The organism is Streptomyces sp. NPDC012474 (assembly GCF_042955185.1).
GTDB classification, from domain to species: Bacteria; Actinomycetota; Actinomycetes; order Streptomycetales; family Streptomycetaceae; genus Streptomyces; species Streptomyces cahuitamycinicus.
Genome location: NZ_JBIBEP010000011.1, coordinates 165534 through 223204, shown reverse-complemented (window position 1 = coordinate 223204; position 57671 = coordinate 165534). Strand labels below are relative to the sequence as shown.

Annotated in this window: 44 protein-coding genes (2 of these 44 cut by a window edge); 15 read left to right on the top strand and 29 right to left on the bottom strand. The window is 71.4% G+C overall.

The genetic code is table 11. The features are described from left to right. Together ACFY9S_RS24405 and ACFY9S_RS24400 are read left to right on the top strand one after the other, a co-directional pair. Window positions 1–180 carry the 3' portion of a DUF4439 domain-containing protein gene (locus ACFY9S_RS24405; RefSeq protein WP_391131907.1) on the top strand. Its footprint begins 285 nt before the window's first position, so the window shows 180 of its 465 coding nt (coding positions 286–465); its start codon lies beyond the left edge, outside the window; it ends in the stop codon at window positions 178–180. Window positions 181–228: 48 nt separating this feature from the next. Further along, window positions 229–1167, top strand: coding sequence for an aminoglycoside phosphotransferase family protein (locus ACFY9S_RS24400; protein WP_391131905.1), 939 nt, complete (start codon window positions 229–231; stop codon window positions 1165–1167). Between the two features lie 129 nt (window positions 1168–1296). Here ACFY9S_RS24400 and ACFY9S_RS24395 read toward each other — a convergent pair whose 3' ends face one another. From ACFY9S_RS24395 to ACFY9S_RS24365, 7 genes are all read right to left on the bottom strand, one after another. Beyond that, the gene (locus ACFY9S_RS24395) at window positions 1297–2997 is read right to left on the bottom strand and encodes a proline--tRNA ligase (protein ID WP_391131903.1); all 1701 of its coding nucleotides are present in this window, start codon (window positions 2995–2997) and stop codon (window positions 1297–1299) included. 107 nt (window positions 2998–3104) lie between these two features. Continuing rightward, on the bottom strand, window positions 3105–3635 hold the full coding sequence (locus ACFY9S_RS24390) for a GNAT family N-acetyltransferase (RefSeq protein ID WP_102911711.1): 531 nt from the start codon (window positions 3633–3635) through the stop codon (window positions 3105–3107). A gap of 94 nt (window positions 3636–3729) precedes the next feature. Next, the gene (locus tag ACFY9S_RS24385) at window positions 3730–4578 is read right to left on the bottom strand and encodes a GNAT family N-acetyltransferase (protein WP_391131901.1); all 849 of its coding nucleotides are present in this window, start codon (window positions 4576–4578) and stop codon (window positions 3730–3732) included. A gap of 203 nt (window positions 4579–4781) precedes the next feature. Then, a complete protein-coding gene (gene ispG / locus ACFY9S_RS24380; RefSeq protein WP_391131899.1) occupies window positions 4782–5939 on the bottom strand; it encodes a flavodoxin-dependent (E)-4-hydroxy-3-methylbut-2-enyl-diphosphate synthase in 1158 nt (385 codons plus the stop codon). Between the two features lie 168 nt (window positions 5940–6107). After that, window positions 6108–7400 carry a site-2 protease family protein gene (locus ACFY9S_RS24375; protein ID WP_391131992.1) on the bottom strand — a complete coding sequence of 431 codons (1293 nt, stop codon included), beginning with the start codon at window positions 7398–7400 and terminating at the stop codon, window positions 6108–6110. Between the two features lie 8 nt (window positions 7401–7408). Further along, window positions 7409–8665 carry a 1-deoxy-D-xylulose-5-phosphate reductoisomerase gene (dxr, locus tag ACFY9S_RS24370; RefSeq protein ID WP_391131897.1) on the bottom strand — a complete coding sequence of 419 codons (1257 nt, stop codon included), beginning with the start codon at window positions 8663–8665 and terminating at the stop codon, window positions 7409–7411. Window positions 8666–8761: 96 nt separating this feature from the next. Next, window positions 8762–10702 carry an acyl-CoA dehydrogenase family protein gene (locus ACFY9S_RS24365; RefSeq protein ID WP_391131896.1) on the bottom strand — a complete coding sequence of 647 codons (1941 nt, stop codon included), beginning with the start codon at window positions 10700–10702 and terminating at the stop codon, window positions 8762–8764. A 349-nt stretch (window positions 10703–11051) separates the two neighbouring features. Here ACFY9S_RS24365 and ACFY9S_RS24360 point away from each other — a divergent pair, with 349 nt between their 5' ends. The 3 genes from ACFY9S_RS24360 to ACFY9S_RS24350 all read left to right on the top strand — a co-directional run bounded on the left by ACFY9S_RS24360 (window position 11052) and on the right by ACFY9S_RS24350 (window position 15516). After that, window positions 11052–12065 carry a substrate-binding domain-containing protein gene (locus ACFY9S_RS24360; RefSeq protein WP_391131894.1) on the top strand — a complete coding sequence of 338 codons (1014 nt, stop codon included), beginning with the start codon at window positions 11052–11054 and terminating at the stop codon, window positions 12063–12065. Window positions 12066–12175: 110 nt separating this feature from the next. Continuing rightward, window positions 12176–14218: a TIM-barrel domain-containing protein gene (locus ACFY9S_RS24355; protein WP_391131892.1), complete on the top strand. Its 2043-nt coding sequence runs from the start codon at window positions 12176–12178 to the stop codon at window positions 14216–14218. 110 nt (window positions 14219–14328) lie between these two features. After that, on the top strand, window positions 14329–15516 hold the full coding sequence (locus tag ACFY9S_RS24350) for a sulfotransferase (protein WP_391131890.1): 1188 nt from the start codon (window positions 14329–14331) through the stop codon (window positions 15514–15516). 30 nt (window positions 15517–15546) lie between these two features. Here ACFY9S_RS24350 and ACFY9S_RS24345 read toward each other — a convergent pair whose 3' ends face one another. The 7 genes from ACFY9S_RS24345 to ACFY9S_RS24315 all read right to left on the bottom strand — a co-directional run bounded on the left by ACFY9S_RS24345 (window position 15547) and on the right by ACFY9S_RS24315 (window position 26488). Next, window positions 15547–16260, bottom strand: a complete 714-nt coding sequence (locus ACFY9S_RS24345) for a hypothetical protein (RefSeq protein ID WP_391131888.1) — start codon at window positions 16258–16260, stop codon at window positions 15547–15549. A 35-nt stretch (window positions 16261–16295) separates the two neighbouring features. Next, a complete protein-coding gene (locus tag ACFY9S_RS24340; RefSeq protein ID WP_391131887.1) occupies window positions 16296–18485 on the bottom strand; it encodes a glycoside hydrolase N-terminal domain-containing protein in 2190 nt (729 codons plus the stop codon). Continuing rightward, window positions 18482–20449: a beta-galactosidase gene (locus ACFY9S_RS24335; protein ID WP_391131885.1), complete on the bottom strand. Its 1968-nt coding sequence runs from the start codon at window positions 20447–20449 to the stop codon at window positions 18482–18484. Before ACFY9S_RS24335 ends, ACFY9S_RS24340 begins: the two co-directional genes overlap by 4 nt. Further along, window positions 20449–22656: a WD40/YVTN/BNR-like repeat-containing protein gene (locus tag ACFY9S_RS24330; protein ID WP_391131883.1), complete on the bottom strand. Its 2208-nt coding sequence runs from the start codon at window positions 22654–22656 to the stop codon at window positions 20449–20451. Before ACFY9S_RS24330 ends, ACFY9S_RS24335 begins: the two co-directional genes overlap by 1 nt. Window positions 22657–22788: 132 nt before the next feature. Next, window positions 22789–23739 (bottom strand): ABC transporter permease subunit, encoded by a 951-nt coding sequence (locus tag ACFY9S_RS24325; protein WP_391131881.1) that lies wholly within the window; start codon window positions 23737–23739, stop codon window positions 22789–22791. Then, window positions 23736–24776, bottom strand: a complete 1041-nt coding sequence (locus ACFY9S_RS24320; RefSeq protein ID WP_391131879.1) for an ABC transporter permease subunit — start codon at window positions 24774–24776, stop codon at window positions 23736–23738. The genes ACFY9S_RS24325 and ACFY9S_RS24320 overlap by 4 nt, the downstream gene beginning before the upstream one ends. Window positions 24777–24802: 26 nt before the next feature. Then, the gene (locus tag ACFY9S_RS24315) at window positions 24803–26488 is read right to left on the bottom strand and encodes a Tat pathway signal sequence domain protein (RefSeq protein ID WP_391131877.1); all 1686 of its coding nucleotides are present in this window, start codon (window positions 26486–26488) and stop codon (window positions 24803–24805) included. A 371-nt stretch (window positions 26489–26859) separates the two neighbouring features. Here ACFY9S_RS24315 and ACFY9S_RS24310 point away from each other — a divergent pair, with 371 nt between their 5' ends. Then, entirely contained in the window at window positions 26860–29697 is a 2838-nt protein-coding gene (locus ACFY9S_RS24310) for a glycoside hydrolase family 3 C-terminal domain-containing protein (RefSeq protein ID WP_391131875.1), read from the top strand. A gap of 97 nt (window positions 29698–29794) precedes the next feature. Here the strand turns inward: ACFY9S_RS24310 and ACFY9S_RS24305 are convergent, their stop codons facing one another. The 3 genes from ACFY9S_RS24305 to ACFY9S_RS24295 all read right to left on the bottom strand — a co-directional run bounded on the left by ACFY9S_RS24305 (window position 29795) and on the right by ACFY9S_RS24295 (window position 35471). Beyond that, a complete protein-coding gene (locus ACFY9S_RS24305) occupies window positions 29795–31240 on the bottom strand; it encodes an aldehyde dehydrogenase family protein (RefSeq protein WP_391131874.1) in 1446 nt (481 codons plus the stop codon). Between the two features lie 121 nt (window positions 31241–31361). Continuing rightward, window positions 31362–33035 (bottom strand): PucR family transcriptional regulator ligand-binding domain-containing protein, encoded by a 1674-nt coding sequence (locus tag ACFY9S_RS24300; RefSeq protein WP_391131872.1) that lies wholly within the window; start codon window positions 33033–33035, stop codon window positions 31362–31364. A gap of 303 nt (window positions 33036–33338) precedes the next feature. Next, entirely contained in the window at window positions 33339–35471 is a 2133-nt protein-coding gene (locus ACFY9S_RS24295) for an ATP-binding protein (protein ID WP_391131870.1), read from the bottom strand. A gap of 252 nt (window positions 35472–35723) precedes the next feature. On the opposite strand from ACFY9S_RS24295, the gene gabT reads away from it, so the two are divergent. After that, entirely contained in the window at window positions 35724–37058 is a 1335-nt protein-coding gene (gene gabT / locus ACFY9S_RS24290) for a 4-aminobutyrate--2-oxoglutarate transaminase (protein ID WP_391131868.1), read from the top strand. A 430-nt stretch (window positions 37059–37488) separates the two neighbouring features. Further along, entirely contained in the window at window positions 37489–38163 is a 675-nt protein-coding gene (locus ACFY9S_RS24285) for a phosphatase PAP2 family protein (RefSeq protein WP_391131866.1), read from the top strand. On the opposite strand, the gene ACFY9S_RS24280 is transcribed toward ACFY9S_RS24285, so the two are convergent. From ACFY9S_RS24280 to ACFY9S_RS24250, 7 genes are all read right to left on the bottom strand, one after another. Then, the gene (locus ACFY9S_RS24280) at window positions 38145–38615 is read right to left on the bottom strand and encodes a hypothetical protein (RefSeq protein ID WP_391131864.1); all 471 of its coding nucleotides are present in this window, start codon (window positions 38613–38615) and stop codon (window positions 38145–38147) included. The genes ACFY9S_RS24285 and ACFY9S_RS24280 overlap by 19 nt on opposite strands. Window positions 38616–38758: 143 nt before the next feature. Further along, window positions 38759–40177, bottom strand: coding sequence for an FAD-dependent oxidoreductase (locus ACFY9S_RS24275; protein WP_391131863.1), 1419 nt, complete (start codon window positions 40175–40177; stop codon window positions 38759–38761). Between the two features lie 18 nt (window positions 40178–40195). Beyond that, window positions 40196–40996, bottom strand: coding sequence for an ABC transporter permease subunit (locus ACFY9S_RS24270; protein WP_391131861.1), 801 nt, complete (start codon window positions 40994–40996; stop codon window positions 40196–40198). Then, the gene (locus ACFY9S_RS24265) at window positions 40997–41926 is read right to left on the bottom strand and encodes an ABC transporter permease subunit (protein WP_391131859.1); all 930 of its coding nucleotides are present in this window, start codon (window positions 41924–41926) and stop codon (window positions 40997–40999) included. Then, a complete protein-coding gene (locus ACFY9S_RS24260; RefSeq protein ID WP_391131990.1) occupies window positions 41926–43071 on the bottom strand; it encodes a polyamine ABC transporter ATP-binding protein in 1146 nt (381 codons plus the stop codon). The genes ACFY9S_RS24265 and ACFY9S_RS24260 overlap by 1 nt, the downstream gene beginning before the upstream one ends. A gap of 5 nt (window positions 43072–43076) precedes the next feature. Next, a complete protein-coding gene (locus ACFY9S_RS24255; protein WP_391131857.1) occupies window positions 43077–44324 on the bottom strand; it encodes an extracellular solute-binding protein in 1248 nt (415 codons plus the stop codon). A gap of 56 nt (window positions 44325–44380) precedes the next feature. Beyond that, on the bottom strand, window positions 44381–45916 hold the full coding sequence (locus ACFY9S_RS24250; protein ID WP_391131855.1) for an aminobutyraldehyde dehydrogenase: 1536 nt from the start codon (window positions 45914–45916) through the stop codon (window positions 44381–44383). A gap of 199 nt (window positions 45917–46115) precedes the next feature. Between ACFY9S_RS24250 and ACFY9S_RS24245 the strand changes: the two genes are divergently transcribed. Further along, window positions 46116–46691: an NADAR domain-containing protein gene (locus ACFY9S_RS24245; RefSeq protein WP_391131853.1), complete on the top strand. Its 576-nt coding sequence runs from the start codon at window positions 46116–46118 to the stop codon at window positions 46689–46691. 53 nt (window positions 46692–46744) lie between these two features. On the opposite strand, the gene ACFY9S_RS24240 is transcribed toward ACFY9S_RS24245, so the two are convergent. Both ACFY9S_RS24240 and ACFY9S_RS24235 read right to left on the bottom strand, forming a co-directional pair. Further along, window positions 46745–47209: a DUF4190 domain-containing protein gene (locus ACFY9S_RS24240; protein ID WP_391131851.1), complete on the bottom strand. Its 465-nt coding sequence runs from the start codon at window positions 47207–47209 to the stop codon at window positions 46745–46747. A 68-nt stretch (window positions 47210–47277) separates the two neighbouring features. Then, window positions 47278–47898, bottom strand: a complete 621-nt coding sequence (locus tag ACFY9S_RS24235) for a DUF4190 domain-containing protein (protein WP_102911070.1) — start codon at window positions 47896–47898, stop codon at window positions 47278–47280. A 237-nt stretch (window positions 47899–48135) separates the two neighbouring features. Between ACFY9S_RS24235 and ACFY9S_RS24230 the strand changes: the two genes are divergently transcribed. Continuing rightward, window positions 48136–49197 (top strand): adenosine deaminase, encoded by a 1062-nt coding sequence (locus ACFY9S_RS24230; RefSeq protein ID WP_102911071.1) that lies wholly within the window; start codon window positions 48136–48138, stop codon window positions 49195–49197. Next, the gene (locus tag ACFY9S_RS24225) at window positions 49194–49919 is read left to right on the top strand and encodes a glycerophosphodiester phosphodiesterase family protein (protein ID WP_391131848.1); all 726 of its coding nucleotides are present in this window, start codon (window positions 49194–49196) and stop codon (window positions 49917–49919) included. Before ACFY9S_RS24230 ends, ACFY9S_RS24225 begins: the two co-directional genes overlap by 4 nt. On the opposite strand, the gene ACFY9S_RS24220 is transcribed toward ACFY9S_RS24225, so the two are convergent. The 3 genes from ACFY9S_RS24220 to ACFY9S_RS24210 form a co-directional block, all read right to left on the bottom strand. Beyond that, entirely contained in the window at window positions 49864–51495 is a 1632-nt protein-coding gene (locus ACFY9S_RS24220) for a sigma-70 family RNA polymerase sigma factor (protein ID WP_391131847.1), read from the bottom strand. The genes ACFY9S_RS24225 and ACFY9S_RS24220 overlap by 56 nt on opposite strands. Window positions 51496–51622: 127 nt before the next feature. Beyond that, window positions 51623–52147, bottom strand: coding sequence for a hypothetical protein (locus tag ACFY9S_RS24215; RefSeq protein ID WP_391131845.1), 525 nt, complete (start codon window positions 52145–52147; stop codon window positions 51623–51625). A 112-nt stretch (window positions 52148–52259) separates the two neighbouring features. Then, window positions 52260–53699: an aminobutyraldehyde dehydrogenase gene (locus ACFY9S_RS24210; protein WP_391131843.1), complete on the bottom strand. Its 1440-nt coding sequence runs from the start codon at window positions 53697–53699 to the stop codon at window positions 52260–52262. A 164-nt stretch (window positions 53700–53863) separates the two neighbouring features. On the opposite strand from ACFY9S_RS24210, the gene ACFY9S_RS24205 reads away from it, so the two are divergent. The 4 genes from ACFY9S_RS24205 to ACFY9S_RS24190 form a co-directional block, all read left to right on the top strand. Then, window positions 53864–54403: an Lrp/AsnC ligand binding domain-containing protein gene (locus tag ACFY9S_RS24205; protein ID WP_391131842.1), complete on the top strand. Its 540-nt coding sequence runs from the start codon at window positions 53864–53866 to the stop codon at window positions 54401–54403. Window positions 54404–54422: 19 nt separating this feature from the next. Continuing rightward, window positions 54423–55784: an aspartate aminotransferase family protein gene (locus tag ACFY9S_RS24200; RefSeq protein WP_391131840.1), complete on the top strand. Its 1362-nt coding sequence runs from the start codon at window positions 54423–54425 to the stop codon at window positions 55782–55784. 206 nt (window positions 55785–55990) lie between these two features. After that, the gene (locus ACFY9S_RS24195; protein WP_102907133.1) at window positions 55991–56740 is read left to right on the top strand and encodes an ABC transporter ATP-binding protein; all 750 of its coding nucleotides are present in this window, start codon (window positions 55991–55993) and stop codon (window positions 56738–56740) included. Continuing rightward, window positions 56722–57671: the 5' portion of a hypothetical protein gene (locus ACFY9S_RS24190; protein ID WP_391131838.1), read on the top strand. It continues 736 nt past the right edge of the window; 950 of the gene's 1686 nt are visible here — the first part of the coding sequence; it begins with the start codon at window positions 56722–56724; its stop codon lies beyond the right edge, outside the window. The genes ACFY9S_RS24195 and ACFY9S_RS24190 overlap by 19 nt, the downstream gene beginning before the upstream one ends.

The window sequence follows — 57671 nt, the reverse complement described above, 5'->3', positions numbered from 1 at the left end:
GTGGCCGGGGTGTACGCCGACCTGGTGCGCGCGGCGGGGGGCGGGCGGCGGGCGCTGGCCGCGGAGGCGCTGCGGGAGGCGGCGGTACGGGCGGTGCGCTGGCGCGGGAAGAGCGTAGCCTTCCCTGGGCTCGCGGAGCGGGCCGGCACGGCCCCGCCCTCGGCGGCGCCGACGGCGTGACCCACGCGGGGCACGCACCGGGGACAGTACGAAGGGAACGACTCGCTCATGGTTTTCGAACCGCCGAAGCGCCTGGTCAGGGCGCTCGGTGAGACGGCACCTGACGGTGACGACTGGCTGGAGAGGCTGCCCGAGGCGGCGCAGCGGGCCGTCGCGCTACGCGAGTTGACCGTGGAGCGGGTGCAGGTGCCCGGCGGGCGCAGCAGCCTGGTGGTGCTGGTGCGGGCGGCGGACGGGACGCCGGCCGTACTCAAGCTGGCGCCCGGCCGGGCCCGCCCGGAGGCGGAGCGGGCCGCGCTGGCGCACTGGGCCGGGCGGGGTGCGGTGCAGCTGCTCGACCCTCCCCCGGGATCTGCGCTTGGCTCGGGCGGCGAGACGCCCCTGTCCGCGGAGGGCGTCATGCTGCTGGAGCGGCTGCACCCGGACGTGTCGGTGCGGTCGCTGCCGGAGGCGAAGGCGCTGCTGGAGGCGGCGGGGACGTTGCGGCGGCTGTGGGTGGAGCCGCCCGCCGGCTTCCCCTTCGAGACCGTGGCCGAGCGGACCGGGCGGCAGGCGGAGGCGATGCGGGCGCGTGGGCGGGCTGCTCCCGAGGTGGCGCCCCTGGTCGACGTGGCGCTCGCGGCCCGCGAGGAACTGCTGGCCGCGCCGCCCGAACACCGGCTGCTGCACGGCACGTTCCGGCAGAGCAAGGTGCTCGGCGGGGAGCGGATGCCGTGGCTGGCCGTGGGGCCCGACCCGGTGGTCGGCGAGTGCGCCTTCGATCTGGCCCGGCTGGTCCGGGACCGGGTGGAGGACCTGATCGCCCAGCCGTCCGGCGCGGCCACGACCCGGCGCCGGGTGAAGCGGCTCGCCGAGTCCCTGGACGTGGACCAGGAGCGGCTGCGGGGCTGGACGCTGTTCCGGGCCGTGGAGTCGGGCGTTCGGGCGGGGCGGGTCGGACGGCCGCGCGACGCGGAACTGCTGCTGGAGTTCGCGAGCTGGCTGTGAGGCGTCGGGGCGGAGGGCCCGGCCGCCGCGTCCAGGACCGCCGGCCGGGACGTCGTCCTCGCGTACCGGGCGGACTGATTTCGGCCAGTCCGCCCGGCCCTGTCGGTGCTGTGCCGTGCGGCGTCGGGGCTATGCCGTGAGGCGGGCGACGGCCTCCTCGACCGTCAGTTCCTCGCGTTCGCCGGTGCGGCGGTCCTTCAGTTCCACCACGCCGTCGGCCGCGCGCCGGCCGGCCACCAGGATCTGCGGTACGCCGATCAGCTCGGAGTCCGTGAACTTGACGCCCGGGGAGACGCCGGGGCGGTCGTCGACCAGGACGCGGACTCCGGCAGCGGCCAGCTTCTGCGAGATGTCCAGGGCCAGTTCGGTCTGCAGGGCCTTGCCGGCGGCGACCACGTGGACATCGGCCGGGGCGACCTCGGCGGGCCAGCACAGGCCCTTGTCGTCGGCGCTCTGCTCGGCCAGGGCGGCGACCGCGCGGGAGACGCCGATGCCGTAGGAGCCCATGGTGACGCGGACCGGCTTGCCGTTCTGGCCGAGGACGTCGAGCTTGAGGGCGTCGGCGTACTTGCGGCCCAGCTGGAAGATGTGGCCGATCTCGATGGCGCGGTCGAGGACGAGGCCCGTGCCGCACGTGGGGCAGGGGTCGCCCTCCTGTACGACCACGACGTCGACGTAACCGTCGACCTCGAAGTCGCGGCCCGCGACGACGTTCTTGGTGTGCGTGCCGGCCTTGTTGGCACCGGTGATCCAGGCCGTGCCCGGGGCGACCCGCGGGTCGGCGATGTAGGTGACCTTGTCCAGGCCCCGCGGTCCGACGTAGCCGCGGACCAGGTCGGGGCGGGCCGCGAAGTCCGTCTCGGTGACCAGCTCGACGGTGGCCGGGGCGAAGTGCGCCTCGACCTTGCTCATGTCGACCTCGCGGTCCCCGGGGACGCCCACGGCGACGATCTCGCCGTCGACCTTCACGAGGAGGTTCTTCAGCGTGGCCGAGGCGGGGACGCCGAGGGAGGCCGCGAGGGTCTCGATGGTCGGGGTGTCGGGGGTGGGGATGTCCTCGGCGGCCGGCACGTCCGAGCCGTCCACGGGCTTCAACTCGTACGTGACCGCCTCGGTGTTGGCGGCGAAGTCGCAGTTGGGGCAGTCGGCGAAGGTGTCCTCGCCGGCCTCGGCCGGGGCCAGGAACTCCTCGGACTTGGAGCCGCCCATCGCACCGGCCGTCGCGGCGCAGATGCGGTAGTCGAGGCCGAGGCGCGCGAAGATCTTCTGGTAGGCCTCGCGGTGCAGGGCGTAGGACTTCGCGAGGCCCTCGTCCTCGGTGTCGAAGGAGTAGGAGTCCTTCATCAGGAACTCGCGGCCGCGCAGGATGCCGGCGCGGGGGCGGGCCTCGTCGCGGTACTTGTTCTGGATCTGGTAGAGGATGACCGGCAGGTCCTTGTAGGAGGACGCCTGGTCCTTCACCAGGAGGGTGAAGATCTCCTCGTGGGTGGGGCCGAGGAGGTAGTCGCCGCCCTTGCGGTCCTGGAGGCGGAACAGCTCGGGGCCGTACTCCTCCCAGCGGCCGGTGGCCTCGTAGGGCTCGCGGGGCAGGATCGCGGGGAGCAGGACCTCCTGGGCGCCGACGGCGTCCATCTCCTCGCGGACGATCCGCTCGACGTTGGCCAGCACCTTCTTGCCGAGGGGCAGCCAGCTCCAGATGCCGGCGGCGGTGCGGCGCACGTAGCCGGCGCGGACGAGGAGTTTGTGGCTGAGGACCTCGGCGTCCGCCGGGTCGTCGCGCAACGTCTTCGCCAACAACTGGGACATGCGCTGGACCGGTACGTTCGCCATGGTTCCTCTGCTCCTGCTGCTGGGGGTCCCCCCGCTCGAGCGGAGCCGAGAGTGGGGGAAGGTGATGGCAGGAGGTTATCCGGGGGGTGCGCGGGGGTGGAAATCGGTTATCCGCGGCGCAGTGGCAGAGGGGCGCCCATGACGGCGTACGGCTTCGGCGCACTGGGGAAGAGGACCTGGCGGGCCAGGTCCTGGTAGCCGAGGGAGCGGTAGAGGGCGCGGGCCGGGCTGTCGGTGTCGATCGCGGAGAGGATCGAGCGGGGTTCGGCGGCGCTGTCGGTGATCGTCGTGATCAGGGAGCGTCCGAGGCCACGGTTCTGGTACGCGGGGTGGACGTGCAGTTCGGTGATCACGAAGGAGTCGTCGAGCCAGTGGTCGTTGCGCAGGGCGCGGAGGTAGGGCTCGACGACGGTGGACCACCAGTGGGTGCGGTCGTTGGGCATGCCGTAGACGAAGCCGACGAGGTCGCCGTCGGCTGTGGCACCGAGGGCGCGGGCCCCGGGGTACGTCATGTGGCGGAGGACGATCTGGCGTCGGACGGCCACCTCGTCCGGGCCCAGGCCGAAGGCCACGGCTTGGACGGCCAGCGCCTCGTCTACGTGGGCGGAGAGGTCGAGTGGGCCGATCACCAGGTCCATGGCGGGGAGCCTACAGGGGGGTTCCCGTTCATTGCCGAGTGCGGGTTGGATGTGGCTGATCGCGCCCACGCGGCGGAACCCCTTCGGGGCGCCTTCAGAACAGGACGCTCATGAAAGCTCCCACTTCCTGGAAGCCAACCCTCTGATAGGCCCTTCTGGCCGCCGTGTTGAAGTCGTTGACGTAGAGGCTGGCCACGGGGGCGACGTCGGCCAGGGCGTAGCGCAGTACGGCCGCCATGCCGGGGGCCGCCAGGCCGGTGCCGCGGTGCTCCGGGGCCACCCACACGCCCTGGATCTGGCAGGCGCGGTCCGTCGCGGCGCCGATCTCGGCCTTGAAGGCGACCTTGCCGTCCGCGTCGAAGCGGGCGAAGGCGCGGCCGGAGCCGACGAGTTCGGCGACGCGGGCCTGGTAGAGCAGGCCGCCGTCGCCGGCCAGCGGGGAGACGCCGACCTCCTCGGTGAACATCGCGACGCACGCCGGCATGATCGTCTCCATCTCGTCCTTGCGGACGCGACGGACGTAGGGGTCCGGGGGGATGCCGGCCGGGAGGCGGTCGGTGACCATGAGCGGCTGGTGCCGGCGGACCTCGCGGGCCGGGCCCCACTGGGGTTCCAGCAGCCGCCACAGGTCGGAGGTGGCGCCGGAGGGGCCCACGATGGAGGAGCAGCGGCGACCGGCCCGGCGTGCGCGGTCGGCGAAGGCGCGGACGGCGCGCGGGCCGGCGCAGATCGGGACCAGGTTGGCGCCGGCGTAGCAGAGGGAGGTGAGTATGCCGTCCTCGTACCAGCCCCACATCTCGCCGCCGAGCCGCCACGGGTCGAGTCCGGCGATCTGCACGCGCGACGTCACGAAAGCGTTCGCGACCGGCTCGCGGTCGAGGACGGCGAGCGCCGCGTCCAGGTCGCTCGGTTCGAGGACCCGTGAGGTGGTCTGCGTCAACACGTGCGGGCCTCACGAACTGGGGTTGCTGGTCTCCGCACTATAGCTGCGCTGCTGGGGCGGGGCGCCTTGGAGCTCGGGAGCCGGGGATCCGTCGGCGGGTGCGGGATTTCTGTGGCTGGTCGCGCAGTTCCCCGCGCCCCTTTCAGGGCGCGGTTTCCCGCGCCCCTTTCCGCGCGCGGATCGAACCGGCGGCCTCTCAAGCGTCAGCCCGCTACCGCCACCGACGGTTCGCCCGAGGCGACGCCGTCCTGTTCCATCTGCTCGGCGAGCTTCATCGCCTCTTCGATCAGCGTCTCCACGATCTTGGACTCGGGGACGGTCTTGATGACCTCGCCCTTGACGAAGATCTGGCCCTTGCCGTTGCCGGAGGCGACGCCGAGGTCGGCCTCGCGGGCCTCGCCGGGGCCGTTCACCACGCAGCCCATGACGGCGACGCGGAGCGGGACCTCCATGCCGGTGAGGCCGGCGGTGACCTCTTCGGCCAGCTTGTAGACGTCGACCTGGGCGCGGCCGCAGGACGGGCAGGAGACGATCTCCAGGCCGCGCTCCTTGAGGTTCAGGGACTCCAGGATCTGGATGCCGACCTTGACCTCCTCGGCGGGGGGCGCCGAGAGCGAGACGCGGATGGTGTCGCCGATGCCCTGGGAGAGGAGGGCGCCGAAGGCGACGGCCGACTTGATCGTGCCCTGGAAGGCCGGGCCCGCCTCCGTGACGCCGAGGTGCAGCGGGTAGTCGCACTGGGCGGCGAGCTGCTTGTAGGCCTCGATCATGACGACCGGGTCGTTGTGCTTGACGGAGATCTTGATGTCGCGGAAGTCGTGCTCCTCGAAGAGGGACGCCTCCCACAGGGCCGACTCGACGAGGGCCTCGGGGGTCGCCTTGCCGTACTTCTGGAGCAGGCGACGGTCGAGGGAGCCGGCGTTGACGCCGATGCGGATCGGGGTGCCGTGGTCCCGGGCCGCCTTGGCGATCTCCTTGACCTGGTCGTCGAACTGCTTGATGTTGCCGGGGTTGACGCGGACCGCCGCGCAGCCGGCCTCGATGGCCGCGAACACGTACTTCGGCTGGAAGTGGATGTCGGCGATGACCGGGATCTGCGACTTGCGGGCGATGGTCGCGAGGGCGTCGGCGTCGTCCTGCGTCGGGCAGGCGACCCGGACGATCTGGCAGCCGGAGGCGGTCAGTTCGGCGATCTGCTGGAGGGTCGCGCCGATGTCCGAGGTGCGGGTCGTGGTCATCGACTGCACCGAGACCGGGGCGTCTCCGCCGACGGCCACGGATCCGACCTGGATCCGGCGGCTCTTCCGGCGCTCGGCGAGCTTGGTCGGAACGGACGGCATGCCGAGAGAAATCGCAGTCATCTGCTGTGCAACCCCAAGTCGTGGATCAAGGTCCGGTCCCGTGAGCAGCGGGCTCCGAGCTTCGAGATTACGGCACATGCGCCGGCTCGGGCACATCCCACCCGTCGTGCCACTCGATGGGAGGCGGCCCGGCGGAAAGCATGCCGGGCCGCCGTGAACGCCGTATGACTAGGAGATTCTCACCGGGTTCACCACGTCCGCGATCAGGACCAGGATCGTGAAGCAGATGAAGATCCCGGCGACGACGTAGGCGACGGGCATGAGCTTCGCCACGTCGAAGGGGCCCGGGTCGGGCCGGCGCAGCACCTTGGCCGTGTTGCGGCGCAGCGACTCCCACAGGGCTCCCGCGATGTGGCCGCCGTCGAGCGGCAGCAGCGGGAGCATGTTGAACAGGAACAGGGAGAGGTTGAAGCCGGCGACCAGCATGAGGGCCATGGCCAGCTGCTGGGTGGGCGGGATGTCGAGGGTGAAGATCTCGCCGCCGACGCGGGCCGCGCCGACCACGCCCATCGGGGAGTCGGCCTCGCGTTCGGCGCCGTCGAAGGCCGCGTTCCACAGGGCCGGGACCTTGCTGGGGAGTGCCGCGAGGGAGTCGACGGCCTCGCCGATGCGGTCGCCCATCCAGGTCACGGAGTCGCCGAAGTCCTGCTTGACCACGCCGGTGGCGGCGCTGAAGCCGAGGAAGCCCGCCTGGACGTACTGGCCCTCGACGATCTGGCCGCCGGAGTCCTTCTTGGCGACCTGGTTGGTGGCGATCTTCGCGTGCAGGGTGACGTCCTGGCCGCCCCGCTCGACGACGATCGCCACCTCCTTGCCGGGGGTGGCGCGGATGAGGTCGGACAGCTTGTTCCAGTCGTCGGTCTTCGCACCGTCGAAGGAGACGATCTTGTCGCCCGCCTTGAGGCCGGCGGCGGCGGCCGGGGCGGCCGGGTCGCCCTTCTCGCACTTGTCGCGGTTCTCGTTCTGCGCGATGACGCACTGGGAGACCGAGCTGACCGTGGTGGTCTGCTGGGTGATGCCGAAGCCCATCAGGACGGTGAGGAACAGCGCCACCGCCAGGACCAGGTTCATGAAGGGGCCCGCGAACATCACGATCACGCGCTTCCAGGGGGCGCGCGTGTAGAACATGCGGTTCTCGTCGCCCGGCTTGAGCTCCTCGTAGGCGGCGGTGCGGGCGTCCTCGATCATGCCGCGCCAGGGGGAGGTGGAGCGGGCTTCCATCCGGCCGTCGGGGCCGGGCGGGAACATGCCGATCATGCGGATGTAGCCGCCGAACGGGATGGCCTTGATGCCGTACTCCGTCTCGCCCCTGTTGCGCGAGAAGAGGGTGGGGCCGAAGCCGACCATGTACTGCGGCACGCGGATGCCGAAGAGCTTGGCGGTGGACAGGTGCCCCAGCTCGTGCCACGCGATCGAGAACAGCAGGCCGACCGCGAAGAGGAGTATGCCGAGGATGAACATCAGGGTCGTCATGCACGGGCCTCCGCCGTCTGTGCCGCCAGTTGCCGGGCCCGGGCCCGCGCCCAGGTCTCCGCTTCGAGGACGTCCGACACGGTGAGTGAGGTTCCCGTACGCGGGGTGCCGTGCTCCTCGACGACCCGGGTGACGGTGTCCATGATCCCGTCGAAGGGCAGTGCGCCCCGGAGGAACGCCTCCACGCACTCCTCGTTGGCCGCATTGAACACCGCCGGGGCGGTGCCCGCGAGCTCACCCACGTGCCGGGCGAGGTTCACCGAGGGGAAGGCCTCGTTGTCGAGCGGGAAGAACTCCCAGGTCGAGGCCTTGCTCCAGTCGAAGGCGGGCGCCGCGTCGGGCACGCGCTCGGGCCAGCCGAGGCCGATGGCGATGGGCCCGCGCATGTCGGGCGGGGTCGCCTGGGCCAGTGTCGATCCATCCGTGAACTCAACCATCGAGTGGACATACGACTGGGGATGCACGACGACCTCAATGCGGTCGAAGGGAATGTCGTAGAGGAGGTGCGCCTCGACGACCTCCAGGCCCTTGTTGACGAGGGTCGCGGAGTTGATCGTGATGACCGGGCCCATGGCCCAGGTGGGGTGCGCGAGGGCGTCCTCGACGGTGACGCTCGCCAGCTCGGCCTTCGTACGGCCGCGGAACGGGCCGCCGGAGGCGGTGACGACCAGCTTGCGGACGTCGGCGCGGGTGCCGGCGGCCAGGGCCTGGAAGAGCGCGGCGTGCTCGGAGTCGACCGGGATGATCTGCCCGGGCTTGGCGAGCGCCTTGACCAGCGGGCCGCCGACGATGAGCGACTCCTTGTTGGCGAGCGCGAGGGTGCGGCCCGCCTCCAGGGCGGCGAGGGTCGGGGCCAGTCCGATGGAGCCGGTGATGCCGTTCAGGACGGTGTGGCAGTCGGATGCCGCCAGCCGCGTGGCCGCGTCCGGGCCGGCGAGGAGCTCGGGAAGCGGCTCGCTCGTGCCGTACTGCGCGGTGAGCGCCTCGCGCAGGGCCGGTACGACGTCCTCGCGGGCCACGGCGACCGTGCGCACCCGCAGCCGGTACGCCTGCTCGGCGAGGAGGGCGACCCTGCCGCCGTTGGCCGAGAGGCCGGTGACGCGGAACCGGTCGGCGTTGCGCAGCACGAGGTCGATGGCCTGGGTGCCGATGGACCCGGTGGAGCCGAGGATCACCACGTCCTTCGGGCCGTCGCCCGCGACTGGGTCGTGGACGAGGTGAGGGTCTGCGAGAGGGGCTGGACTGTCGCTCATTCCTCCATTGTTGCCGTAAGGCCGGTGTGTGAGGACAGCGCATCCCCCTCGTGGGGGCGCGCGCCATATCTGCGCACGCCCCCTTGAGGGCCGGGCCTACCTGATCGGCCGGTGGACGTTCTCCTTCCGGCTCGGGCCGGGTGTCGCGTCCGCGATCCAGGGGCCCTCGCCCGACGGGTCGACGATGCCCTGCTCCAGCCACTCGTACGTGCCGGACAGGACGCCCTTGACGACCTTGCGGTCGAGGTCGTCGGTGTTGGTCCACAGGCGGGTGAAGAGCTCCTCGATGCGGATCCTGGCCTGGCGGCAGAAGACGTCGGCGAGCTGGTAGGCCTCACGCCCGTGGTCGCCCTGGCCGCGCAGGAGTTCGGCCCGGACGCAGGACGCGCTCATGGCGAACAGTTCGGCGCCGATGTCGACGATCCGGCCGAGGAAGCCCTGCTTGGACTCCATGCGGCCCTGCCAGCGGGACATGGCGTAGAAGGTGGAGCGGGCGAGCTTGCGGGCGGTGCGCTCGACGTAGCGCAGGTGCCCGGAGAGGTCCACCTCGTGTTTGAACTCGCTGTAGGAGGCGGGCAGCTGGCCGGGGCCCGCGACCAGTTTCGGCAGCCACTTGGCGTAGAACACGCCCGCGTTCGCGCCCGCCTTCGCCTTGTCGCCGAGGGACTTCTCGGGGTCGATGAGGTCGCCGGCGACCGAGAGGTGGGCGTCGACGGCCTCGCGCGCGATCAGCAGGTGCATGATCTCGGTGGAGCCCTCGAAGATGCGGTTGATGCGCAGGTCGCGCAGGAGCTGTTCGGCGGGGACGGCGCGCTCGCCGCGGGCCCTCAGGGACTCGGCCGTCTCGAAGCCGCGCCCGCCGCGGATCTGGACGAGTTCGTCGGCCATCGTCCAGGCCGTCTCGGAGGCGTAGAGCTTGGCGAGGGCGCCTTCGATGCGGATGTCGTTGCGGTCCTCGTCGGCCATCTGCGAGGCCAGGTCCGTCACGGCCTCCAGGGCGAAGGTGGTGGCCGCGATGAAGGAGATCTTGGAGCCGACCGCCTCGTGGTGCGCGACGGGCTTGCCCCACTGCTCGCGGGCCGCCGTCCACTCGCGGGCGATCTTCAGGCACCACTTGCCGGCCGCGACGCAGGAGGCCGGCAGGGAGAGCCGCCCGGTGTTGAGGGTGGTCAGGGCGATCTTCAGGCCCTGACCCTCCTCGCCGACGCGGTCGGCGGCGGGGACGCGGACCTGGTGGAAGCGGGTGACGCCGTTCTCGATGCCGCGCAGGCCCATGAAGGCGTTGCGGTTCTCGACGGTGACGCCCGGCGCGTTCGTCTCCACGACGAAGGCGGTGATGCCGCCGCGGTGGCCCTCGCTCCTGGGGACCCGGGCCATGACGACCAGCAGATCGGCGACGACGCCGTTGGTGGTCCACAGCTTCACGCCGTCGAGGACGTAGTCGTCGCCGTCCGGCACGGCCGTGGTGGCGAGGCGGGCCGGGTCCGAGCCGACGTCGGGCTCGGTGAGCAGGAAGGCGCTGATGTCCGTGCGGGCGCAGCGCGGCAGGAAGCGGTCGCGTTGCTCCTGGGTGCCGAACAGCTTCAGCGGCTGGGGCACGCCGATCGACTGGTGCGCGGAGAGCAGCACGCCGATCGCGGGGCTGGCGGAGCCGGCCAGGGTGAGCGCCTTGTTGTAGTAGACCTGCCCTAGGCCGAGCCCGCCGTACTTGGTGTCGATCTTCATGCCGAAGGCGCCGAGCTCCTTCAGCCCGTCGATCACCTCGTCGGGGATCCGGGCCTCGCGCTCGATGAGGGCACCGTCGACCTTCGTCTCGACGAAGTCGCGGAGCTTGGCGAGGAACTCCTCGCCGCGCTGGGCCGCCTCGTCGTCCGGGAGGGGGTGGGGGTGGATGAGGTCGAGCCGGAAGCGGCCGAGGAACAGCTCCTTGGCGAAGCTGGGCTTGCGCCAGTGCTGTTCCCGGGCGGCCTCCGCCACCTCACGGGCCTCCCGCTCGGTGACGGCGGGACGGGAAGAAGGGGTGGTGGAAGCGGACATGAGGGGCACCTCGCCGCAACTAGGAAGATGAAGGACCGTTTCGTTACCGACCAGTGCTACTGGATCGTTGGTACCCGAATCCGGACGCTCCCACCAGTCCTCGCGCGTCCGTTCAGCCGAAGGGGGACGGAGCACCCCCGGCACTTGTCGGGCGCTCGGCGACGGTGTTGCATCGAGATGCCGTCCGGGTTGCGGCTCCGGGCTCTGAGAGCGCTCCGGGAAATCGCATCGAAGCGCTTCGACAACCTATGGACACCCACTCCTGCTGGGGCTACTGTCGAACCACCCTCACCCACCCCTATCAGCTACGCGCACTGTCGAAGCGCTTCACAAGAGCTTGGAGAGCTGGATGGTCACCCTTGCCGAGGTCGCCCAGCACGCCGGAGTCTCGGCGAGCACGGTGAGCTATGTCCTCAGCGGCAAGCGGTCCATCTCCGCGAACACCCGGCAGCGGGTCGAGCGGAGCATCCGCGAGCTCGGTTACCACCCGAACGCCGGGGCCCGTGCCCTGGCCAGCAGCAAGTCGAACATCATCGCGCTGATGGTCCCGCTGCGCACGGACATGTACGTGCCCGTGATGATGGAGATCGCCATCGCCGTGGCGACCTCCGCCCGCGCCCACGGGTACGACGTACTGCTGCTCACCGGCGAGGAGGGCCCCGACGCAGTGCGCCGCGTGGCGGGCAGCGGGCTCGCCGACGGGATGATCCTGATGGACGTCGAACTCGACGACGAGCGGCTGCCGTTGCTGCGCGCGACGGACCAGCCGTCCGTGCTGATCGGGCTGCCTTCCGACACCTCGGGCCTGACCTGCGTCGATCTGGACTTCCGGGCGACGGGCGCGCTGTGCGTGGAGCACCTGGCCAAGCAGGGGCACCAGGACATCGCCGTCATCGGGGAGGCCCCGGCCGTCTACGAGCGGCACACCGGCTTCGCCGAACGCACCCTGGACGGACTCCGGTCCCGTTCCCGGGAGCTGGGGGTGCGGCTGCTGCACCGGCCGTGCGAGGGCGGGTACGACGCCATGGCGGTGACGCTCGCCCGGCTCCTCGACGAGCGCCCGGACACCTCGGGGCTCATCGTGCAGAACGAGTCGGCGGTGGAGCCGCTGCTCGCGCTGCTGCGGCAGCAGGGCCGGGCCGTGCCGGAGGACGTGTCGGTGGTCGCCATCTGCCCCGACCAGGTCGCGATGCAGGCCTCGGTGCGGCTCACGTCGGTCGCCATCCCCGCGCAGGAGATGGGACGGCACGCCGTGGACCATCTGGTGGCCAAGCTCGACGGGCGCGGCAGCGACGACGTCGTGCTGATCGCGCCCGAGCTGACGGCCCGGGGGAGCACGGGGCCGGCGCCGAGCCGGCCGTAGGCGCCCCTCCCCCACCCGTCGGGAACACCGCCCTCCTCTCAGGGCACCCCCATGTCTGCACACCTCTGTCTGCACTCCTCCAGGAGCACAGGAGCACAGGAGCCCGCCACGTGAATCAGCCTGCCGAAACCCAGCCCCAGGTGAGCCTGGCGCAGTCCTCCCCCACCGTCGGCACCTTCCGCGAGAGGGACGGCGCGCTGGAGTGGAGCGGCCGCCAGGAGACCCTCCGGATCGAGCCGTGGGGTCCGGACGCGGTCCGGGTGCGCGCCCGGCTCGGCGGCCCGGTCCTCGAAGGACTCCCGGGCGCCCTGCTCGACGAGGCTCCCGCGACGCCGGCCACGGTGAAGGTCGAGGACGGACGCGGGCAGCTGACCGTCGGCGCGCTCACCGTCGAGGTGAGCGCCGAGGGTCAGATCCGCTTCCTGCGCACGGAGGACTCCGCCGAGATCCTCGCCGAGGACCGCGCCCACTTCTGGTGGCCGGGCCCGCGCCTGTACACGGCCGTCGGCAACGGCCACCACCGCCTGGAGCAGCGCTTCGCCGCCTACGACGACGAGAAGCTGTACGGCCTCGGCCAGCACCAGCACGGGCGCCTGGACCAGAAGGGCCTGGTGCTGGACCTCGTCCAGCGCAACGCCGAGGTCGGCATCCCGGTGCTCAGCTCCAGCCGCGGCTACACCCTGCTGTGGAACAACCCGGCGATCGGCCGTGTGGAGCTGGCGCACAACGGCACCCGGTGGGTCGCCGACTCGGCCCGGCAGATCGACTACTGGATCACCGCGGGCGACCCGGCCGCCGGCCAGCGCCGCTACAGCGCGGTGACCGGCCGCAGCCCGATGCTGCCGGAGTGGGCGGCGGGCTTCTGGCAGTGCAAGCTGCGCTACCGCACCCAGGACGAACTGATGGAGGTGGCCCGGGAGTACAAACGGCGGGGGCTGCCCATCTCGGCGATCGTCTGCGACTTCTTCCACTGGACGCACCTCGGCGACTGGAAGTTCGACCCGAAGGAGTGGCCGGACCCGGCGGCGATGGTGCGGGAGCTGGAGGAGCTCGGCATCAAGCTGGTGGTGAGCGTCTGGCCGTCGGTGTCGCCGCTGAGCGAGAACCACCCGGTCCTGGAGCAGCGCGGCTGGTTCATCGGCACCCAGTACGGCCCGATGGCGCACGCCGACTGGCCGGACAAGGAGGTCGCGTCCACGGTCCAGGTGGCCTTCTACGACGCCACCAACCCGGAGGCCCGGGAGTTCGTGTGGTCGAAGGTCAAGGAGAACTACCTCGACCCGTACGGCATCACGGCGTTCTGGCTGGACGCCTGCGAGCCGGAGCTGAAGCCCGGCTTCCAGGAGAACCTGCGCTACTGGGCGGGCCCGGGCCTGGAGGTCGGCAACGCCTACCCGGCGGAGAACGCCCGCACCTTCTACGAGGGCCTCGCGGCCACCGGCGAGGAGGAGATCGTCACCCTCAACCGCTCGGCCTGGGCGGGCAGTCAGCGCTACGGAGCCGCTCTGTGGTCCGGTGACATCGGCACGGACTTCCCGACGCTGCGCCGCCAGATCGCCGCCGGTCTCAACACGGCCCTGTCGGGCATCCCGTGGTGGAACACCGACATCGGCGGCTTCCACGGCGGCGACCCGGACGACCCGGCGTACCGGGAGGTGATGGTCCGCTGGTTCCAGTTCGGCGCGCTGTCCCCGCTGATGCGGCTGCACGGCTTCCGCGACCCGGGCATGCCGCTGGGCCCGGGGATGACCGGCGGCCCGAACGAGGTGTGGTCGTACGGCGAGGAGGCCGGGGCGATCCTGGAGCGGTACCTGCGGCTGCGTGAGCGGCTGAAGCCGTATGTGCTGGACGTCATGCGGGCGGCCCACGAGGAGGGCCTGCCGGTGATGCGGCCGCTGTTCCTGGAGTTCCCGGACGACCAGGCGGCCTGGTCGGTCGACGACTCCTACCTGTTCGGCCCCGACCTGCTGGTCGCCCCGGTGCTGACGGCCGGCGCGACCGCCCGTACGGCGTACCTGCCGGCGGGGGCGTCCTGGACGGACGCCTGGACGGGTGAGACGTACGAGGGCGGCCGGGCCGTGACGGTCGACGCCCCGCTGGACCGCATCCCGCTGTTCCTGCGGGACGGGGCACGGCTGCCCGTAGCGGAGTAGCCGCGTCGGAGGGGGTGGCCGGAGCGATGGAGGTCTTCCGGCCACCTCCTTTCGCTTGTTCGGCCAACTTCGGCCCCTTCAAAGCGAGTTCGAGAGGGTAGGTTTCCCGCGTGTCCTCGCCTCCGCTCGCCCTCACCCTCGCCGATGTGCTGCTGCGGCCCACCTTCGGCTCCCGCCGTGACCCCGGCCGGATCTTCGACCGACTCGTGATGGAGGCCGGGGAGGCTCCGGGGGACCGGGAGTTCGTCGACGGCTTCCGGGCCCTGCTGGGCTGGTGGGCGAAGGCCGAGAACCTCACGCCGGTCGGCTGGCAGGCCGCGCAGTCGCACGTCAGGCGGCAACTCGCCAACCGGGCGCGGGTACGGCGGCTGATCGCCGAGCACCCGGAGATCGAGCGTGAACCCATCGAGAAGCCGGTGTTCGTCGTGGGGCTGCCCCGCACCGCGACCACCGTCACGCACTCGGTGCTGTCGCTCTCCGAGGAGCACCGCAGCCCTCTGCTGTGGGAACTGCTCGCCCCGGACCTGGAGTTGCCGCACCGGCAGCGGCGCAGGGCGATCACGGCCGGGCGCCGGTTGGTGCAGGGCACGGACCTGTTCGCGCCGCGCTTCCGCGACATCCACGCGATGGCCGCCGAGGGCCCCGAGGAGTGCACGTTCGCGCTGCCGCACGCCCTGATGCCGTTCTCCCAGGCGCGCATCCCCGAGTACCGGGCCTGGCACTGCGCGCGGGACTTCACCGCCGACTACCGGTACCTCAGGCAGGTCTACCAGGTGCTCCAGTACGGCCGTCCGCGGCGGCGCTGGATGCTCAAGTCCCCCATGCACCTGGAGAACCTGGACGCGCTGCTGACGGTCTTCCCCGACGCCACGATCGTGTGGTGTCACCGCGACCCGGTCACCGTCGTGGCGTCCTTCTGCTCCCTGATCGAGCACGGCATGGCCGTCAGCACCCGCCCCGTCGACCTGACCGGCATCGGAGCCACCTGGCTGGAGCTGCTGAGCCGGGCCATGACGCGCGGTCTCGCGGCCCGGGCCGCCATCCCCGCGCAGCAACTGGTGGACGCCCCGTACTCCTGGCTGGGCTCGGATCCCGCCACCGGCGCCCCGAAGCTCTACGCCGCTGTCGGCGCCCGGTGGACCGAGGCCGACGCGGCCCGGCTCCCCGCCGCCGTCGCCCGCCCGAAGGGCACCCGCAAGCACAGCTACGACCTGTCCCGCTACGGCCTCACCCGCGCGGAAGTCGAGTCGGCGTTCGCGGCGTACAACGCGCTGCGGGCCGAGGTCGACCGCCCTTGACGGCGGCCGGCCCCGGCCCGGGGTCCGGCGTCAGCTGCTGCTGACGGACATGCTGTTGGTGCGGAAGTCCAGGCCGCCGGACGACGAGGTGATCTCGAAGCCGAACTGGACGTCACCGATGGTCTCGTTGCCCATCCAGCGCTTGGTGTCCTTGATCCACTTCAGGATCGGCAGGATGTTCACCGTGCCGGAGCTGGAGTTGGAGGTGCGGATGAACGAGAACACCTGGTTGGCGCCGTTGGTGCCCTTGAAGACGTTCCAGGAGTGGCCGCCGAGGCTGACGCTGCCCTGTGAGGTGCCGATCGGGCCGACGGCTCCGGTCTTGTTGACCCAGAGCATGATCTCGTAGTCGTGGTCCGTGTCCCAGATGTCGTACGACGTGTTGTACGCGCCGGACGACGGGACGCTGACGTTGTAGCTGCTGGAGAGCGAGCCCAGCGAGGTGATCGACTTGTTGATCGCCTTCGTCTGGTTCGGGTAGGACTTGATGCCGCCGGTGTTGGGGTGGTTGGCGTTGACACCCCAGTTGGTGCCGGAGTTGGCCCAGATGCACTGGGCGCCGGCGCCGCTGCCCCAGATGTTGTTGTAGAGGGTGTAGCCGTTCAGGCTCGTGTTGGCCCACTGGCCGCACGAGTTCCAGACGGCTGCCGAGGCGGGGGCGGAGGCGAGGCCGATGGTGACGCCGAGCGCCAGGGCGGGTGCCAGCAGGGCCTTGGTGACCCTGCTCAGGGTGCGTGATGCCATGGTGTCCCTTCCATGGGGTGGGGGGATGGGGGGAACTACCACGACCTCAGGGTGAGGACGTGGTCCTCTCCGGCGACGAGGTGGAGGGATTCTGCACCGGAGGAAGTGCGGAGTTCGACGCGGTGGGTGCGGCCGGGTCTGATGACGGCGGTGGCACCGTCCCGCGTCCAGGTGAGGTCGAGCTCGGCCCCGAACCGGGTGCGCACACCGCGCAGGGCGCCTTCGGGGTACGCCGCGGGCGGCGCGGGCAGCAGGACCAGCCGGTCGGGGGTCGACTGGACGAGCATCTCGATCAGCACGGCGGGCAGGGTGTGCGCGGCGTCGGCGTTGTAGACGTCGCGCTTCGGGTAGTGGGCGCTCATCAGTGAGGCGTGGAAGAAGTCGCCGTCCAGGACCTGGCCGAGGGCGTGGGCGACGCGGTCCGCGTCCCGGAGCCGGGCCGCGACGAGGGCGTGGTGGAGGTGGCCGTGCGCGGAGTCGTTCTCGGCGCCGCGCAGTTCGAGGGCGCGGTGGGCGGCGGCCGCGAGCTCGGGGGTGTCGTAGGGGGTGATCTCGTCGAGCGGCCAGACGCCGTAGAGGTGGCTGAGGTGGCGGTGGTCGTAGGAATCCGCGAGGCCGGGCCGGGCCCACTCGGCCAGGGCTCCGTCCTCGTTGATCCGGTGCGGCGGGAGACGGTCGGCGAGGGCGTTCCAGCGGTCGGCGTCGGGGCCCGGGTGGTAGGCGGCGGCCGTGCGCAGGGCGTGGCGGGCGGCGGAGAGGTCCATGGCCGCGTTGAGGGTGCCCCAGCTCGCGTTGGCGGGCCGGTTCTCGGGTGAGTAGGAGGGGACGACGACGAGATGGCCGTGCTCGTCCGTGCGGGTCAGGAAGTCCTCGTAGAACAGGGCGGCTTCGGCGAGGGCGGCGGCGGTGCGGGGGTCGCGGGTGCCGTGGGTCTCGTCGTGGTCGGCGAGCGGCTTGAGCAGCCAGTCGGCGCCGGCGGTCCACAGGTGCAGCGGATACTCCCGGTTGTAGTGGTAGGAGTGGCCGGACTCGCCGTCGGTGTGGGCGGGGGCGACCGCGCCCCGGGTGCCGAAGATCGCGCGGGCGTTGTCGCGCCAGTCGGGGAGCTGGCGGTGGACCAGGTTCGCCAGGGCCTCGGTGACCTCGGGGAGGGCGGCGGCAGCGGCCGAGGCGGTCTGGAGGCCGAGGTTGGCGTCGTTGGTGAACGCGCCCGACCAGGCCGTGTTCCAGTCGCCGGTCCACAGCCCGGTCAGACGGGGCGGGCACAGGCCGCTGGAGGACAGCAGGTGGTAGCGGCCGGCGGCGAAGAGCCGCTCCAGCAGGGCCGCGCTGCGGGGCCGCTGGAGCAGCTCCGATCCCGGCAGGGCCCGTTCGGCGGGGTCGGCGGCGAGGTCGAGGGTGACGCGCTCGTAGGCGGTGCGGTGGAGGGCGACGTGGCGGTCGAGGAGCTCGTCGTACTCCGTGGGCAGGTCGCTCAGGGCGCGGCCCTCGGCGACCACGTCCAGTTCGCCGGGGTGCCGGTGCACCCGGGTGAGGAGCAGCACGGACCGGGCGCCCTCGATGTGCACGCCCGGCGGTACGAGGGTCGACGTGCCGCCGTCGACGGTGACCCGGGTCACGCCGGTGCAGGCCAGGTCGCTGTCCGGGTAGCGGGCGCGCAGACTCAGCAGGGCGCCCTCGGGGGTGAGGACGGCTCCGTGGCCGATGCCCAGAGCGGCGGGGACGCCGGGCAGCCGGGGGTCCAGGTCGATGTCGAGAGTGAGGCCGGGGCCGGTGACCTGCTGGACGATCACGTCGTCGGCGCGGGAGACGAAGACGCGGCCGGCCCACCCGGCACAGGTCGTGCTCACCACTCCGGTGGTGAAGTCGACGTCCCGGCGGTAGTCGTGGCAGGCGTCGGCGGGCCGCCCCAGCCGGACCTGGAAGGCGGGGTGGAAGGGCTGCACCCACTGGAGGGGGCGGCCGTCCGTGAAGTCCTCGGCGGCCCGCGTGTCGCCCGCCAGGAGGCGGTCCTGGAGCCCGGGCAGGTCGTGGGCCAGCTGCGGGGGCCGGGGGTCCCGGCCGTTCGGCCGTACCAGGGTGTGGTGCGTGACGACGACCCGCTCGGCGTGCGGGTCGCCGGACACCAGGGCGCCGTGCCGGCCGTTGCCGCTGAGGAAGGCGTCCTCCCAGCGGGCGGCCGGGTGCGGCTCCCAGGTGCCGTGGACGGGGGCGGAGGCGGTCATGGCCGCAGCACCGCCGCCCCGTAGCGGCCGAGGGTGACCCGGTCGGTGACGTCCGTACCGGTCAGCAGGTCACGGTGGGTGCCGGGAACCTCGACGGTCACCGTCTCGCGGCCGTGGTTGAGCACGAACAGCACCTCGCCCCGGCGTACGGCCTCGACCTGCTCGGGGAGCCCGTCGAGGACCGGCCGGACGCCCACGCCGCCGGCGATCGAGGCCAGCAGCCCGCGCAGCGCCTCCGGCTCGGGGAGCGTGGAGACGTACCAGGCCCGGCCCTTGCGCAGGACGGCGGGCAGTCCGTCGAGTTCGCCGCCCTTGTAGGGGACCCTCTCCTCGGCGGTGCCGTCTCCTTCCAGTTCCTCGGACCACAGCGTGCCGCTGAAGCCTTCGCAGGCGACGGTCTCCCCCTCGTCCAGCGGCCACCACTCGTGCAGCGTGCGGATGCCGAACAGCTCGCGCAGCCGGGCGTCCATGCCTCCGGGGCGGACCCGGTCGTCCTCGTCGGCGACGCCGGTCTGGAACCCGCAGACGAGGGTGCCGCCCTGCTGTACGTAGCCGAGGAGGTTGTCGACCGCCGCGTCGGTGAGGGCGTACAACTGCGGCACGACGACCAGCGCGTACGGCGTCAGGTCGTGCTCGGGGTGGGCGAAGTCGGTGGTGAGGTGCGCCTGCCACAGGGCCCGGTGCCAGGCACGCAGGACGTCCGGGTACTCCACCCGGCTGGACAGTCGGCCGTCCTGGGCGCCGGCCCACCAGGCGTGCCAGTCGTGCAGGACGGCGACGTGCGCGGTGAGGTGGCGGCCGGTCACCTCGGGCGCGATCCGCTCCAGGTCGGCGCCGAGCCGCTTGACCTCCTGGTAGGTGCGGCCCTCCTCCCCCGCGTGGCTGACCATGCCGGAGTGGAACTTCTCCGCGCCCTGCCGGGACTGGCGCCACTGGAAGTAGCAGACGGCGTCGGCGCCCCGGGCCACGGCCTGGAGGGACCAGAGCCGGTTGAGGCCGCGCGGCTTGGGGTGGTTGACGCCCCGCCAGTTGACCGGCCCGGCCGCCTGCTCCATCAGCATCCAGGGCCCGCGCGCCTGGGAGCGGGTCATGTCCTGGACCAGGGCGCCGTTCTGGGCGCCGAGGGGGTCGCGCGGGTCGGGGTAGAGGTCGACGGAGACGACGTCCTCCTCCTCCGCCCAGCGCCAGGCGTCCTGGCCGAACCACAGCGGCATGAAGTTGCTGGTGACCGGCAGGTGCGGGGTGTGCCGCCGGACGATGTCGCGCTCTGCGGCGTAACACTCCAGGAGCATGTCGGAGGTGAAGCGGCGGAAGTCCAGGACCTGGCCGGGGTTGCGCAGGTAGTGCGGCAGGCGGGGCGGCAGGATGCCGTCCCAGGTGTCGTAGCCCTGGCTCCAGAAGGCGGTGCCCCAGGCCTCGTTGAGGGCGTCGAGCGTGCCGTACCTCTCGCGCAGCCAGCGGCGGAAGGCGGCGGCTGCCTCGTCGCCGTAGTCGTAGGTGCAGTACTCGTTGTTGATGTGCCACATCGTCAGGGCCGGGTGGTCGCCGTAGCGGGCGGCCAGGTCCTCGGTGATGGCGGCGGCGTAGCGCCGGTAGGTGGCGCTGGAGTGCGAGAAGTGCTGCCGGCCGCCCCACCACTCGGTGCGGCCGTCCTCCGTGACGGGGAGGGTGTCGGGGTGCAGCCGGCCCATCCAGGGCGGGGGCGAGGAGGTGGGGGTGGCGAGGACGACGCCGATGCCGTTCTCGTGCATCAGGTCCATCAGGGTGTCCAGCCGGCCGAACTCCCGTGCCCCCGGCTCCGGTTCGAGCGTCGACCAGGAGAAGACACCGAGGGTGACCGAGTTGACGCGGGCGGCCTTCATCAGCCGGACGTCCTCGTGCCAGGTCTCCTCGGGCCACTGCTCGGGGTTGTAGTCGCCGCCGAACAGCAGGCGCCCCCTGGTCGCATCGCTCAGGTCGGGCATCAGGCGGGCTCCCCGTACTGCACGCCGCGGCCGTTGGTGGCGATGTAGACCCGGCCGTAGACACGCGGGTCGCCGGCGACGGCGGCGCCGATCCAGCCCCACTGGTGCCGGTCGTCGTTGATCCGCGTCCAGGTCTTCGCCTCGTCGTCCGAGCGGTACACGGCGGTGATCGTCTCGGTGGAGCCGACCATGTAGACCGCCGGGTAGGAGGCGCCCTCGGCGGCCTTGCCGAAGCCGAGGGTGTACGAGGCCCGGCAGCTGCCGACCTTGGTGAAGGTGGCACCGCCGTCGGTGGAGCGGTACAGCCCGTTCCCCTTGAGGCTCAGCCACAGGTCTCCGGACCGTCCGGGCGCCGCGGCCAGCTGGAACTCGGTGTCGCCCGAGTTCAGGCCGGTGGCCCGGGCGGTGAAGGTCCGGCCGCCGTCGGTGCTGGCGTGGAGGGTGCCGGTGGTGGTGTCGAAGGCGTAGAAGCGCTTCGGATCGACCGGGTCCGCGACCGGGGCGGCGCCCTTCGGGTAGGAGGCGATCTCGGTCCAGGTGGCGCCGTTGTCCGCCGAGCGGTGGGCCGGGTACTTGGTGCCGTCCCAGTGCGAGAAGGACCACAGCAGCACGCTGCCGTCGGCGTTGGCGGCGATCGGCCCCGGCGCGTCCTTGGCGATGGCGGGCTGTGCCTTGAAGGGCGCCCAGGTCTTGCCGCCGTCGTTCGACCAGGCGCCGTTGCCGTGGTCGCCCCAGCCGGACCGGACGACGTACGAGGGCCTGGCCCCGGCCAGCGCGAGTCCGGTCGTCGTACCGAACACCGGGTTCGACGCCATGCCGCGTGAAGGCGATGCCGTGAGCCGCTCGTGGTACATGACGCCGACGTCGCCGGAGCCGCTGATCAGATGTGCCTCGCCGGTCGGAGGCGAGACCAGCTGCCGTATGGACGCCTCCTCCAGGCCGCGGATCTGCGGGGCCCAGTTCTTGAGGTCGCGGGTGCCGTAGAGGGTCGCGCCGGTGCCGTAGACGATGTGCCGCGAGTCGTAGGGGTCAAGGCCGACGGCCTGGATCCACCAGCCGAACTTGGGCTTGTCGGCGCCGAACGTGAGGAACGGCGTCTCGGAGACGTCGAGGACGGCCGTGTCCTTCAGGGACGTCCAGGTGCGGCCGCCGTTGGTGCTCCGGTACAGGGTGTCGATCAGCGACCAGCGGTTGTTGGTGGAGACGACGACCGTGCCGGGACGACGGGCGTCGACGGCGACACCGCCGTAGCCGAAGGAGTCGGTCCCGCCGTCGCCCGTCGGCCCGCCGGGCTTGACCGGAGTGACCTCGGTCCACTTCCCGTTCGTCGTCCGCAGTTTGTGCACACTGCCGTCGGACTGCCCGTTCGGGCCGGGAGCGTTGGCGTACGTCACGTACAGCTCGCGCGTGTGCCGGTCGTACGCGGCCCGCACCGGGACCTTGGCGGCGGTGCCCTCGGGCTGCCCGGGGACGGCCTTCCAGGTGGTGCCGTCGGAGGTTCGGTAGAGGTTCGCGGAGGTACCGTCGGAGTCGCCCCAGCCGACGTAGACGGTGCGGCCCGCGGCGACGAGGAGCGTGATGCCCTGGCCGGTGGCGCTCGGCGCGGCCGGGAAGCTCGCGGCCTGCCACGTGGCCCCTCGGTCGGTCGACTTGAGCAGCCCGTCGTGGCGGGTGCCGAGCCACAGGGTGTCGCTGTTGCACGGGTCGACGAGCAGCCGCTCACCGCACCCGCGCCCGTCCTCGTTGGCCCCGAGCTTCACACTCAGGTCGGTGCGCTTCCAGGTGGCGCCCCGGTCCTCGGACCGCAGCACCGCCCCGTTGCCGGCCCAGGACTGCGCGTAGGTACCGAGGGAGAGGTACAGCCGGTTCGGATGGGCCGGGTCGACGGCCATGGCCTCCACGCCGAGCAGGTTCCAGTCGTCCCAGCCGATGTGGTCGGTCAGCGGGATCCACCGGTCGGTCCGGTCGTCCCAGCGGTAGGCACCGCCGATGTCGGTGCGGGCGTAGGCGAGGCCGCGGACCGAAGGGTGGAAGAGGACGCCGGTGACGAATCCGGTGCCGCCCTGGACGGCGTTGCGCCAGCGGTAGGCGGTCTCCGCGGAGGGGGCGGCCTGCGCATGCCCCTGGGCCATCGGAAGGGCGGCGACGGCGGCGGTGGCAGCGGTCCCGGCGAGCACGGCTCGTCTGCTGAGGTGGAACGTGCGCATGACATACCTCGGTTCTTGCACGAGAGAGTTGGGGAGAGGCTTGAGGGGAGCGGGGAACTGCGCGATCAACCACGACGCAGCCGCAGCCGACACATGACGAACAGCCCTACGGCGAGAACCAGGTCGAGGGCGTCAGCCCTTGACCGCCCCCGTGAGCATGCCCTTCTTGAAATGCTTCTGGACGAACGGCGAGATCACGGCCACCGGCAGCAACGCCATCACCATCACGGCCATCTGAATCGCCAGCGCGGAAATCTGCCCCGTCTTGACCGCCTGGCTGACCCCGACCGGCGCCTCCTGCTTCTGCACCAGCTGGATCATGACGTTCTGCAACGGCATCATGTCCTGGTCACTGAGGTAGATCGACGCGTTGAACCACGCACTCCAGTAACCGACCGCGTAGAACAACGTGATCACCGCGATCACGGCCCGCGAGAGCGGAAGGACGATCTGCCACAGGATCCGCCAGTCCCCCGCCCCGTCGATCCGCGCGCTGTCGATCAGCTCCGGCGAGACCCCCATGAAGAACGCCCGCAGGACGAGGATGTTGAAGACACTGACCGCACTCGGCAGGATCAGCGCGAGGTACGTGTCCGTCAGCCCGAGCGACTGCACCAGCAGATACGTCGGAATGAGCCCGGCCCCGAAGAACATCGTCGCGAGCAGCGTCATCAGAAGCCAGCGATGCCCGAGCGACCCGCTCCGGGACAGCCCGTACGCCGCGAGAACCGACACCGTCATCGAGAACAGCGTGCCGGCCAGCGTGACGCCCACGCTGACGCTCGCCGCCCGGGTCACCTGCCCACCGCTCAGCAGCTCCTGATAGGCGATGAAGGTGATGTCCTTCGGGATCATCACCAGCCCGCCGGCCTCGGTGATCGTCTTCTTCGAGGACAGGCTCGTGACGATGACGATCCACAGCGGGAACAGCACGGCGAGGCAGGCGCCGACCAGGACGATGCCCTTGCCCGCGACCCCGGCCTTGCTGGGCTCCTCCTCCCAGACGGGCCTCGGCGGAGCCTCCCACCAGCGGGGTTCACGCGCCGCCTCCTGGATGGCGGCCTTGTCGATGACGGCGGTCACTTCTTGTACACCCCCTGCTCGCCCATGAAGTGGGCCACCTTGTTCGCGGCGAGGACGAGCGCCACACTCACCAGGCCCTTGATCAGCCCCGCAGCGGCCGCGTAGCTGAAGTCCTGGTTGCGGACGCCGTTCCACCAGACGTAGGTATCGAGGACCTCCGCCGCCCCTGGTCCCACCGCGTCGCGTTGCAGCAGGATCTGCTCGAAGCCGACGGTGAGCGCATCACCGACTCGCAGCACCAGCAGCAGGGCGATCACGGGCCGCAGCGCGGGCAGCGTGACGTGCCACATGCGGCGCCAGCGCCCGGCCCCGTCCATGGCCGCCGCCTCGTACAGGTCGGGGCTCACGGAGGCGAGCGCGGCCAGGAAGACGATGACGCCCCAGCCCGCGTCCTTCCAGACGCCCTCCGCCGTCACCAGGAACTTGAAGATCCCGGGATCGGTCATGATGTCGAAGCCCTCGTACCCGCGCTGCCGCAGGGTCTGCGCGATGATGCCGGCGCCGCCGAAGATCTGCTGGAAAACGGTGATGACCAGCACCCAGGAGAAGAAGTGCGGCAGGTACAGGATCGCCTGCGACACCGCCCGGATCCGGGGCCTGATTACGCTGTTGATGATCAGCGCGAGCACGATGGGGACCGGGAAGAACAGCACCAGCTGGAGGGAGAACAGCACGAGTGTGTTCTGCACGGCGTCCCAGAACGCCGAGTCCGCGAAGACCCGCTGGAACTGCTCGAAGCCCACCCAGGGGCTCTCCAGCATCGCGACGAAGCCGTTGTCGCTGACGTACGGGTCGTACTCCTGGAAGGCGACGACATTGCCCAGGATCGGTATGTAGTTGAAGACCAGGACCAGCGCGATGGCCGGCAGGGTCATCAGGATCAGTGTGCGGTCGCGGCGCAGCCGCAGCCGGAGGCTGACCTTGCCGGAGGGTTTCTTCTTCTCCGGCCGCTCCCCGGCGGGGTCGCCCGCCGCCCGGGGGGCCGCCCCGCTCGTCTTCGCCTCGGCCCTGCTGCGAGGCACCGTGCTGTTGGACACGGCTTTCTCCTTGCCTCAGGCCCGGGTCACTGCGCGGAACCGTTGTCGTCGTGCAGCTTCTGGTACCAGTCGCGCAGCTTGTCGCCGCCCTGCTTCTTCCATTCGGAGACGGCCTGCTGCATGTCACTGATCTTCTTGCGGCCGCGGACGACGTCGTCCTCCAGCTGCTCGAAGTCGTTGGAGAGGTTGGTGTAGCGCGCCGGTTCGGTGATCTGCAGGCCCCAGAAGGTGGACTTCTTGGTGAACGCGCCCATCCGCTGCTGCCACTCCACCTGCTCCTTCGCGATGTCCGGGAAGTCCGGGTGCGCGATGGTGGGAGCGGGGCTGGCGAGCATGACGTAGGCGTTGATGACCTCTTGGTTGCCCTTGTCGTTCTTGGTGGGCACCCCGTCCTTGACGGTGTAATGCGTGCCCTCCACCCCGTAGTTGGTGAGCATGTACTCCTTGGTGCCGTACGGGGCGGCGGTGACGTTGGCGGCGGCCAGAATGTCCTCGACGACGGCCTTGGAGGCCTTCTTGTTGACGAAGGCGAAGATGCCCGCGGGGGATCCGGCCCACAGCGTGGGGTCTCCGCCGTCGGCGCCGAAGATGTCCATGCCGGAGATACGGAAGTCGGTCTTCTGGCCCGCCTGCTCAGCCATCTTTCCCCACCAGTCCGAGATGTTCTGGTTGTACATCAGGACTTGGCCGGAGGTGAAGCGGTCGCCCGCGGTGCCCTGGTTGGCCGCCTTGGCGTCGGGGTGGACCACGCCCGCCGCGTACAGCTTGCGCGTCCACTCCAGCGCTTCGAGGTACTCCTCGGTCTCGACCCGGTAGACCATCTTGCCGTCGGCCAGGTTCCAGCCGAGCGGCTTCTCGCTGCCGGAGAGCACTCCGAAGATGTTGAAGGCGGTCCACTTCATGTCGTCGCAGGCCCACACCTTGGCCTTGGGCCGGGTGATCTCCTTGGCGAGGGCGAGGAACTCGTCCGGGGACTTGGGGAGTTCCCAGCCCTCTTTGTCGAAGACGTCCTTGCGGTAGAAGGGCACGATGCCGACGACGGACGGGGCGGGTTGGGGCAGGCCGCGCAGCTTGCCGCCGAAGATGGAGTACTGCCAGGCGCCGCTCGGGATGGCCGCGAGGTTCGGGTACTTCTTGATCGCGTCCCCGGACAGGTAGGGGCCGAGATCGGCGAACTTGCTGATGATGGCGCTGGGTATCTTGCCGCCCATGTTCCAGCTGGGGATGACCACGACGTCCGGCAAGTCGCTGGAGGCGAGCACCGCGCCCAGCTTCTCGTCGTAGGTGTTGCCGTCCTGGTTCTGCCAGGCGATGTCGACGCCGATCAGGTCGTTCATCGCCTTGTAGTAGGGGTTGTCGCCCTTCGGCGGCGTGCCCCAGAACGGCGACATGATCTTGATCGAGCTGCCCTTGCCGAGCTTCTTCGACACCGAGGTCTTGAGGTCGGCAAGGTTGAGCTTGCTGGTGAAGCCCATCGCCGAGCCGTTCTTGGACGGGATGTCCGGCGTCACCACGTTGCTCGCGACGTAGGCCGGCAGCAGCTTCTTGGCGCTCTTGCCGGACGTCGTGCCGTCCTTCGAACCACTGCCCGAACCACCGCAGGCGGCGAGCAGCGGCATCCCGCCGGCCACGGCCGCGGTGGCGACGGCCGTGGAGGCGAGGAAACTTCTCCGGCTCGGTCCGGAGGAAGCGGAGGCGGCATTCGGCGTCATTGCGTCAACCCTTCATGGCGCACCAGGACACCCGGCGGTGGGCCGTCGGCTGCGGTGTCTCGAGTGGAACTGGCTGAGCCGAAGCGATACTCCGACGCGTGATGCGGAATGTGCACCACCGGGTGGCGAACTTCACAGTCGAAGCGCTTCGATGTTGCTGCGAGGTTAAGTGAACACCCAGGGGTGCACAAGGGGCGATTCCAAGATTCCTCCGAGGTGTGGCCGAGCGCGGGCGACTCTCATGGGGCGTTGCAATGCCGCCCGAAGGTCGGAGTTGTTGCGCCGCGGTGTCTTGACACCCACCCCTGAGTCAATCGAGCATCGAAGCGCTTCGAAAGCGCCTCGCCGATCCATCACAGGGGGATCCCCACGTGACCGCACATCCGCCGCCCACCGAACCGTTCCGCGATCCGCAGCTGCCGTTCGCGAAGCGCGTCGACGATCTGCTGGGGCGGCTCACCCTCGACGAGAAGACGTCCTTCCTGCACCAGTTCGCCCCCGCCGTCGAGCGGCTCGGTGTCGCCGCCTTCCGCACCGGCCAGGAGGCCCTGCACGGCGTGGCGTGGATGGGCCCGGCGACGGTGTTCCCGCAGGCCGTCGGACTCGGCGCCACGTGGAACCCGGAGCTGGTACGGCGCGTCGGCGACGCGGTGTCCAAGGAGGTCCGGGCGATGCGCGCCAAGGACGACCGGGTCGGCCTCAACGTCTGGTCCCCGACGGTCAACCTCCTGCGCCACCCCCTGTGGGGACGCAACGAGGAGGGCTACTCGGAGGATCCGAAGCTCACCTCGGCGATCGCCACCGCCTACACCCGCGGCCTGCGCGGCGACCACCCCACCTACTGGCGCACCGCGCCCGTGCTGAAGCACTGGCTGGCCCACAACAACGAGACGGACCGCTCCACGACGTCGAGCTCGGTGCGCCCGCGCGTGCTGCACGAGTACGACCTGCGGGCCTTCCGCGAGACCGTCGAGGCGGGCGCGGTGGCCGGGGTGATGCCGGCGTACAACCTGGTCAACGGACGCCCCAACCACGTGTCGCCGTACCTGCGCGAGCACTTGCGCGCCTGGACGGACGAGGAGCTGCTGGTCTGTTCGGACGCGGGAGCACCGAGCAACCTCGTCGACTCGGAGCACTACTTCGACACCCACGAGGAGGCCACCGCCGCCTCCCTCGTCGCGGGTGTCGACAGCTTCACCGACCACGGCACGGACTCCTCGCAGATGATCGGACGGCTGCGCGGTGCCCTGGAGCGGGGTCTGCTGTCCGAGGCCGATGTCGACACGGCCGTCCGCCGGCAGCTCTCGGTCCGTTTCCGGCTCGGCGAGTTCGACCCGGAGTACGACCCGCACGACGCCACCAGCGAGTTCGACACACCGACGCACCGCGCCCTCGCCCAGGAGGCCGCCGAGCAGGCGATCGTGCTGCTCAAGAACGACGGGGCGCTGCCGCTCGCCCCGGACACCCGGATCGCGGTGGTCGGGCTGCTCGCCGACGAGTGCAAGCTCGACTGGTACAGCGGCACGCTCATCCACCGCTCGACCCCGCTGGAGGGCCTGTACGAGCGGTTCGGCGCGGACCGGGTGGAGTTCGCCGAGGGTATGGACCGGGTCCGGCTGAGGACCGCCGCGGGCACGTTCCTGCACGTGCCGGTGGCCGAGGAGGCCCCCGACGAGGTGCGCGGCGCCGAGGGCGCGCTCGACCCGGCGCTGCTCGCGGGCCGCACCGACCTGCCCGCGCTCACCACCGACGCGACCGGCACCGAACTGGCGCTGGCCGACTGGGGCGAGGGAGTCGTGACCCTGCGCGCCCCCGACGGCCGCTACCTCTCGGTCGCCGACGACGGCTACGTCCGCGCCTCCGCCGACCAGCCGGGCGGCTGGGTCGTCCAGGAGACGTTCAGCCTGGAACCGCACGGGAACGGGCACCTCCTCAAGCACCTGGGGACGGGTCGGCACGTGTGTGTCTCCGCCGACGGCCTGAAGGTTGCCGACGAAGATCCCGAGGTCTTCGAGCTGGTCGTCACCGAGCGGGGCGAGGAGGCGGTGGCGCGTGCCGCCGCGGCGGCCGACGTGGTCGTGGTGGTCGCGGGCAACGACCCGTACATCAACGGGCGCGAGACCGAGGACCGTACGACCCTGCGCCTGCCGGAACATCAGGAACGGCTGCTGCGCGCGGCCCGCGCGGCGAACCCGGCCACCGTGCTGGCGCTGGTCTCCGCCTACCCGTACACCGTCGACCCCGCCGAGTTCCCGGCGGTGCTGTGGACCGCGCACGGCGGCCAGGCGGCCGGCACTGCCCTGGCCCGCGTCCTCGCCGGCGACGTCTCACCCGCCGGCCGCCTCCCGCAGACCTGGTACGCCGACGACACTGACCTGCCCGGCCTCCTCGACTACGACGTCATCGCCTCCCGCCAGACCTACCTTTACTTCGAGGGGACACCCCTGTTCCCCTTCGGGCACGGCCTGGCGTACGCCCCGTTCGCGTACGGCGACCTGACGGCCCGGGCCGAAGAGGAGACCGTGCACGTCTCCTTCTCCGTCACCAACACCGGTGAGATCACGGCCGACGAGGTCGCCCAGCTCTACACCAGGGCCGTCGACCCGTCCGTGCCGCGTCCGCGCCGCGAGCTGCTGGACCATCGCCGCGTCACCCTCGCCCCGGGGGCGACGGCCGAGCTGAGCTTCGAGGTCCCCCTGGGCGCCTTCGGGTTCTTCGACGTCGCCCAGGACCGGTGGCGCGTGGAGCCGGGCGGGTACGAGCTGCTGGCCGGGGCGTCCAGCGAGGACGTCCGGCTTCGGACGACCGTCACGCTCGACGGCGAGCCCACCCTGCCGCGCGCTGCCGTCGCGGGCGGTCTGGCCGCGGCCGGGTTCGACGAGCAGGACGGCATCGAGATCGTCGACCGGACGAAGGTGTCGGGCGACGCGGTGACACCGGTGGACGCGGCGGCGGGCGAACTGGTCTACCGTGCCTGCGACTTCGGACGCGGCATCTCCGGCGTGACGGTGGAAGTGGCCGGTGAGGGCTCGGTCGAGCTGTCTCTCGACGGCGGCCCGGCACTCGCGATGCTGTCGACCGCCGAGCCCACATCCGGTCCGTACGACTACGTCTCGCTCGGCGCGTCCGTCGCCGCCGCGGGCGTGCATGACGTGCACCTGAGGCTGCGCGGCCCGCTGCGGCTCGCGCATGTCGGCTTCTCCGGTTGAGGGTCCGGAGCAGGCCGACGTAAAGAAGAGGCCCGGCACCGGAAGGCATCGGTGCCGGGCCTCTTCGCGAAGACTATATGAAAATGGTTCCCATGAGCTAGAGGTCGATGCCGGTCAGCACCAGCACACGCTCGTACGTGTAGTCCTCCATGGCGAACCGCACGCCCTCACGGCCCACGCCGGACTGCTTGACGCCGCCGTACGGCATCTGGTCGGCGCGGTAGGACGGCACGTCGCCGATGACCACGCCGCCGACCTCCAGGGCCCGGTGGGCGCGGAAGGCGGTCTGCAGGTCGCGGGTGAACACGCCCGCCTGGAGGCCGTACTTGGAGTCGTTGACGGCGTCGAAGGCCGCGGCCTCGCCGTCCGCCTTCTGGACGGTGAGGACCGGTCCGAAGACCTCCTCGCAGGAGATCGTGACGTCCGCCGGCACGTCGGCCAGGACGGTCGGCGCGTACGAGGCGCCGTCCCGCTTGCCGCCGGTGAGCAGCGCGGCACCGGCGTCGACCGCCTCCCCGACCCACGTCTCGACGCGCTTGGCGGCGTCCTCGCTGACCAGCGGGCCGACGTCGGTGGCGTCGTCGTCCGGGTCGCCGGTGACCTGGGCCTCGACGGCGGCGACGATGCGCGGCAGCAGCCGGTCGTACACCGAGGCGTCGGCGATGACCCGCTGCACGGAGATGCAGGACTGGCCACCCTGGTAGTTGGAGAAGGTGGCGATGCGGTTCGCCGCCCGGTCCAGGTCCTCGTCGCTCGCCCAGTCGGCGAGGACGACGGCCGCGCCGTTGCCGCCCAGCTCCAGGGTGCAGTGCTTGCGCGGCACCGAGTCCATGATCGCGTAGCCGACCTTTTCGGAACCGGTGAAGGAGATCACGGGCAGCCGCTCGTCCCGCACGAGGGCGGGCATCTTGTCGTTGGCGACCGGCAGGATGCTCCAGGAGCCCGCGGGCAGCTCGGTCTCGGCCAGCAGCTCGCCGATGACCAGGCCGGACAGCGGGGTCGCCGGGGCCGGCTTGAGGATGATCGGGGCGCCGGCGGCGATGGCCGGGGCGATCTTGTGGGCGCAGAGGTTCAGCGGAAAGTTGAAGGGCGCGATACCGAGCACGACGCCCTTGGGGAAGCGGCGGGTGAGGGCGAGCCGGCCCTGGCCGCCGAGGTCGGTGTCGAGCCGCTGGGCCTCGCCGCCGTTGAACCGCCGGGCCTCCTCGGCGGCGAACCGGAACACGGACACGGCCCGGCCGACCTCGCCGCGCGCCCACTTCAGGGGCTTGCCGTTCTCGGCGGAGATCAGCCGCGCGATCTCCTCGGTGCGCTCGACGAGGCGCTTGCTGACGTGGTCGAGCGCGGCTGCCCGGACGTGGGCGGGTGTGGCGGCGAACTCGTCCAGAACGGCGTGCGCGGCGGCCACGGCCTCCTCGACCTGCGCGTCCGTCGGCACGCTCACCTTGCCGACGAGCCGCCCGTCCCAGGGGGAGGTGACGTCGAAGGTGTCCTCGCCGGTGGCCTGGCGGCCGGCGAGCCAGAAGGCGTGGGTGGAGGTCATGTGGGTTCCGGCCCTTCGGCGTTGGGGGTGGTCCTGTGCTACGGATCAACGGTAGGGGCGAGGTGGCCGAAGGGCGTTTGTCCGAGCCGTAGCAGTGCGGGACGCGGATACTACGGTTTGGCTATTCGCTGGTGGTCGCCTTCAGGGCCAGCCACAGCTCCATCCGGACGTCCGGGTCCTCCAGGGACCGGCCGAGGATCTCCTCGACCCGGCGCATGCGGTAGCGCAGGGTGTGGCGGTGGACGCCGAGTTCGGCCGCCGCCGCGTCCCACTGGCCGTGCTTGGACAGCCAGGCGCGCAGGGAGGCGACGAGGTCGCCGCGGCCCGTGGCGTCGTGCTCGTACAGCGGCCGCAGCATGCCGTCGGCGAAGGCCCGCACCGCGTCGTCCGCCAGCAGCGGCAGCACCGATCCGGCCGCCATCTGCTCGTGCTCCACGAGGACGCGCCCGCGCCGCCGCGCCACCGACAGCGCCTGCTCGGACTGCTTGTAGGCGGCGGACGCGGCGATGGGCCCGGCCGGTGCCGACAGGCCCACGACCAGTTCGTCCTCCTCGCCGCCCGGCACCTTCTCGCGTATCCCCGCCCGGGCCGTCTCCAGGGCGGCCGCGTACTCCCCGCAGGCCGCCGCGGCGGCGCCGCCGTCCACGGCCAGCACCACCAGCCGCTCCCCCTCCGGCACCACCAGCACGGCCTCGCCGGCCCGGGCCGCCGCGGACTCCACGACGTCGGCGAGGGCCGCGAGGGGGTCGCCGCCGGGGTCGGCCGCGGCGAGCGCGGCGGCGGAGTGCCGCTCGGCGGGCGCGGCGCCCTTGCGTGCCTCGGCGCGGGCCAGCGCGGCGGAAGCCGACACCGGCACCCGCTCCGCGACCATCATCCGGAACGGCGCGTCCAGCAGCTCGCCGTACAGGTCACCGGCGACCGCGCGGGCGTGGTCCGGCTCCCCGGCCAGCAGCATGCGCAGCACCGCGGCGCCGACCCGCTGCTCGGCGGCCTGGAGGGACCGGGAGCGTTCCGTGGTGAGGGTCAGCAGCGCGATGGCCGAGTGGACGGCGTAGCGCTCGGCGGTGCCCGGGGCGGCGGCCGTGCCGACGGCGAGGGCCGCCCGGGGGCGGCGGCCGGTGCCGAGGGTGTGCAGCTCGACCCGGTCCTCGTTGTCCGGCCCGCCGGCCACGGAGGAGGCGGGTGCGGGGCGGTCCCGCAGCTTCTGCACGTCACCGGTGAGCCGTGCGGCACGCCGCCCCGCCCACTCCGGTGCCGTGGCGACGACCGCGCCCGAGGCGTCGTAGAGCGCCGCCCAGCCGTCGACCTGCGCGGCCAGCGCGGCCAGCAGCCCCTCCGGCCCGCCGGTCTGGGCCTGCCGGGTCAGCTCTCGCTGGGCCGCGAACCCGGCGGTGACGGCCCGGTACTGGTCGGCGGCGATCGCGGCGGACACGGCCTTGCTGATGGCGAGGAACGGGGTGCGGCGCGGCACCTCCAGCAGTGGCAGGCCCTCCTTCTCGGCCGCGTCGACGAGCGCCTCGGGAATCTCCTCGTAGTGGACGCCGACGGCGAAGCCGAGCCCGGCCACTCCGGCCTCGGCCAGCCGGCGCACGTAGCGGCGCATGGCCTCCGGGTCCTCGGCGTCCAGCTTGAGCGCGGTGATCAGCAGCAGCTCTCCGCCCTCCATGTAGGGGACGGGGTCGGCGAGCTCGCTGGGGTGCGCCCAACGGACCGGCACGTCGAGGCGGTCTTCGCCCGCCCGCACGGTCAGCTTCAGCGCGGAGTGGTGGACGAGCGAGGCGAGCGTCGGGGGCATGAGGCCTTCTGCGTCAGGGCTGTGTGATCACTGTGTCTTTTGGCCGCCGCGTATGAACGACCTGTGACGATTCTGCCTCACCGTACGGTCCCTTCGCGCCCGCACGGGTGGGAATGCGGGCGGGCCCACGGTCCCACGCATGCACGGGGGCCGCGGTCCCCCGTCATGCACGGGTGGTAACGCCGGCCCACGGCCCCGCCCACCCGCACAGGTGGGAACGCCGGCCCACGGTCCCCGCCTCCCACACCGGCGGGAAGGCGGCGGGGGCACGGTCCCCGCCACCCGCACCGGCTGGAGGCGGGCTCAGCCCCGCAGATCCACCAGCAGCGGTGGCGCGTGTTCGCCCTTGACGTCGGTCAGCGACAGCACCGCGTGCCCGGCCGGTACGCCGTGCGCCAGCTCGGAGGCGGACCAGCGCTCCCGTTCGACCTGCCGCACGGTCACCGCCCGCGCGGTCGGGGCCTTGCCGGTGATCACCCGGCGCAGCATGTGCACGGCCTTGCCCGCCGGGGTCTCCGCGATGATCTGCCGGTCGGTGACGTCGCGGGCCTCGGTCCACTCCTTGCCCCACACCTCGGCGAAGTCCTGCCCGTCCCACGGCGTGAGCCCCGACAGCGCCATCCGGCAGCCGGTCGCCCCGAGCAGCGGCCCGCGCAGCGGCCGGGCCACGTCGTCCAGGCTCCGCAGGGTGAGGACGACCCCGGCGTTGCCGGACCGCAGCCGCTGGATGCCGCGCACGGCCTCGGGTGTCACGACGCCGGTCGCGTCGTCCAGCAGCAGACAGGCGAACAGCGACCGGTCCTCGCGTACGGCGACACTCGCCGTGAACTGCGCGAGCACGAGGCGGGCCAGCATCTTGGAAGCGTCGGCGTGTCCGCGCTGGGGCAGGTCGATGCGCACCCGCACCGGATGGTCGAGGGCCTTGAGCGTGAAGGGCCGGGACTGCCCGGAGGTGTCGAAGAACCCGGCGAAGGCGGGCCGGTCGAGCAGCGCGACGCGATCACCCAGCACCCCGCCGACGTCACCGGGCTGCCCCATCTGCCGCTCCCGGGCGTCGAGCTCCCGCAGCAGGGACTCCTGCCCCGCCTCCTGGAGGCCCTGGCGCAGCGCGGCGAACGGCCCCGGCGCCCCGTCGAGCAGCTGCCGCAGCTCCGGCACGGAGGGGAAACGCCCGTGCACGGCCCGGAACGGCCCGAGCAGCTGGGCGAGGACGGTGGTGGACCGGCGGCTGTCGCTGCCGGGGTGCGGATCGGCGAGGTCCCCGACGAGCGCCTCGGCGAGCACGGCCGCGGCCTCGTCCGGGTCGGTGCTGCCGCCGTACAGATCGAGGTCGTACTCGGAGTCCTGGTTCCCGATCCGCACGACCACGTCGTAGGCGTCGGCCGGTCCGAGCCCGGCGCCGGCAGCCCCGACGACGACCACGGCGGCGCGCCCGGCGAGTGCGTGCAGACAGAGCGACTCGGCGAGGGGACGGACCACGGTCCCGGTCTTGCCCGAGCCGGCGGGGCCGACGGCCACGAGCGAGGTGCCGAGCAGGTCGGGCCCGAGGCCCAGCCCGGTGCCGCGGTAGGCGTACGGGTTGCGGGCGTCGTCGACGGTGGTGCCGAGCCGCACCTGCCCGGTGACGAGGTCGTGCCGGGCGAGCCGGGCGGGCAGGTCGCGTTCCCCGGACGGGTGCAGGCACGCGGCGGCACCGTCCTTGAGCACGGCGCCGCTGAAGGTGGTGAGGGTGTGCCGTCCGGTGCGCACGCCCTGCCAGGCGCGCATGATCCGGGCGTGGTCGACGTCCCGCATCAGCCCGGTGCGGGCCTCGGCCGCGAGGCGCTCGGCGGCGTCGGGGGCCCCGGCGGCGCGCAGCTCGTTCCACTGCGCCGGGTCGTCCTCGGGGGTCGTCCGGGGCTCCTGCGCCTGCGGCCGCCGGAAGCGGGGGGTGACGAAGCGGCGCCACACCTCGCCCCAGCGGCCGAGCCGGGCCGCCCCGACCATGATTCCGAGGGCGACGAGCAGCTCGTACCCCTGGTAGACGATGAACGTCCCGGTCTCCCCGAGATCGCTGTCGCCGCCCCGCCACGCGTCGGGAACGATCAGGTCGAACGGCACCCACCACCAGGTGCCGAGGTACCCGTTCTGCAGCAGCGACCAGATCAGCCATCCCACGAGGAAGGCGATCAGCGCCCCGCTCAGCAGCTGCCGGGCGGGGATCTCCTCCGGTTCCTCCGCGGGCCGCGGCCGGTGCCCGAACCGCCACACGCCCGGCGCGGCGTCGGGGCGCGGCGCGCGCAGCCAGGTGAGGAACGCCGACCCGTCCGGCAGCGGCGGCGTCGCCGGTGCCCGGGGCGGCCTGGGAGGCATCGCGGGTACCTCCGGAGGCCCCGCCGGGCGCGGCACGGGACTCGCATGCGTACCCCGCGCGTCCTGGGTCCCGTCGCTGTCCATCGCCCTTGCCCCCTGACCAGCCGCTCCGTCCACCATCAGCGAGCCAATCTAACGCCCTCTCCTGGGGAGTTCACCGCTTACACGGCCGGGTCGTGGGCACCGGTCCACGAGACTGCCATGTCCACCCCGGACAAGGCGCCCCGCCGACAACGCCCACATGGAGCATGCCCACCCCCCTTCCCCCGCCCTAGCCTGCGAGAAAAGAAGCCGAGCGTCCGTAAGACACCATCCGCACCACCCCAGGAGCCCCTCATGACCGCACTTCCGCAGGAGCGCCGCGTCGTCACCGCCATTCCCGGCCCGAAGTCGCAGGAGCTGCAGGCCCGCCGCACCGCCGCGGTCGCGCAGGGCGTGGGGTCCGTGCTGCCCGTGTTCACGGCGCGTGCGGGTGGCGGGATCATCGAGGACGTCGACGGGAACCGGCTGATCGACTTCGGGTCGGGCATCGCCGTGACCTCCGTGGGCGCCTCCGCCGAGGCCGTCGTACGGCGGGCGTCGGCACAGCTCGCCGACTTCACCCACACCTGTTTCATGGTCACGCCGTACGAGGGCTACGTCGAGGTCGCCGAGGCGCTCGCCGAACTGACCCCGGGTGACCACGCCAAGAAGAGCGCCCTGTTCAACTCCGGCGCCGAGGCGGTGGAGAACGCCGTGAAGATCGCTCGGGCGTACACCAAGCGGCAGGCCGTCGTGGTGTTCGACCACGGCTACCACGGGCGCACCAACCTGACGATGGCGCTGACCGCGAAGAACATGCCGTACAAGCACGGCTTCGGCCCGTTCGCGCCCGAGGTGTACCGGGTGCCGGTGGCGTACGGCTACCGCTGGCCGACCGGTGCGGAGAACGCCGGTCCGGAGGCCGCCGCACAGGCCATCGACCAGATCAGCAAGCAGGTCGGCGCGGAGAACGTCGCCGCGGTCATCATCGAGCCGGTGCTCGGCGAGGGCGGCTTCATCGAGCCGGCGAAGGGCTTCCTGCCGGCGATCAGCCGGTTCGCGAAGGACAACGGCATCGTCTTCGTCGCCGACGAGATCCAGTCCGGCTTCTGCCGTACGGGCCAGTGGTTCGCGTGTGAGGACGAGGGCATCGTCCCGGACCTCATCACCACGGCGAAGGGCATCGCCGGCGGTCTGCCGCTCGCGGCCGTCACCGGGCGCGCCGAGATCATGGACGCCGCGCACGCCGGTGGCCTGGGCGGCACCTACGGCGGCAACCCGGTCGCCTGCGCGGGTGCGCTCGGCTCGATCGAGACGATGAAGGAGCTCGACCTCAACGCCAGGGCGAAGAACATCGAGACGATCATGAAGGGCCGTCTCACCGCCATGGCCGAGAAGTTCGACATCATCGGTGACGTGCGCGGCCGCGGCGCGATGATCGCCATCGAGCTGGTCGAGGACCGCGTCACCAAGGAGCCGAACCCGGAGGCGACCGCCGCGCTCGCCAAGGCCTGCCACGCCGAGGGCCTGCTGGTCCTGACCTGTGGCACCTACGGCAACGTGCTCCGCTTCCTGCCCCCGCTGGTCATCGGCGAGGACCTGCTGAACGAGGGCCTCGACATCATCGAGCAGGCGTTCTCCCGTATCTGAGCCTCCGGCATGCGCACTTGAGCCGGCATCCGGGCAGGTGAGCCGCCCCGGTTCCGCTCCCGGGGCGGTGAGCGCGCAGAGCGTGTGAAGAAGGTGTGCGAGGTGGATGTCAGGCGGCCCCGCGGCCTGTCCTGCGCCCCGCCCCTGTCGTAGGTTCTACCCAGATGAGAGATACACCCCGCCCACAGGGGACTGTGGGTGACATCAGGTCGGGGCCTCCCCAGCTTCGACCTGGTCGTGCCCTCGCGCACACAACCGGAGCCTGAGGCTCTGGATCTCCTCACCGATCGGACAGTCGCCCGCCCCAAACCCCCCGGGGCGCGCGACGTTCCGGTCCGGACGGCCGCCCCGGAACCACCCCCCCCTGTTCCGGGGCGGCCGACCTCCCTCTGCGCGAGCGGACGTCGGTGCTCGTGCCAGGCTGTGCCCCATGCCGATCCCCGCGAACCAGGAACGCGCAGCGCTCCCGGGCTCCGTCGCGCTCCTGCTCGCCCTTCCGGCCCTCCTCTTCGCCGTGATCACCTGGCAGGTCGTCGCCGACGGTCCGCTCGTGCGGCTGGACGAGCGGCTCAGCCGCGTCCTGGTGAACCCGGACCGCTGCTCCGAACTCCTCGCCGACCTGGGCGACATCCAGGTCGCGGTCCCGGTCCTCGCCGTCGCGCTCGGGTACGTCGCCGTACGCCGGCGTCGCGCCGGCGCGGACCGTTGGTGGCTGCCCAGCGCCGCGTCGGCCCTCCTCCTGGCCCTGGTCCCGGCGCTGGTCGTCCCGCTGAAGGAGCTCACCGACCGCCCGGGCACCCCGGCCGTCCCGCCCGGCACCGGCTACTACCCCTCGGGCCACACCGCCACCGCCGTCGTCGCCTACGGCTGCGCGACCCTGTTGCTGCTCCCCTGGCTCCGCACGGCCCTGGCCCGCCGCGCGCTGATCACCCTCTGTGTGGCCCTGGTCCTCGGCGCGAGCTACGGCCTGGTCCGCCGCGGCTACCACTGGCCACTGGACGTGGTGGCCAGTTGGTGTCTGTGCGCTGTGCTGCTGTCGGCGCTGTGGCTGTGCGTCCGGGCGGCGGTGACGACGCCCGGACGGTCTCAACCACCGGGGCCCTGACCGCCGTTCCCCGTCGCCAGCCCCACCGCCGCCTCGTGCATGGCCAGTTCCAGCAGGGCCGGGTCGGTCAGCAGGCCCGAGCCGTCGGGCGGCACCAGCCAGCGGACGCCACCGGGTGAGGAGCGGCCCGGGTACGGCACGACGATCCAGGTGCCGGCTCCCGCCGTGCGGATGCCCGTGCCGAGCCAGCGGGCCGCGGTGCCCGGGGGCACGAAGAAGCCCATGCGCGCGTCACCGAAGTCGACGAGCACGGGCCCCTGCCGGTCGAGGACACGGCTCAGTACGTCGAGCGTGGCGTAGCCGAGTTCGCCGGGCAGGATGAGCACGTCCCAGGCACTGCCGGCCGGCAGCAGCGCGACCCCGAGCGGGTTGCGCTCCCACTCCCAGCGGCAGGCCTCGGGATCGGGTGCGACGGATGCGAGCCACTCGACCGCCGTTTTCGGACCGGTCATCGCGAAGACCCCCTTCTCTCTCACGAATCTCACGGCCGCCGCAGGGCGTTCGTGAGGGCATCACGAGGGAGAAGGGGGCGTCCCCCCGGCCATTACGCGGATTCCGGCACCCCGTTGGAGTGAACCGGATCACACCCGGTCGATCAGCTGTCGAATCCCAGCCCCAACCGGTCCATCGTGCGCAGCCACAGGTTGCGGCGGCCTCCCTGGGCGTCCGCGCGGGCCAGCGACCACTTGGTGAGGGCGATGCCCGTCCAGGCGAGCGGCTCGGGCGGGAACGGCAGCGGCTTCCTGCGGACCATCTCCAGCTCGGTGAGCTCGGTGCGCTCCCCCGCCAGCAGGTCCAGCATCACCTCGGCGCCGAACCGGGTGGCGCCGACACCGAGGCCGGTGTACCCCGCCGCGTACGCCACCTTGCTCTGGTGGGCGGTGCCGAAGAACGCCGAGAAGCGGGAGCAGGTGTCGATCGCGCCACCCCAGGCGTGGCTGAAGCGGACGCCCTCCAGCTGCGGGAAGCAGGTGAAGAAGTGCCCGGCGAGCTTGGCGTAGGTCTCGGGGCGGTCGTCGTACTCGGCGCGGACACGGCCGCCGTAGGGATAGATCGCGTCGTAGCCGCCCCACAGGATCCGGTTGTCGGCGGACAGCCGGAAGTAGTGGAACTGGTTGGCGCTGTCGCCGAGGCCCTGGCGGTTCTTCCAGCCGATCGAGTCGAGCTGCCCGGCGGTGAGCGGCTCGGTCATCAGGGCGTAGTCGTAGACCGGGACGGTGTACGAGCGGACGCGTCTGACCAGGTTCGGGAAGATGTTGGTGCCGAGGGCTACCCGGCGGGCGCGGATCCGGCCGTAGGGGGTGCGGACGGCCATGCCGGGGCCGTACGGCTTCAGGGTCAGGGCGGGGGTGTGCTCGTGGACGCGCACGCCCAGTTCCACGCAGGCCCGCTTCAGGCCCCAGGCGAGCTTCGCCGGGTTCAGCATGGCAACGCCCCTGCGGTCCCACAGGCCGGCCTGGAAGGTGGGTGAGTCGACCTGCTCCCGTACGGCGTCGGCGTCCAGGAACTCCACGCCCTCGGCCAGGCCCCGGCGGGCGGTCTCCTCGTGCCACCCGCGCAGTTCGCGCGCCTGGTACGGCTCGGTGGCCACGTCGATCTCGCCGGTGCGTTCGAAGTCGCAGTCGATGGAGTGCCGGGCGACGGCGGCCTCGATCGCGTCGAGGTTGCGGTGGCCCAGGTCCTGGAGCCTGTGGATCTCGTCGGGCCAGCGGGCGAGGCCGTTGGGCAGGCCGTGGGTGAGGGAGGCGGCGCAGAATCCGCCGTTGCGGCCGGAGGCGGCCCAGCCCACCTCGCGGCCCTCCACCAGCACCACGTCCCGCTGCGGGTCGCGCTCCTTGGCGATCAGCGCCGTCCACAGCCCGCTGTAGCCGCCGCCGACGACCAGCAGGTCGCAGGTCTCGGAGGTGGTGAGGGCGGGTTCGGGCCGGGGCCGGCCGGGGTCGTCCAGCCAGTACGGGACCGGCTGGGCGTCGGAAAGCGAACGGACCCACTGATTCATGGCGCTCGGGGCCATGATGTCAACTCCCTACGGTTATGCCTTGTGCCTGTTGCGGCGGCTTCCGGCAACCATGGAAACCAGGACGAACAGTACGGCGACGACGAACATGGTCGTGCCGATGACATTGATCTGAACGGGCGTTCCGCGCTGCGCCGAGCCCCAGACGAACATGGGGAAGGTGACGGTCGAACCGGCGTTGAAATTGGTGATGATGAAATCGTCGAAGGAGAGCGCGAAGGCGAGCAGTGCGCCCGCCGCGATTCCCGGTGCGGCGATCGGCAGAGTCACCCGGACGAAGGTCTGGAACGGGCCCGCGTACAAATCCCGCGCCGCCTCCTCCAGTTTTGGATCCATCGACATCACACGCGCCTTGACGGCCGTCACCACGAAACTCAGGCAGAACATGATGTGGGCGATGAGGATCGTCCAGAAGCCCAGCTGGGCGCCCATGTTGAGGAACAGGGTGAGCAGCGAGGCGGCCATGACGACCTCGGGCATCGCCATCGGCAGGAAGATCAGCGAGTTGACGGCACCGCGGGCGCGGAACCGGTAGCGGACCAGGGCGAAGGCGATAAGGGTGCCGAGGAGCGTGGCGCCGAGGGTCGCCCAGAACGCTATCTGGAGGCTGAGGGACAGGGATCCGCACAGCCCGGAGACGCCGCACGGGTCCTTCCAGGCGTCCAGGGAGAACTGCTGCCATTCATAGTTGAAGCGCCCCTTCGGTTTGTTGAAGGAGAACACCGTGACGACGACGTTCGGCAGGAGCAGATAGCCGAGGGTCAGCAGTCCCGCGAGGACGACGAGATTTCTCTTGAACCAGTTGACGAAGGGCATTTAGACCAGATCCTCCGTCCCGGACCTGCGGATGTAGAGGGTGACCATGAGCAGGATGGCCGCCATGAGAATGAAGGAGAGCGCCGCGGCCGTCGGATAGTCGAGGACTCTCAGGAACTGTGTCTGGATGACGTTTCCGACCATGCGGGTGTCGGTGGAGCCGAGCAGATCGGCGTTCACGTAGTCACCGGCCGCCGGGATGAAGGTGAGCAGTGTGCCGGAGACGACACCCGGCATCGACAGCGGGAAGGTGACCTTGCGGAAGGTCGTCGAGGGGCGTGCGTACAGGTCGCCGGCAGCCTCGTGGAGCCGGCCGTCGATGCGCTCCAGGGACGTGTAGAGCGGCAGGATCATGAACGGCAGGAAGTTGTACGTCAGACCGCACACCACCGCGAGGGGTGTGGCGAGGACGCGGTCGCCGGCGGTCCAGCCGAGCCAGCTGGTGACGTCGAGGACGTGCAGGGTGTTGAGCGCGCCGACGACCGGGCCGCCGTCCGCGAGGATCGTCTTCCAGGCGAGGGTGCGGATCAGGAAGCTGGTGAAGAACGGCGCGATCACCAGGATCATGATCAGGTTCCGCCAGCGGCCCGCCCGGAAGGCGATCAGATACGCCAGCGGGTAGCCGAGCAGCAGGCACAGGATCGTCGCCGTGCCCGCGTAGAGCACCGAGCGGACGAACTGCGGCCAGTAGGCGGACAGCGCGTCCCAGTAGGTGGCGAAGTGCCAGGTGACCTTGTAGCCCTCCTCCAGGGAGCCCGTCTGCACGGACGTGGAGGCCTGGTAGATCATCGGCAGCGCGAAGAACACCAGCAGCCAGAGGATGCCGGGCAGCAGCAGCCAGTACGGCGTGAAGCGGCCCCGGCGCTTCGGGGGCTTCGGCTCGGGTGCCTGCGGCGCGAGGGGCGGTGGCGCCTCGGTGAGTGTCGGCATCAGGCCGCCTCTTCCACTCCGGCGTCGGCGTCCTGCGCGGCGTCCAGGCCGAAGGTGTGGGCCGGGTTCCAGTGCAGGACGACCTCGGCGCCGGGCACCAGGCGGGGGTCGCGGTCGATGTTCTGGGCGTAGACCTCGAAGTCGGAGCAGACCGGGCTGTCGACGACGTACTGCGTGGAGACGCCGATGAAGCTGGAGTCGGCGATCCGGCCGGTGATGCGGTTGCGGCCCTCCGGGATCTCGCCGGCGTCGTCCGCGTGGGTGAGGGAGATCTTCTCCGGGCGGACGCCGACCAGCACCTTGCCGCCGGTGCCCGCGGGCGCTGAGCAGCGCGCCTCGGGCAGGACGAGCTTGCCGCCGCCCGCCTTCAGCACGATGTCCTCGCCGGTCTTCGAGTCGACCTCGGCCTCGATGAAGTTCGAGGTGCCGAGGAAGTTCGCGACGAACGTGGTGCGCGGGTTCTCGTAGAGGTCGGTGGGCGCCCCCAGTTGCTCGACGCGGCCCGCGTTCATCACGGCGACCGTGTCGGCCATCGTCATGGCCTCCTCCTGGTCGTGCGTGACGTGGATGAAGGTGATGCCGACCTCGGTCTGGATGCGCTTGAGTTCGAGCTGCATCTGGCGGCGCAGCTTGAGGTCGAGGGCGCCGAGCGGTTCGTCGAGGAGCAGCACCTTGGGGTGGTTGATCAGGGCGCGGGCCACGGCGACGCGCTGCTGCTGTCCGCCGGAGAGCTGGTGCGGCTTCTTGCGGGCCTGCTCGCCGAGCTGCACGAGCTCCAGCATCTCCTCGACCTGCTTCTTCACCGACTTCAGGCCGCGACGGCGCAGACCGAAGGCGACGTTCTCGAAGATGTCGAGGTGCGGGAAGAGAGCGTACGACTGGAAGACGGTGTTCACGGGCCGCTTGTACGGGGGCAGCGCGGTCACGTCCTGGTCGCCCAGGAAGACGGTGCCGGCGGAAGGTTCCTCCAGGCCCGCGATCATGCGCAGGGTGGTGGTCTTGCCGCAGCCGGAGGCGCCGAGCAGGGCGAAGAAGGAGCCCTGCGGCACGGTCAGGTCGAGGGGGTGCACGGCGGTGAAGGCGCCGTAGGTCTTGGCTATGCCCGTGAGGCGGACGTCGCCGCCGGGGCCGGTCTTGTTCGTCATGGTGGTCACGCCCCCGTCAGCTTCGCGAACTTCGCTTCGAACTCGGTCTCTTCCTTCGAGCTCAGCGAGCGGAAGGCGTGCGACTTGGCGGCCATGGCCTTGTCGGGAATGATCAGCGGGTTGTTCGCCGCGTCCTCGTCGATCTTCTCCAGCTCGGCCTTCACGCCGTCGACGGGACACACGTAGTTGATGTACGCGGCGAGTTCGGCGGCCGCCTTCGGCTCGTAGTAGAAGTCGATGAGCCGCTCGGCGTTCGTCTTGTGCCGGGCCTTGTTGGGGATCAGCAGGTTGTCGGTCGACGTCACGTAGCCGCTGTCCGGGATGAGGAAGTCGATGTCGGGGCTGTCCGCCTTGAGCTGGACGACGTCCCCGGCCCAGGCGACACAGGCCGCGAAGTCGCCGCTGGTCAGGTCCGAGGTGTAGTCGTTGCCGGTGAAGCGGCGGATCTGGCCCTTGTCGACGGCCTTCTGGAGACGGGCGATGGCCGCGTCGTAGTCGTCGGCGGTGAAGTCGGCCGGGTCCTTGCCCATGTCGAGCAGCGTCATGCCGACGCTGTCGCGCATCTCCGACAGGAAACCGACCCGGCCCTTCAGCTTGGGGTTGTCCAGCAGGTCGGACACCGACTTCACCTCGACGCCGTCGAGGGCCTTCTTGTTGTACGCGATGACGGTCGAGATGCCCTGCCAGACGTACGAGTAGGCGCGGCCCGGGTCCCAGTCGGGGCTGCGGAACTGTGCCGACAGGTTGGCGTAGGCGTGCGGCAGGTTGCTCGGGTCGAGCTTCTGCACCCAGCCGAGGCGGATGAGGCGGGCCGCCAGCCAGTCGGTGAGGACGATCAGATCGCGGCCGGTGTCCTGCCCCGCGGCGAGCTGCGGCTTGATCTTGCCGAAGAACTCGTTGTTGTCGTTGATGTCCTCGGTGTACTTGACCTTGACGCCGGTGCGTTTCGTGAACTGCTCCAGCGTCGGGTGGTGCTTGCCGCTGTCGTCGACGTCCATGTACTCGGTCCAGTTGGAGAAGCTCACCGTCTTCTCCTTGGCCGAGTGGTCCTCGGCCGGGACGCCGCCCTTCGACTGGCCGGCTGCCGGAATGCCGCAGGCGCTCAGGGTCCCGAGTCCGCCGGCCGCGAGCGCCCCGCCCGCGGAGGCGCGCAGCATGGACCGCCGGGTGAGGGCGGCCCTGCCGTTGGTGAAACTCCGCCGCATGGCGGCCACTTGGGCCGGGGACAGGCGGTCGGGCTCGTACTGCTCCATGCGCGTGGTGCCCTTTCGGAGGGTGGACGGCCGGTGGTCGGGCGGCCTGCGTACGACTATCGATCCCCGAAGACGGTGCGGTGCCAGTCCTTCGCGGCCACCGCGGTGTTGTCGAACATGACGTGCTTGATCTGGGTGTACTCCTCGAACGAGTACGCGGACATGTCCTTGCCGTAGCCGGAGGACTTGTAGCCGCCGTGCGGCATCTCGCTGATGATCGGGATGTGGTCGTTGATCCAGACGCAGCCGGCCTTGATCTCGCGGGTGGCCCGGTTGGCGCGGTACACGTCCCGGCTCCAGGCGGAGGCGGCCAGCCCGTAGGGGGTGTCGTTGGCGAGCGCGATCCCCTCGTCGTCGGTGTCGAACGGCAGCACGACCAGGACCGGTCCGAAGATCTCGGATTGGACGACCTCGCTGTCCTGGGACGCGTCGGCGATCAGGGTGGGCCGGTAGTAGGCGCCCTCGGCGAGCTCGCCCTCGGGTGCCTCGCCACCGGTCACCACGCGCGCGTAGGCCCGTGCCCGGTCCACGAAGCCGGCGACCCGGTCCCGCTGCACGTGCGAGATCAGCGGGCCGAGGTCGGTACCGGCAGCGAAGGGATCGCCCAAGCGGACCGTCTCCATGAGCGCGGCCGTCCGCTCCACGAAGGCGTCGTACAGCGGCCGCTGCACGTACGCGCGTGTGGCGGCCGTGCAGTCCTGCCCGGTGTTGATGAGGGAGCCCGCGACCGCGCCGTGGGCGGCGGCCTCGAGATCGGCGTCGTCGAAGACCACGAAGGGCGCCTTGCCGCCGAGCTCCAGGTGGAGGCGCTTGACGGTGGCGGTGGCGACCTCGGCGACGCGCTTGCCGACGGCGGTCGAGCCGGTGAAGGAGGTCATCGCCACGTCCGGGTGGCCGACGAGATGCTCCCCGGCCTCCCTGCCGGTGCCGGTGACGATATTGATCACACCGTCCGGGATCCCGGCGTCGGTGGCCGCCTGCGCGAAGAGCAGCGAGGTCAGCGGGGTGAGTTCGGCGGGCTTCAGGACGATGGTGTTGCCCGCGGCGATCGCCGGGAGGATCTTCCAGGCGGCCATCTGGAGGGGGTAGTTCCAGGGCGCGATCGACCCGACGACCCCGATGGGCTCGCGCCGGACGTACGAGGTGTGGTCGCCGGAGTACTCGCCGGCGGACTGCCCCTGGAGATGCCGTGCGGCACCGGCGAAGAAGGCGGCGTTGTCGATGGTCCCGGGCACGTCGAACTCGCGGGTCAGCTTCAGCGGCTTGCCGCACTGGAGCGACTCGGCGCGGGCGAAGTCCTCGGCACGGTCGGCGAGGACCGCGGCGAACCGGTGCAGGGCGTCGGACCGCTCGCCGGGGGTGGCTCCCGCCCAGCCGGGGAAGGCCGCGCGGGCGGCGGCGACGGCCCGGTCGATGTCGGCCGTGCCCGCCAGCTCGTAGGTGAGGACCTCCTCGCCGGACGCCGGGTCGACGACGGCGTGCGTACGACCGGAGGTGCCCCTGGTCAGGCGCCCCGCGATGTACTGCGCGCCCTGCGCGAAGCGCTCCTCGGCCGGGAATCGGTCCGGGGTGGCAGTGCCCGGGTTGTGCATGTCGCTCTCCTCCGTGTCCCCTGATGGGGCCGGCGTGGCTCAGGCTCGATTTGAGTGCCGATCCTGACAGAGGTATGGCATGCCAACAAGTGATTCCGTTGTTGATTTTTGGTTACGCGACGGAATCTGTCGACCAGGTGTCGAGTTCACCGGGAAAAGGCAGGACGCTGTGTCAGTGGTGCGTGCCAGACTCGCGTGCATGGAGAAGATCACGGGGGCGGTCGGCTCGCGGGAAGCCCTGATCAGGGCGGTCCACGCGGGGGCCAGGATCAGGTTTCTGCATTTCTGGGGGCACCGGCCGCGGCCGGACGGCCGGATCGGTGCGAGCTGTCTGAGCCAGTGGTGGCCGTCGCCGTTCACGGTCGACGGCGTGGCGTACGCGACGGCCGAGCACTGGATGATGGCCGCCAAGGCCCGGCTCTTCGAGGACACGGCGGCGGAGCGTGCCGCGCTGGCCGCCGGGCATCCCGCCGAGGCGAAGAAGGCAGGGCGGCTGGTGCGCGGGTTCGACGAGGCGACGTGGGCGCGGGAGCGGTTCCGGATCGTCGTCGAGGGCAGCGTCCACAAGTTCGGCGCACATCCCGAACTGCGGGGGTATCTGCTGGGCACGGGCGACCGGGTACTGGTCGAGGCCAGCCCCGTGGACCGGGTGTGGGGCATCGGGCTGGCCGCGGACGACGAGGCGGCGATGGATCCGCAGCGGTGGCGTGGGCCGAATCTGCTGGGGTTCGCGCTGATGGAGGCGCGGGAGCGGCTGCGGACGGCTGGAGCATGAGTGAGGGGCCGGCCCCGTGTGGACCGGCCCCTCACGAACCCTGGGAGCTTTGTTCAGGCCGCCGCGCCGAGCCCGCCCATGATGCTGGCGAACAGCAGGAAGCCGAGCAGCGGCAGGATCACGGTGGCGATGATGCCGCAGACCAGGCCGGCGGTCGCCGCGCCCTTGTTGGTGGCCTCACCGCGGGTCGCCTTGCTGCGGCCGATGGCACCGAAGATGATCGCGAGGATGCCCAGGATCACGCCGAAGAACCACAGCAGGAAGGTCAGGCTGCACACCACGCCGATGATGCCCAGCACCAGCCCCGTGGTTCCCATGCCGTTGCTGGGCTGCGCGGGCATTCCGTAGCCGGGCGCCTGCGGGTAGCCCACGGGCGGCGCGGCCGGGTAGCCGGGGCCGCCCTGAGGGTAGCCGTAGCCCGGGCCGGACTGCTGCGGGTAGCCGTACCCCGGGGCCGGCTGCTGCGGCGGCTGGGCCGGCGGGCCGAAACCACCCGGAGGCGGGTTGGTGTTGGACATGGACGCTCTCCCCTCGTTGTCAGACCAGGGCATCGTAGTGGCCAAGTCGGCTGCGGAGGGCGGCTGTTTCAGCGGTGGGACGCGGTCGCCACCGGGCCGACGGCCCCGTAGTACGGGTCGTCGTCGCGGTCGCTGTTGATCGCGGCCGTGATACCGACGGCGATCAGGACGATCACCGTGATGCCGAGGATGATCCCGATGATGCCCATGATCAGACCGGCCTGGGCCTGGCCGTGGTTCGTGGCCACCCCCGCCTCGGCGCGCTTGCGGCCCTTGATGCCGAAGACGACGGCGAGGATGCCGGTGACCAGGGAGACCACGCCGTAGAGGCAGAACAGGGTGCAGGAGATGATGCCGAGCACCATCGCGGCGACGCCCATGCCGTTCTGCGGGGCCATGGGCATGCCGGGCCAGCCGTAACCGGCCTGGGGGTAGCTCCCCGGATATCCGTATCCGCCCGGGGCTCCCGGGCCGGTGGGAGCCACCGGCGGAGGTGGTACTGCACCGGTGCCGGACGGGTCGAACTGCGGGGTGCCGGCGGGTGGGGTGAAACCCGGCATGGAGGTGACCGTGGCCTGGTCGTGCACGGACGGCGGCTGAGGCGCCTGGTTCTTGTCGAGCGAGGGCGTGCTCTCCGGCGGCGCCCACGGGTCGTGGCTGCCTCCGTCGGGCTGCGTCGCGTCCGTCATCGTGCGTCCCCCCTGGGTCGATCGTCCCGTCATGCTACGGGGCCGTCCGGCGCGGGCCACAGGGCGGGTGCGCGGCGGACGGTCCCACCCACACGGCGGAGCCGCACATCGATGCCGCACCGTGCCCCCGGGGAGGGGCGCCGCGCCACGGCCTACGATGATGCCGAGTCATCGATCAGCCGATCACCCGCGCCCGCCCGCCCTGTGCCGGCCGGGGCGCCGTTCCGGGGAGGAACCTTGACCCAGCACCTCGTCGACCCGCACGCCCCGCGCGACCTCAAGGCGTTCATCGCGGACCTGCCCAAGGCCGAACTGCATGTGCACCACGTCGGCTCCGCCTCCCCCCGGATCGTCTCCGAACTGGCCGCCCGGCACCCCGACTCGAAGGTCCCGACCGACCCCGAGGCCCTGGCCGACTACTTCACGTTCACCGACTTCGCGCACTTCATCGACGTGTACCTGTCGGTCGTCGACCTGATCCGCACCCCCGAGGACGTCCGGCTGCTGACGTACGAGGTGGCCCGGGACCTGGCCCGGCAGCAGGTGCGGTACGCCGAGCTGACCATCACCCCGTTCTCGTCCACCCGGCGCGGCATCGACGAGCGGGCCTTCATGGACGCGATCGAGGACGCCCGCAAGGCCGCCGAGGCCGAGTTCGGGACCGTGCTGCGCTGGTGCTTCGACATCCCCGGCGAGGCGGGCCTGGAGGCCGCCGAGGAGACGACCCGGCTCGCCACCGACGACCGGCTGCGCCCGGAAGGTCTGGTCTCCTTCGGTCTCGGCGGGCCCGAGGTCGGCGTGGAGCGGCCGCAGTTCAAGCCGTACTTCGACCGGGCGATCGCCGCCGGGCTGCACTCCGTACCGCACGCCGGCGAGACGACGGGCCCGCAGACCGTGTGGGACGCGCTGACCCACCTGCGGGCCGAGCGCATCGGGCACGGCACCAGCTCCGCGCAGGACCCGAAGCTGCTCGCGCACCTCGCCGAGCACCGGATCGCGCTGGAGGTGTGCCCGACCTCGAACATCGCCACCCGCGCGGTCCGCACCCTCGACGAGCACCCGATCAAGGAGTTCGTGCGGGCCGGGGTCCTCGTCACCATCAACTCCGACGACCCGCCGATGTTCGGCACCGACCTCGACAACGAGTACGCCGTCGCCGCCCGGCTGCTCGACCTCGACGAGCGGGGCCTGGCCGAGCTGGCGAAGAACGCCGTCGAGGCGTCCTTCCTGGACACGGCGGGCAAGGCCCGGATCACCGGCGAGATCGACGCCTGCACCGCGCAGTGGCTCTCCCGGTGACACCCGCCCCGGTCGCCGTGGCCCACCGGGGCGACCCCTACCGCGTCCGGGAGAACACCGTCGCCTCGCTGCGTTCCGCCCTGCGCCGGGGCGCGGACGCGGTGGAGATCGACGTACGACTCACCCGGGACGGCGTGCCGGTGCTGCTGCACGACGCGACGCTGAAGCGGTTGTGGGAGCTGGAGCGGCCCCTGCTCGCGCTGTCGGCCGAGGAGGTGCGCGGGCTGACCGGCGGCGGGGTACCGACCCTGGCCGAGGCACTGGCCGCGACCGACGGGCACCGGGTGATGATCGACCTGCCCGGGTCGCCCGACGTGCGGGCGGTGCGCCGGATCATGGGTGTCGTGGAGGAGGCCGGGGCGGCGGGCCGGGTCTACTACTGCGCGGGCGCCGACGCCATGCTCGCCGTGCGGGCGGCGGATCCGGCCGCCGAGATCGCCCTCACCTGGACGACCCTGGCCCCGCCCCGGCCCGTGCTGCTGGAGGCGATCCGTCCGCGCTGGCTCAACTACCGCTTCTCGCTGGTGGACCGCCCTCTCGCCGAGCGCGTGCACGCCGACGGCCACCTGCTGTCCGTCTGGACCCCCGACACCCGCCGCTCCATGCGGCGGCTGCTGGAGGCGGGCGTGGACTCGATCACGACGAACCGCGTCGACGTGCTGTGCGCTACACGCGCGAGCGTTGCGGCACCGTCGCCGGGTCGGCCGGGGCCGAGCGCGTGAGGTACTGCGGCACCGGCGCGCTGTCCGTGCCGGTGTCGCGGACGAGGCCGTAGCGGATCGCGCCCTGCGGGGGGCCTTCGTTGACGTCCTCGTCCACCGCCTCCCAGTTCGACGGGGAGACGGCGATGCCGTAGTCGCAGCCGCGTTCGTTCTGGGTGAGGGTGACGGTGCCGTCGAGGTAGAAGTACTCGTTCTGCCACATCTGCTGGGTGCCGGGCGGCAGGACGGCGTAGCCGATGTCGGGGCCGCCCATGCCGGTGGCGTAGCCGTTCGGGGCGCCGGGCAGCGGGTCGTCCATCCGGCGCGAGCCGCCGGACGCCACGTGGAACAGCCTGCCCTTCAAGCCGGTCCAGGTCGGCATGACCACCCTGCCGGGCCGGGAGTGCGGCGAGATCTGCCAGCGGACCTGGACAAAGCCGCGGCCGCTCAGCGTCACGCTGTCGCCGCGGTGCTGCATGACGGCCTTCGGGCCGCCGGTGCTGGTGATGCCGGACTCGGGACGGCGCGGCAGGGCGGCGGGCCGGGCGTTCGGGTCGGGGGCGCGGTCGACGGCGTCGACGACGGTGCCGTACGGGTCGGCCTTCCTCTTCGCCGACGAGGAAGGTGTGGGGCTGGGCGTGGCGGAGGGCGGCGGTTCGGACCTGGGCGTCGCCGTGGGGGTGACCGCGGCCCGGGGCGGCGGGGCGTCCGGCGGCTGGGTGACGACGTAGGCGCCGCCCGCGACGATCGTCGCGCCGGCGGTCATCGCGACGGCCGGCTTGGTGAGCGCGCCCAGCAGCTTGGCGGACCACCCGACGGAGGTGACGGCCACGGCCGTCTTGCCGCCGAAGGCGAGCGACAGCGTGAAGCCGACGGGCAGCGGGACGAGGGCGATACCGGCCAGGAGGCGTTCGGCCGGTACGACGGCCTCGCGGGTGCCGCCGCAGTAGCCGCAGCCCCGGACGTGCCGGGCCAGCCGCTTGCGCCACACCGAGTCGGGCCGGCCGTCCCAGCGGCCGGTCACCTCGCGCAGGCCGGGGCAGGCGCCGTCCAGGGCCCGGACGATGCCGCGCGAGGTCTCCAGGCGTTCCTTCATCCGCTGGACGCGCACGGCGGCGTGCTGCCGGGTGATGCCGACCGCGGCGGCCAGTTCGCGCCGGGTCAGTTCGCCCGCGACCTCGAGCCACCACAGCGACAGCAGCTGCCGGTCCTCGCCGTCCAGCCAGCGCACCGCCTCGGCGACCTCGCGCCGCTGTCCTTCCAGCTGGAGCCGCAGCACGGTCAGCTCGGCGAAGTCGGAGGCCTCCGCCTCCTCCAGCCGGTCCGGGGTCTTCCGCCGGGCCCGGTCGCGAATCTGCCGCATGGCGATCGCCACCAGCCAGGACCGGAAGCTGTCCGGGTCGCGCAGCGAGCCGAGGTTGCCGACCGCGCGCAGCATGGTCTCCTGCACGACGTCGTCGACGTCGGCGTGGCCGTTCAGGGCCCGGCCCACGATGTTGTAGACCAGGGGCAGCCACCCCGCGACCAGCTCGTCCAGCGCCCGCCGGTCACCGTCCTGCGCCGCCGTGACGACGGCGCGCCAGTGCTCACTGTCCACGGGGCCCCTCGCCGGCTGGGATCGGTGCTCTTCCGCACGCACCCTCTCAGGCGGCACGGGGGTCTTGGCTATGTGCGGGATCACATGCGGGGAGACGGCGTGAAGGTTCCCGGGATAACAGTTTTTCTCAACCGCTGAGCACCGGGGCTGCCACCGGCGCGGTCAGCGCCTCCAGCCGCTTGATCCGCTGCCGTACGACGTACAGCGGGATCATCCCGAACACCCCGAAGGCCATGTCGATCACCGACCACCAGAAGGGGATCCCGCGCAGCGGTCCGCAGATGAGGGCGAGCGGCACGATGCCGGCACAGGCGATCATCCCGAACTCGACGACCCAGATGTTGCGGACCGGGTCACGGTAGGGCCCGTAGAAGGCGACCGCGATCACCAGGTGTGCGAAGGCCAGCCAGTCCGTGCCGTAGAGGAGGAAGGGGTAGTCGGCGTCGGCCCGGTCGAGACCGGCCCGCACGCGCGTGATCCAGTCCGTCAGCCCGGGCAGGTACTCGCCCACGGACAGCGCGCGCAACAGGTCCTCGGTCCAGCGCAGCTCATGCACCAGGGGAAAGGCCGTGGCGCCGCTCAGTACCAGGCACACGACGAAGAAGACCAGCCAGGCGCGAATGCCCTTCTCGAGGGCGGCTCTGTCGCTCATGGAGGCACTCTACGCCCATGTTGAACATGTTCAAAAACAGTTTCCGCGGGCAGCGGAACGGCCCCGGGCGAGGCGGAGTGCCGCCCGGGGCCGTGAGATCAGAACCGCGTGACTACGCGTCCAGCGACGTCATCACGTGCTTGATCCGCGTGTAGTCGTCGAAGCCGTACCCCGAGAGGTCCTTGCCGTAGCCGGACTTCTTGAAGCCGCCGTGCGGCATCTCGGCGACCAGCGGGATGTGGGTGTTGATCCACACGCAGCCGAAGTCGAGCTTCTTGGACATCCGCATGGCACGGCCGTGATCCTTGGTCCACACGGAGGAGGCCAGCGCGTACTCGACGCCGTTGGCCCACTCCACGGCCTGCGCCTCGTCGGAGAAGGACTGCACGGTGATGACCGGGCCGAAGACCTCCTTCTGGATGATCTCGTCGGTCTGCTTCAGGCCCGAGACGACGGTCGGCGCGTAGAAGTAGCCCTTGTCGCCGACCCGCTTACCGCCGGCCTCCACGCGCGCGTGCGCGGGCAGCCGGTCGATGAAGCCCTCCACCTGCTTGAGCTGGTTGGGGTTGTTGAGCGGGCCGAACAGCACGTCCTCGTCGTCCGGCTGCCCGGTCTTCGTCTCGGAGGCGGCCTTGGCCAGCGCGGAGACGAACTCGTCGTGGATGGACTCGTGGACGAGCACGCGGGTGGCGGCGGTGCAGTCCTGGCCGGCGTTGAAGTAGCCCGCGACCGAGATGTCCTCGACGGCCTTGGCGATGTCGGTGTCCTCGAAGACCACGACCGGCGCCTTGCCCCCCAGCTCCAGGTGGACGCGCTTGACGTCCTTGGAGGCGGACTCGGCGACCTGGATGCCGGCGCGCACGGAACCGGTGATGGAGGCCATCGCCGGGGTCTCGTGCTCGACCATCAGACGGCCGGTGTCGCGGTCGCCGCAGATGACGTTGAAGACGCCCTTGGGGACGATCGAGCCGATGATCTCGGCCATGAGGACCGTGGAGGCCGGGGTGGTGTCGGACGGCTTCAGCACGACGGTGTTGCCCGCGGCGATCGCCGGGGCGAACTTCCACACGGCCATCATCATCGGGTAGTTCCACGGCGCGACCTGCGCGCAGACCCCGACCGGCTCGCGGCGCACGATGGAGGTCAGGCCCTCCATGTACTCACCGGCCGAGCGGCCCTCCAGCATCCGCGCCGCGCCCGCGAAGAAGCGGATCTGGTCGACCATCGGCGGGATCTCCTCGGAGCGGGTCAGCCCGATGGGCTTGCCCGTGTTCTCCACCTCGGCCGCGATCAGCTCCTCCGCCCGCTCCTCGAAGGCGTCCGCGATCTTCAGCAGGGCTTTCTGGCGCTCGGCGGGCGTGGTGTCGCGCCAGCCGGGGAAGGCCTCGGCGGCCGCCGCCATCGCGGCGTCCACGTCCGCCTGCCCGGACAGCGGAGCGGTCGCGTACGCCTCGCCCTTCGCGGGATTGACCACCTCGGTGGTCCGTCCGTCGGCGGCGTCCTTGAACTCACCGCCGATGTAGTTGCGCAGACGACGCAGCTCGGTGCTCACTGCCGGCCCTCCAGTTCGGATGTCCAGTACTTGAGACACCCACCCTAGTCGGCAGACCCACGTTTTCAACACCCCTGCTCCCTTCGATCGTGCGGAATTCGCAGGGATGGAGGACTCAAACAACGGATTTCATCGATCGAGGCTTGCGGAAGTATCGAGACCTCGTGCACAGTGACCTCGTGGCCAGTCGAAGCGCAGAACAGAAGGGCTCGCGGGAGCACCGCGAGCCCTCCCGCGAGGCCAGGAACGGCAGCTCGCCGCAGCTGGACGCCGTCTCCCTCGCCATCATCGAGCAGCTCCAGGAGGACGGCCGCCGGCCGTACGCCGCCATCGGCAAGGCCGTGGGCCTGTCGGAGGCGGCCGTGCGCCAGCGCGTCCAGAAGCTGCTCGACCAGGGCGTGATGCAGATCGTCGCCGTCACGGACCCGCTCACCGTGGGCTTCCGCAGACAGGCGATGGTCGGCGTCAACGTGGAGGGCGACGTGGAGTCGGTCGCGGACGCGCTGTCGGCCATGTCCGAATGCGAGTACGTGGTGATGACCGCAGGCTCCTTCGACCTGATGGTGGAGATCGTCTGCGAGGACGACGACCACCTTCTGGAGGTCATCAACAAACGCATACGGGCGGTGCCCGGAGTGCGCTCCACCGAGAGCTTCGTCTACCTCAAGCTCAAGAAGCAGACCTACATGTGGGGAACCCGATGATCGTGAGGACCCGATAGCCGTGAGCAAGGACCTCTCCCAGACCGCGTACGACCACCTGTGGATGCACTTCACGCGCATGTCGTCGTACGAGAAGGCCCCCGTCCCCACCATCGTCCGGGGCGAGGGCACCTACATCTACGACGACAAGGGCAAGCGCTACCTGGACGGCCTCGCCGGCCTCTTCGTGGTGCAGGCCGGGCACGGCCGGGTCGAGCTCGCCGAGACCGCCTTCAAGCAGGCGCAGGAGCTGGCGTTCTTCCCGGTGTGGTCCTACGCCCACCCCAAGGCCGTCGAGCTGGCCGAGCGCCTCGCCCACCACGCCCCGGGCGACCTGAACAAGGTCTTCTTCACCACCGGCGGCGGTGAGGCGGTCGAGACCGCATGGAAGCTCGCCAAGCAGTACTTCAAGCTGGTCGGCAAGCCCACCAAGCACAAGGTCATCTCCCGCGCTGTCGCCTACCACGGCACCCCGCAGGGCGCGCTGTCCATCACCGGCCTGCCGGCCCTGAAGGCCCCCTTCGAGCCGCTGGTCCCGGGCGCCCACAAGGTTCCGAACACCAACATCTACCGCGCCCCGATCCACGGCGACGACCCCGAGGCCTACGGCCGCTGGGCCGCCGACCAGATCGAGCAGCAGATCCTCTTCGAGGGCCCGGACACGGTCGCCGCGGTCTTCCTGGAGCCGGTGCAGAACGCGGGCGGCTGCTTCCCGCCCCCGCCCGGCTACTTCCAGCGGGTCCGCGAGATCTGCGACCGGCACGACGTACTGCTCGTCTCGGACGAGGTCATCTGCGCCTTCGGCCGCCTGGGCACGTACTTCGCCTGCGACAAGTTCGACTACGTGCCGGACATGATCACCTGCGCCAAGGGCATGACCTCGGGCTACTCCCCGATCGGCGCCTGCATCATCTCCGACCGCCTCGCCGAGCCGTTCTACAAGGAGGACAACGTCTTCCTGCACGGCTACACCTTCGGCGGCCACCCGGTCTCCGCCGCCGTGGGACTGGCCAACCTCGACCTGTTCGAGCGCGAGAACCTCAACCAGCACGTCCTGGACAACGAGGGCAACTTCCGCGCCACCCTGGAGAAGCTGCACGACCTGCCGATCGTCGGCGACGTCCGCGGCAACGGCTTCTTCTACGGCATCGAGCTGGTGAAGGACAAGCACACCAAGGAGTCCTTCAACGACGAGGAGACCGAGCGCGTCCTGTACGGCTTCCTCTCCAAGGCGCTGTACGACAACGGTCTGTACTGCCGCGCCGACGACCGCGGCGACCCGGTCGTCCAGCTCGCCCCGCCGCTGATCTCCGACCAGTCGACGTTCGACGAGATCGAGCAGATCCTGCGCGCCACCCTCTCCGAGGCGTGGACCAAGCTCTGACCCGCGTCGCTCCGATCGTCTGCCTGGATGATCAACACCGGCCCCGGTGCCGCCCGTCCGAGTGAGAAACGGCGGCCCGGGGCCGCGTGCTGTCCGGCCTCCCGCCGCCTTCTGCCTAGCGTGCCCAGTGACCGATCGGCCCTGCCTTCGTTCCCCCGCACGGGGGACGGCACGGGAACTACGGATCTGAACCGAGGTGTACGCGCATGGAGGCCCAACCGGACGACGACGTGCTCTGGGCACGCGCCCTGCACTTCCAGCACGACGACGGCTCCCCCGCGCTCTGCGGCGTCTCGCTCGGCGTGCGCGAGGGCGAGATCCTCGCCATCGGCGGACCGCGCGGCAGCGGCAAGACGACCCTGCTGCGGTGCCTGTCCGGCCTGGTTCCCGTCCGGCGCGGCGAGGTCTGGTTCAACAGCGTGCCCGTGCACACCATGGGCCCCCTCACCCGCGAGCGGCTGCGCCGCGACCGCTTCGGCTGGATCGACCCGGCCCCCTCCCTGGTACCGGAGCTCAACGCCTGGGAGAACACCGCCCTGCCGCTGATGCTGCGCGGCACCAGCAGGCGCCGCGCCAAGACCGCGGCCCTGGAGTGGCTGGAGCGCCTGGACATCGGCGACAGCGCCCGCAAACGGCCGCACCAACTGGTGCAGGCCGAGCGCCAGCGGGTCTGCATCGCCCGCGCCCTCGCCCCCGCGCCTTCGGTGCTGTTCGCCGACGAGCCCACGGCGCCCCTGCACCGCGCCGACCGGGCCCATGTACTGCGTACGCTCACGACGGCGGCCCGCTCCCACCGCATCACCGTCGTCCTGGCCACCCACGACGCCGAGACGGCGGCCCTCGCCGACCGCACGGTGTCCCTGCTCGACGGGCGGCGCGTGCAGACGGTCCACCTGCCGCCGGTCGCCGAGACCAGCAAGCCGGAAGGCCGGGCCGCGTGCTCGCTCTCCGTCTGACCCGCGGCGCCCATCCCGCCGTCCAGCTGCGCCGCCTCCTGGTCACGGCGGCCTCGGCGGGCACGGGCTTCCTGCTGCTCTGCACCCTGGGCTACGCGCTGGGCCACCCGGGCTCCCCCGGCTCCGCCGCGCTGCGGCTGGCCTGGTGCGCGGCCCCGCTGGCCGCCACGGTGTACTTCGCGGTCGCGGTGGCCCGTACCGACCCAGGAACCAAGCCCCGCTCCGGCCTCTCGGCCATCGGCCTCGGCCCGGTCCGCATGATGGCCGTCTCGGCGACGACGACGGCCCTGTCCTGCACCCTGGGCGCGATGCTGGCCCTGTTCGTCTTCCTGCACCTGCGGGGTGACCTGACGGGCATGCCCTTCGACGGCGCCGCCGCCGAGTCCCTCGCCGCGGGCCGGCCCCTGCCGCTGCCGGGCGCCCTGACCCTGCTGGCGTTCGTGCCCGTCGGCGCGTCGGTCGCGGTGGCACTGGCCCTGCGGCCACACGAGGCGGCGCCGGCCGCACCCCGGGCGGCCCGGACGTACGGCCGCTTCGGCGCCCACCGGCGCACCAGCACCCGCGAGACCTTCGGGGCGTACGGCCGGTTCGGCCGGCAGATCATCCGGCCCGCGGACGGCCGTGGCACCGAGCCCGCCACGAAGAGCGGCCCGCCGGCGGCCCGGACCGGCGGGTCGGCCTCGGCGGCGGCCGCAGGCCCCGGCGGGACGGTGAGCGCGGTCGCGGACCCCGCTCGACCGTCCGCGGTGGACCCGTCCGCGGTGGGCTCGGGCGGTGTGGGCCCGTCCCCGGTGGACCTGGGCGCCGTGGCCCCGTCCTCGGTGGACCCGTCCTCGCAGGACCCGGGCGTGGACGTCACTCCGCCCGCCGCCCCCCGCCACCCGGGCGCACCGGAAGCGGCGGGCGCGAGGGGCCCGGCCGGCGATCCCGT

Excerpts from the sequence above, each read along its gene's own strand:
- ACFY9S_RS24400 (WP_391131905.1), top strand. The coding sequence starts at position 229 with ATGGTTTTCGAACCGCCGAAGCGCCTGGTCAGGGCGCTCGGTGAGACG.
- ACFY9S_RS24395 (WP_391131903.1), bottom strand. The coding sequence starts at position 2,997 with ATGGCGAACGTACCGGTCCAGCGCATGTCCCAGTTGTTGGCGAAGACG.
- ACFY9S_RS24390 (WP_102911711.1), bottom strand. The coding sequence starts at position 3,635 with ATGGACCTGGTGATCGGCCCACTCGACCTCTCCGCCCACGTAGACGAG.
- ispG (WP_391131899.1), bottom strand. The coding sequence starts at position 5,939 with ATGACTGCGATTTCTCTCGGCATGCCGTCCGTTCCGACCAAGCTCGCC.
- ACFY9S_RS24375 (WP_391131992.1), bottom strand. The coding sequence starts at position 7,400 with ATGTTCATCCTCGGCATACTCCTCTTCGCGGTCGGCCTGCTGTTCTCG.
- dxr (WP_391131897.1), bottom strand. The coding sequence starts at position 8,665 with ATGAGCGACAGTCCAGCCCCTCTCGCAGACCCTCACCTCGTCCACGAC.
- ACFY9S_RS24365 (WP_391131896.1), bottom strand. The coding sequence starts at position 10,702 with ATGTCCGCTTCCACCACCCCTTCTTCCCGTCCCGCCGTCACCGAGCGG.
- ACFY9S_RS24360 (WP_391131894.1), top strand. The coding sequence starts at position 11,052 with ATGGTCACCCTTGCCGAGGTCGCCCAGCACGCCGGAGTCTCGGCGAGC.
- ACFY9S_RS24345 (WP_391131888.1), bottom strand. The coding sequence starts at position 16,260 with ATGGCATCACGCACCCTGAGCAGGGTCACCAAGGCCCTGCTGGCACCC.
- ACFY9S_RS24340 (WP_391131887.1), bottom strand. The coding sequence starts at position 18,485 with ATGACCGCCTCCGCCCCCGTCCACGGCACCTGGGAGCCGCACCCGGCC.
- ACFY9S_RS24335 (WP_391131885.1), bottom strand. The coding sequence starts at position 20,449 with ATGCCCGACCTGAGCGATGCGACCAGGGGGCGCCTGCTGTTCGGCGGC.
- ACFY9S_RS24330 (WP_391131883.1), bottom strand. The coding sequence starts at position 22,656 with ATGCGCACGTTCCACCTCAGCAGACGAGCCGTGCTCGCCGGGACCGCT.
- ACFY9S_RS24315 (WP_391131877.1), bottom strand. The coding sequence starts at position 26,488 with ATGACGCCGAATGCCGCCTCCGCTTCCTCCGGACCGAGCCGGAGAAGT.
- ACFY9S_RS24305 (WP_391131874.1), bottom strand. The coding sequence starts at position 31,240 with ATGACCTCCACCCACGCCTTCTGGCTCGCCGGCCGCCAGGCCACCGGC.
- ACFY9S_RS24300 (WP_391131872.1), bottom strand. The coding sequence starts at position 33,035 with ATGCCCCCGACGCTCGCCTCGCTCGTCCACCACTCCGCGCTGAAGCTG.
- ACFY9S_RS24295 (WP_391131870.1), bottom strand. The coding sequence starts at position 35,471 with ATGGACAGCGACGGGACCCAGGACGCGCGGGGTACGCATGCGAGTCCC.
- gabT (WP_391131868.1), top strand. The coding sequence starts at position 35,724 with ATGACCGCACTTCCGCAGGAGCGCCGCGTCGTCACCGCCATTCCCGGC.
- ACFY9S_RS24285 (WP_391131866.1), top strand. The coding sequence starts at position 37,489 with ATGCCGATCCCCGCGAACCAGGAACGCGCAGCGCTCCCGGGCTCCGTC.
- ACFY9S_RS24280 (WP_391131864.1), bottom strand. The coding sequence starts at position 38,615 with ATGACCGGTCCGAAAACGGCGGTCGAGTGGCTCGCATCCGTCGCACCC.
- ACFY9S_RS24275 (WP_391131863.1), bottom strand. The coding sequence starts at position 40,177 with ATGGCCCCGAGCGCCATGAATCAGTGGGTCCGTTCGCTTTCCGACGCC.
- ACFY9S_RS24270 (WP_391131861.1), bottom strand. The coding sequence starts at position 40,996 with ATGCCCTTCGTCAACTGGTTCAAGAGAAATCTCGTCGTCCTCGCGGGA.
- ACFY9S_RS24265 (WP_391131859.1), bottom strand. The coding sequence starts at position 41,926 with ATGCCGACACTCACCGAGGCGCCACCGCCCCTCGCGCCGCAGGCACCC.
- ACFY9S_RS24260 (WP_391131990.1), bottom strand. The coding sequence starts at position 43,071 with ATGACGAACAAGACCGGCCCCGGCGGCGACGTCCGCCTCACGGGCATA.
- ACFY9S_RS24255 (WP_391131857.1), bottom strand. The coding sequence starts at position 44,324 with ATGGAGCAGTACGAGCCCGACCGCCTGTCCCCGGCCCAAGTGGCCGCC.
- ACFY9S_RS24250 (WP_391131855.1), bottom strand. The coding sequence starts at position 45,916 with ATGCACAACCCGGGCACTGCCACCCCGGACCGATTCCCGGCCGAGGAG.
- ACFY9S_RS24245 (WP_391131853.1), top strand. The coding sequence starts at position 46,116 with ATGGAGAAGATCACGGGGGCGGTCGGCTCGCGGGAAGCCCTGATCAGG.
- ACFY9S_RS24240 (WP_391131851.1), bottom strand. The coding sequence starts at position 47,209 with ATGTCCAACACCAACCCGCCTCCGGGTGGTTTCGGCCCGCCGGCCCAG.
- ACFY9S_RS24235 (WP_102911070.1), bottom strand. The coding sequence starts at position 47,898 with ATGACGGACGCGACGCAGCCCGACGGAGGCAGCCACGACCCGTGGGCG.
- ACFY9S_RS24215 (WP_391131845.1), bottom strand. The coding sequence starts at position 52,147 with ATGAGCGACAGAGCCGCCCTCGAGAAGGGCATTCGCGCCTGGCTGGTC.
- ACFY9S_RS24195 (WP_102907133.1), top strand. The coding sequence starts at position 55,991 with ATGGAGGCCCAACCGGACGACGACGTGCTCTGGGCACGCGCCCTGCAC.